The following is a 56,178-nucleotide window of genomic DNA, read 5'->3' as shown; positions in this document are numbered from 1 at the left end:
CCTTCGGCGCCAAGGTGCTGATCAAGCTGCCGGACAGCCGTCGCGCCGACATCATGTACCGTACGGTCAACCTGAAGAATGTCAGCCCGCAGGCCGCTCAGATCATCGAGAACCGTGTGGTGGAACTGATCAGCGAGATCGACGCGGAACGCAATTCGGTGGGCACCGCCAAGGTGGCCGAACTGATGAACGAGTTGGAAAAGCCGCAGGTCGATACCCTGCTGGAATCGCTCGAATCGATCAGCAAGGAATCCGCCACCAAGGTCCGTCCGAAGATCTTCCTGTTCGAGGATCTGCTGGTCATGCCACAGCGCAGCAGGGTCATGTTGCTCAACGATATTTCCGGCGACATTCTCACCATGGCGCTGCGCGGTGCCTCCAACGAGATCCGAGAATGCGTGCTTTCGGCCATCAGCCCGCGCTCGCGTCGCATGATCGAATCGGATCTGCAAGCCGGAACGGTCGGAATCAATCCGCGGGAAATCGCCATTGCCAGACGTGCTGTCGCGCAGGAAGCTATCCGCCTTGCCAATTCCGGCCAGATCCAGCTCAAGGAACCGGAAGGCGACAAGGATACGGCTGCTGCCTGACGCTGCACAGGCTGGCATGGAGGGCGTGACCATGTTTCATGGCGCAGCCTGCACGCCACTGTTGACAAGACCGCGACCCAGCGATCCGAATGGACTGAAAGAGTTGAAGGCCGGAATAGAGAGCGTTAAGCTTTCCGCTCCGGCCTTTGCGCGTTTTATAAAATACGCGTTGCTACAGCGCCGGAAACTGGCATGCAGACTCCCATTATAATTCCTTGATGCATCGCTTAAGGTGCTTAAGGCTGTAATCAACCGACCGAGGTCCCGACATGGCAGATGATGAGGACCAGGAAAGTAAAACCGAGAGCCCGTCCGAGAAAAAGATGCGGGACGCGGCAGAGCACGGTAACTTGCCGATCTCGCGCGAAGCACCGTTGTTTGCGACGACTCTGGCCTTCTATGTCTATTTCGTGTTTTTCATGCCCCAGGGCGTCTCTACACTGTACCAGACCCTGCGCGACCTGATGGAAAAGCCGGATCAGTGGATCATCGGCACCGGCACAGATGTGATTTCCCTGTTCGTGCATCTGGGTTGGTCGATGGCCGCCATGCTTGGTCCGGCCCTGCTACTGTTCATGCTGTTTGGCCTCACCCAGTCCTTTGCCCAGCACATGCCAAGCTTCGTTCTTGATCGCATTACCCCAAAGATGGAACGCTTATCGCTCATCGGCGGAATAGGGCGGATGTTTTCGGTCATGGGCTTCGTGGAATTCGGCAAGTCGCTGTTCAAGATCATCGTCGTCGCGATCATTATGTTCGTTTCAATGCGCGGCCAGTATTTCGGCACTTTGGATGCCATGCTGTCCGATCCGCAAATCATTTTCGTCAAGCTTTCCGATATCGTCCAGGAAATGCTGATTATCGTGCTATTTGCCACCGGCCTGCTGACGGTGATGGACCTCGGATGGCAGCGATACAACTGGTATCAAAAACTGCGCATGACCCGGCAGGAAGTGAAGGACGAACACAAGCAATCCCAGGGCGACCCGGTCGTCAAGGCACGCCAGCGTTCCGCCCAGCGCGACCAAGCCCGTCGCCGTATGATGAACAACGTGCCGCGCGCCACGATGATCATCACCAATCCCACCCATTTCGCCGTGGCCCTGCGCTATGTGCGCACCGAAATGGAAGCACCGATCGTGCTTGCCAAGGGTCAGGATCTGATTGCATTGAAGATTCGCGAAATCGCCGAGGAAAATAATATCCCGATTTTCGAGGATCCGCCGCTCGCCCGCTCCATGTTTGCGCAAGTCTCGGTGGATAGTGTCATCCCACCGATATTTTACAAGGCCGTCGCGGAGATAGTACAAAGACTATACGCTGCCGACAGCAAGAACAAGAGGCGGTTACGCTAAAGAACATGAAAAAATGCAAATATACGACTGAACGCGAAAAAATAGTTGCACAAGCTATTAGCCCCGTCGCCTCAGAACTGCGGTTACTGGATGCGGCGGACCTGATATCGCTGATCCGTCTGGAGTTTTTCGGTAATATTGCTGATCTCGTGTCTTCTGCTGCTGAGCTTTACTTTCATCCCGGCACGGTCAATTTCGGTGCCGCAGGCGAATACAAGCTGGACTGGGGCGAGACGCCTGAAGTGGTTTTGGACCTCGAAATCAAACCGCGCGATATCACCATCTATGCGCAACTGACGTTGAGCCACGACCATGCCGGTTTGGAGATCAACCACATCTCCTTCAAGAACCCATCGGCTGATCCGCATGAAAACACCGCCCTTCTGGCGCAATGCATGAATGAAGCCCGCTTCGTGCCCAATCTCCCGGCACCAAGTTTTGTCATGTAAGGGATTATACCCAGAGTCATCGCTGATGACCCTGGGTATTCTATATATCAATATCTAAACCCCTGGGGCATTTAAGATATTCGAAATTATACAGTGCCGTGCGCCGTATGTGGCGCTCGGCACTGAACCTGGCAGTATCTCATCCTGGCCCAACGCGCCGTCAGCGCCTTGCATCCAAACTTTTCCCGGTTTCCAAAGCTTATCTCCCTCCCAAGACCTGTCTGGGCCAGAAACTGGCTGTCAGAGGCGCCGTCTTCAGGCTTGGCTGCGCATTCAGAGTGACTCTCGTGCGCCGCTCCAGCTCTCCGTCATCCTCGGGCATGAAGATGATGTTGTAGCGCTCCGGCCCCATGAATTCCTTGGTGAATTTCAGCGATATACCGAAATGATTGGCCTCGAAGGGTTCAAGTGAGCGCATCCGGTCAAAATCACCGGCAAAATCCGGCCATCGACTGGCGTTGAGAATGAGATCGAGGGCAGCATCATACCGCTGCCAGATCTGCTGGCTGGATTTGACCTCGATGACCTTGATCCTGATCTGGGTTATCTGGCCATCCGGTGTCCCCCGCACCACCATGAAGAATGAGGGAGCGTCGCCATCCGGCTTTGTGGCGGGCAGACTGGTTTCAGCGATACAATTGAAAATCCCGGGCGAGAAAGGGTTCTGGACCCAATCGGCCGCCCCCAGGCCCGCAGCCTTGATCTGGGCACAAAGCGTCTTGCCGGAAATACGAAATTTGCGCACCGGCGCTGCAATGTCGAGCAGCGGCGGCATGTCGAAAAACCGGGCAGGCACCATCACCTGCTCGGAGGGCATCTGCGCGGAGGCAAGGCGTTTCCCCCGCAACACGATCGGTTCCGGCTCCTCTCGGCTTTGCCAGGGCAGGACATCTTTGACGCTCTCGATCAGTTGATTGAGCCGGCGCTGATCGTCTGCCGTCAACACCGCGATAGCGATGCTGCAACAGAATAACAGAAAAATCACGGCAAACAGCCTCAGCCCTCGCCGCCGCATGCGGTGGGCTTCCAGGCTTCCGTCCGGCCTTTTATGGCCCGAAGGGATGACACGCTGCTGCATCCATAGGTCCGGTCTTCTTCACAATTGGCTTATGCCACAAAATTCCTTGCAAAGAACTATATGATGACGCAAACCGCCGCACGAAGATTTCTCGGAGAAAACCGATAGGCACTTTTCCCTGACAAACCTTAGAATTTGACGCTGGCCCTCACCGTGACATTGAAGGGTTCTCCAACCTGGTTGGCGTAATTGGTCGAACCGATCGATGATGTATAATAGGTCTTGTCGAAAATATTCTTCAGATTCACCTGAAGCGTCAGTGGCCGCTCGAAATTGAATGTGTAGGCAGCGAACAGATCGACGACCGCATAACCGGGCAGAAAATAGCTATTGCTGTTGATACCTGCCCGCTTGCCCACAGCGCGGATGCCGCCACCAACCTTCAACCTGTTCCCATCGCCGCCGATGTCACCGACATCATAGGCCACGGACAGGGCGCCGGTATGGCGGGCAACATTGGGCAATTGCTTGCCTGCATAATCCGGGTCCTCCAGAACCTTGGCATCGGTATAGCCATAGCTCGCAATTACCTGCCAATGATCCGTCAACTGACCAGCCACATCGACCTCGAGGCCCTGCGAACGCACCAGCCCCGCCGTCTTGACCACGCTTTCACCACCAATATTCTCGGAATAGGCGACATTTTTCTTACGCGCAGAAAACAGCGCGACATTGGCGCTCAAGCCGTCCAGAAGCTCAAATTTGCTGCCAATCTCGTAGGATGTCCCCTCCTCCGGGTCGAGATTGCCATAATAGCTTGATATCGATGATTGGGGCCGAAAGGTTCGGGCCGCATTGGCGTAGAGCGATATCTGCGGCGTCAGCTTGTAGACGATACCGCCATTGGGAATAAGCGCATCGCCATTGCTGTCGGTATTGGCATTGAAGGGCCGCCCCTTGCCCGCATAGAGATCGTAATACTGGTAGCGCAGACCGCCGACCAATATCCATTGGTCGGTCAAATGCAAACTATCCTGCATATAGACCGAGGCCGTCGACAATTGCTCCGTCTGATCACTGTCGGAAGCAGAAACCGTGCTGCATTGCGCCAGATTGCCGTAAACCGGATTGTTAATGTTGAAATTGCTGGAATTGGCGCACCGCAGCATGTCGGTGCGCAGCGTATCGCTGTAATCATAGGAAACGCCAAACAGCAGGTCGTTCTGCAAACCGCCGATCTCGACTTCTCCGGTCAGGTCGGCCCTGACCGCATGATTGTAGCTGGTGGAATATTGCGTGGCATCGGCGCGGCGCGTCACGGCACCGGTTGCGGAGTTATAGCCGGTGACGCGGGCCTGATTGTCGGAATATTCGTTGCGGCTATAGGCGTAGTTCAGTGAAAGTTTCCAGTCGTCGCTCAACTGCCGGTCAATCGACACCTTGGCCAGATCCGATGTGCCATCGGTAATGTTATATGCCTCGTCCAGCCGGGTGCGACGGCTCAGATCAACCGCATGGCCGGTGGTCAGATCGAAGATCGTGCCACGGTCGAAGGGCACGCTGTAATCGTCATGCATATAGGAGACGGTAACCTCGGTATCCTCGCCACTCCAGCTCAAGGATGGCGCGACCATCCACTTTTTGGTCTCACCGAAATTGCGCCAGTAATCGCTCTTCTGGCCTTCCGCGATGAAACGATAGGAAAAGTCGGTCCCTGAAATTGGACCGGTCACATCCAGGCCGGAGGTCGATCCATATTTGCCAGCGCCATAACCTGTTACACTGCTATAGACCTCGCCGGAAAACACGTCCTCCGGCTTTTTGGTGACGACATTGACCATGCCGCCGGGATCGAGAATGCCGTAAAGCGTCGAAGCCGGGCCTTTCAACACCTCGACCCGGTCGGTGGTGGCGTTGAAGGAAAATGGCAGCGCGGTTTTCATCCCATCAGTCAGGATAGAACCGTCGCGATTGTCGCCAAAGCCACGGCGGATGACTGCGTCCTGCGTTCCGCCCAACGTATTGGCCTGGGTAATGCCGCTGATATTGGCAAGCGCATCGTCCAGCGAGCGAGCGCCCTGGTCCTTCAAGACTTCACCGCTCACCACATTGACCGCCTGCGGCACATCCAGCAGCGGCGTATCCGTACGGGTTGCGGTGCTGGTGGACAGGGGCTGATAACCGCGCGTCGATTTTTTGTCCGTCACCGTAATGGTCTGAAGCTCTGTCGTGCCAGCCGTATCCCCGGCCTGGCCGGAGGTATCTTCGGCCCAGGCTGGCAAAGCGACGGATGCCAGCAACAGCGCCGCTATCATCCGACCACGGCTTTTGCCGGTGTCACGCATCTGTCTGGTGCCACGCATCAGTCTTGCCGCTCGCCCCACAGCCTTACCCCCAAATTACAGTGTCATCCGCTTGTTCTCTGGGCTTTTCCAATTGATGAATGTAGTAGTCAACTTTAAAACCCCATAGCTGTCGGGCAAAAAGGTCGCTAAAGCGGCATATGGGTGGAAAACCGGGTGGAAAGCCTGCCCTTTGCGGCTGGTATTCAACGGTTTTTGTGGAGAAAAGCCCGGCTTGGACACTGAATGCGGGCGACTACTACAGGATCAGGAGCATAGCCAAGCAATGGGCAGGCAAGTCGAACGGACCGGCAAATCACGGCGCATCGACCGGTATGGCGAGCGGCTGAAAAAGCGCCGCGATCAGCTGTCACCTGGTCTGCTGACCGTCGCCGATTATATCGATGGCCATCGCCATGCGGTGTTGAGCAAATCGGCGCTGGAAATTGCCTTCGAGACCAGCACATCCGACGCAACGGTGATCCGCGCCATTCAGGCGCTGGGCTTTCGCGGCCTGCTCGACCTGAAGGAAACGCTGAAAGCCTATCTGGGCGAGACCGATTCCCCCATCGAGAAAATGGCGGCGACCACCGATGACATCAGCGGCAATAGCGATGCTGCCGTGGATTTCGTGCTGGAAAATCAGCAGACTGCGCTGGCGGCGCTGGCAAGCCCGGAAAACCGCGCCGCCCTTTCCAAGGCAGCTTTGCTGATGGCCGAGGCCCGCGCCATCGGGGTTTTCGGCATCGGCGCATCCGGCATTATCGCCAGTTATGGCGCAAGGCTGTTTTCACGCTCCGGCTTTCCCTCTTACGCTCTCAACACCACAGGAATTTCGCTGGCCGAACAATTGCTCGGGCTTGGCACCGGCCATGTCCTGGTCATGCTGCTGCATGGCCGTCCGCATCGCGAAGCCATGACGGTGATTTCCGAGGCCAAGCGGCTCGACATACCGCTGATCCTGGTGCTGGGACAGACCGAAAGCGTGCTGCGCCAGCACGCCAGCGTCAGCCTCGTCGTTCCGCGCGCCAAAAGCGAGCATGTGGCGCTGCATGCGCCCTCTCTGGTGGTAATCGAAACCCTGGCGCTGGCGCTTTCCGCTCTCAAACCGGAACGGACGCTGGAAACGCTGAACCGGCTGGTGGAGCTGCGCAGCACCATTCGCCCCGACAAGCGCGGGTAACTGCTACTGCCCCGTGCGCCTTATATCAAGGCTCGAAGAGCCATCTTCAATGACTCTTCGTATTATATGGCGCACAAAGGTTCGCTGTAGATTATGCCGCGTGCAGGCCCGGCGCTTCCTGGCCGGTGCGCGCCACATATTCTGTATAACCACCACCATATTGATGGATGCCATCCGGCGTCAGTTCCAGGACGCGGTTGGACAGAGCGGCCAGAAAATGCCGGTCATGGCTGACAAATAGCATGGTGCCCTCATAGGCAGACAATGCCTTGATCAGCATTTCCTTGGTGTCGAGATCCAGATGGTTGGTCGGTTCGTCCAGAACCAGAAGATTTGGTGGGTCGAACAGCATGGCCGCCATCACCAACCGGGCCTTCTCACCGCCCGACAGTACCCGGCAGCGCTTTTCGACATCGTCGCCGGAAAAGCCGAAGCAACCGGCCAATGCCCTGAGCGGCGACTGCCCTGCCTTTGGAAAGCTTTCCTCCAGCCATTGCAATACAGTGCTGTCTCCATCCAGCACATCCATGGCATGCTGGGCGAAATAGCCGAGCTTAACGCTGGCACCAATGCTGACCGTGCCTTGATCCGGCTCGGTCGTGCCAGCAACCAGCTTCAGCAGCGTCGATTTTCCAGCGCCATTGATGCCCATGATGCACCAGCGTTCGCGCCTGCGAACCATGAAATCCAGGCCTTGATAAATCGTCCGGCTGCCATAGGCCTTGTGGACATTCTTGATATTGATAACGTCATCGCCGGAGCGCGGCGCGGGCAGGAAGTCGAAAGCCACCGTCTGGCGGCGGCGCGGCGGCTCGACCCGGTCGATCTTGTCGAGTTTCTTCACTCGGCTCTGCACCTGGGCCGCATGGGAGGCGCGCGCCTTGAACCGCTCGATAAACTTGATTTCCTTGGCCAGCATCGCCTGCTGACGCTCAAATTGCGCCTGCTGCTGCTTCTCATTCTGGGCGCGCTGGCCCTCGTAAAAGCCATAGTCACCGGAATAGCTGGTCAGCGAACCGCCATCGATCTCAATGATCTTGGTGACGATCCGGTTCATGAATTCGCGGTCATGCGAGGTCATCAGCAGGGCGCCGTCGTAATTCTTCAGGAAGCTTTCCAGCCAGATCAGGCTTTCCAGGTCGAGATGGTTGCTCGGCTCGTCAAGCAGCATCACATCGGGCCGCATCAGCAGAATACGCGCCAGTGCCACGCGCATTTTCCAGCCGCCGGACAACTTGCCGACGTCACCATCCATCATCTCCTGGGAAAAACTCAACCCATCCAGCACCTCGCGCGCCCGGCCCTCCAGCGCATAGCCATCCAGCTCTTCGTAACGGGCCTGCACCTCGCCGTAGCGCTCGATGATCGCATCCATTTCATCCATCCGGTCTGGGTCCGACATGGCGCCTTCCAATTCGCGCAGTTCTGCCGCAACGGTGCTGACCGGCCCTGCCCCGTCCATCACCTCGGCGACCGCCGAACGCCCGGACATTTCGCCGACATCCTGGTTGAAATAACCGATGGTGACGCCTTTTTCGGTCGCGACCTGGCCTTCATCGGGCAATTCCTCACCTGTGATCATCCGAAACAGCGTGGTCTTGCCCGCACCGTTCGGTCCGACCAAGCCGATCTTCTCCCCCTTGTTCAGCGCGGCGGAGGCCTCAATGAACAACAGGCGATGGCTGTTCTGCTTGGAGATATTTTCAATGCGGATCATGTCGCTTCAGCCCGGAAAAGATGATTTTGCGCGCCTTATGGCATGACTTGCGCGCCCTGTCGCGCCCATTTCGGCTCAAGGCGGCAGGCTTGAGAGCCGGATAAGTGCGTGCCTATTGCCCGCTGTCAAAAAGGCCGGACACGTCTCAAATCCGCCAAATGCCTGATATATCCGCAATTCCAACGTTTTTTGCAGGCTGGTTTCTCGTATCATCCCTGTGATAAAGGCAAGCATGGACTGACGATGACCTTTGGAAAATCGTGGTCGAAAGCAGATAATCATTCCACGTCGAAGCTGCCAGCTGGAAAGCCTAAGGAGACTGCCCTCGTGAATTTAGCGTCTATAGCCCGGTATCTCTGGTCTTTTCTGGGTCCGGCCAAGTACAAAAAGACGCCAATCGAACGGCAGATCGACTACCTCAAGTCCTTTGTAAGCTACCAGCCTTCAGGCGGATCCCCGCCGGTGGAGAGCATGTCGATGTCGCGGCTTCGCATCACCTGGGTCATCCCGGACTTCAAACCCGGAGCGGGCGGCCACATGACGATTTTCCGCATCGCCAGCTATCTGGAACGGTTTGGCCATGATGTCCGCTTCCTGGTGCAAAATCCGACGGTTCATAAAACCGCCGAGGCCGCTCTCGAAACGATCAATAGCCATTTTCAACCGTTTTCCGGATTGCTCGATCTGTTCAAAGGTGCAACCCCGCAGGCCGAAGGCGATGCGTTGATCGCGACGGATCGCTTTACCTGCTATCCCGTCAACGCCATGCAGCAATTTACCCGCAAGTTCTATTTTGTTCAGGATTACGAGCCGTCCTTCTATCCGTCAGGTACGGAAGCCCTGCTGACGGAAGCAACCTACCGTTTCGATTTTGATTGTCTGTGCGCTGGCGATTGGCTGCACAAGCGCATGTCGCAGGAATATGGACGATGGTCGACGTCCTGGCCATTGGCCTATGATGCTGACATCTACAATCTCGGCACCGGTACGAAGGAGCGACGCAGCAAGCGCATTGCCCTTTATGCCCGCTATGTCACACCACGCCGCGCTGTCGAACTTGCCTTCATGGCCCTCGACATTCTGAGAGAGCGCAATGTCGATTTTGAAGTCGATTTCTTCGGCTGGCCCCTGGGCAAGCTCAAGGTTGACTTTCCCTATCGCGATCTTGGCATTTTGAAGGGTGAGCAACTGGCGGAGCTTTATCGTGAGGCAACGGTTGGCGTGGTGTTTTCAGCCACCAATCATTCATTGGTGAACAAGGAAATGATGGCCTGCGGACTTCCCGTCATCGATCTCGATCTCGATACCGTCCGCTCGATCTTTCCCGACAATGTCATGGCCTTCGCCGAACCGACACCGGAGGGCATCGCCGATCAGATCGAGCGCCTGCTCAAACAGCCTGAGGAGCGTGAGCGTCTAAGGCAAGGCGGCCTCGATTATGTGAAGGACCTGTCCTGGGAAAAATCGGCGCGTCTCGTTGAGGCCGCAATCCGGGAACGGGTGGCCCACGGCGCCCAGCAGGGGTCGCAATCATGACGAAATACCGTTGCGCCGTGGTTATCCCGACCAAGAATGCCATGGCGGTCCTGCCGAAGGTGATGGAAAAGGTGCTTCACCAGCAAACACCCTGGCCCTATGAGATCATTGTCATCGATTCAGGCTCTCGCGATGGCACAAAAGACTATCTGCGAAGTCTGGACCGGGTCCGGCTGATCGAAATCGATCCGCGTGACTTCGGCCATGGCAAGACCCGCAATCTCGGCATTGAGACCGCAGATGCCGAGTTCGTGGCCTTTCTCACCCATGACGCAGAGCCTGTCGATGAACATTGGCTGGCGCGCATGGTCGCGGTCGCGGAACAGGATACCCGGATCGCTGGCGTGTTCGGGCGCCATATCGCCTACGATACCGCGTCGCCTTTTACCAAAAGCGATCTCGACCAGCATTTCCGAGGCTTCCTTCATCATCCGCTTGTTGTCCACAGAGAACTCGATCCGGCCCGCTATCAGGCCGATGAAGGCTGGCGGCAATTGCTGCATTTTTACTCAGACAATAATTCCCTGATGCGCAAATCCGTATGGGAACGGTTTCCCTACCCCGATGTGGAGTTTGCCGAAGATCAATTATGGGCGAAAAGCATTATCGAGGCCGGCTATTGGAAAGCCTATGCGCCGGACGCAGTGGTCTATCATTCCCATGACTACAGTTTCATCGAACAGCTTCGCCGGGCTTTCGACGAATCCCGCAACTTCACCCGGTATTTTGGCTATCGGCTATCACCGAACCTGGGCCAGGCTCTGGCCGGGATGGGTAAGTTTACCTATCAGGCTTTTCGCCAGACGATCGATCCCGCCTATGGCACCATTACCTTCAAGGACAGGCTGAAACGGGCCACGCAACGCATCGCGCTGGTCGCCGGGCACTGTCTTGGTGCCAATCACGAAAAGCTTCCTGGTTTTCTAACGGACCGCCTGTCGCTTGATAACAGGCTGTTCAAGTCCTAGATCATCCGGAAACGCAAATGTGACATTACAATTTCTATCATGCCACGTTAACGCCATATCTACCGATGATATCAGCAAAATAGGCGGGATTGGTCTAAGAACGGCCATGGCTGTTGCCTGTTGAAACGAGGCAATTGAGAATATATGAGCAAAAGGGTATGACCGTTACGGACAAAGGATGTTTCCGCATCGCTTGCGCCAACAGGAACGCAATATGAGCCTTGAAGTCGGTTTTCCCGTTCACGATGCCCAAAAGACCAATCGAGGACAAGCCGGCACCCCCAGCCTGTCTAAAAAAGGTATTGTCGGGACGCTGCTTGGCCTGTTTTTCACCAAGAAAAACTCTCTTATTACCTTCGTGCTGGTGCCGAGCGTTTTTGCCGCGATCTATTATTCTCTGATTGCCAGCGGCCAGTATATTTCCGAGACCCGCATGGTTGTCCGCACCATCGGCGTCAGCGAACGGTTCGACACGTCGGAGCAAAGAGAAGGCCGCTCGATTATCGGTGGCGATTCGCTCACTCAGGATTCCTATATCGTCGCCAATTATCTGAAATCGCCTCAAATCGTCAGGAAGCTCGACACCGAAATCGGGCTGCGCAATTTTTTCTTGAAAGACGACATTGACCCGCTATCGCGGCTGACCAGCGAGCCCACATCCGAAGACCTTCATAAATACTGGATGCAGCATGTCGATACCTATGTCGATGGCCCGTCCGGAATCATCATTTTTACCGTTCGAGCCTTTTCGCCAGAGGATTCAGTCAGCATATCCAAGGCGGCCCTCGCCGCTGCCGATGAAATGATCAGCAAGATTTCCGACAAGGCCAAGAGCGACCTGGTTGATCGGGTCGAACACGACTTGATCGGCAGCCTAGAAGACTATCGCAAGGCGCTGGACGATCTGCGAGAATATCAAAACAAGACAGGCATTCTCGATCCGGTTTCTTCGGCAAAAATGGTCAGCACGATCATTTCGAAACTGACCGAGCAGAAGTTGAACCTGACGGTCGACCTGAAATCCCTCGAAGCCGCCAAAGCGGACAATACGGCGCGTGGACGAGAGCTTCGCCGGTCAATCCAGGCGATCGACGATCAGATACAACTGCGCCAGAACAGCCTGGCGGGCAAGGACAGCAACGATCCAACGCAGCTTTCAACCAGCATGATTGAGTTTTCAAGGCTGGAGACCCGCAGGATCGTAACCCAGGCGCTTTACGAAGCGACGGTCAAAAATCTCGATACTGCAAAATCGACGGCATTGAAACGAACCACATTCGTTTCAATTTTCTCGGATTCACACGCGCCGGAAAAGTCAAAATACCCTGAACGTTTTTCCGCATGGCTCATTCTTACTGCTGGCCTCTTCACGCTTTGGATGACGGCAACGCTGGTCTGGATGTCCATCGAGGATCATAAGGCCTGACGATGATCACCCTTGAGAACGTGACGAAATATTACAAGACAGCGGCGCATCGCCGGTTTATCCTGCGCAATCAGAGCATGCAGTTTGTTGCCGGGCGGTCCTATGGACTGCTTGGGGTGAATGGCGCCGGGAAGTCAACCACCATGCGTCTGATATCAGGCGCGGAACTTCCCAATAAAGGGCGCATCCATCGACAGGTGCGCGTTTCCTGGCCGCTTGGCTTTGCCAATGGCCTGAACCATATGTTGAGCGGAAAGGAAAACCTGAAATTCGTTGCCAGGGCCTATGGCGAGGATTTTCACCGGGTGTTGCGCTTTGTGGCTGAATTTGCCGAAATTGGCAGCTACCTGAACGAACCATTGCGCACCTATTCGTCCGGGATGATGGCACGCTTTGCATTCGGTCTTTCCATGGCTATCGAGTTCGATTGTTATCTTGTCGACGAAATCACCGCTGTCGGCGACTCGAATTTCCAGCGACGCTGTCGTGAAGCCTTCAGGGCAAGGCGTACAAAATCCGATGTCATCATGATCTCCCACGACATGGACACGATTAAAGATTATTGCGATGTCGCTCTTGTGTTAATTGACGGTCATATGGTGCAATTTGATAGTGTCGAAGAGGGTATCGCCACATATATGCGACTGAATCGCTAGGGTTGTCAGGAAAAGTGGAAGACGTGTCAGAGAAAACAGTGACGGACGACAAGAAAATGCTGGAGGCAGACCTGCCTCCTGTGCTTGCGCGCAGCCAAAAACTGGCCTCTGCGCTGAGTTCCTATGCGCGCGCCCTGACATTCGAAAACCGAAGCCGCCGCAATCTCTACCGGCTTGCAGGTCTAGCACCTCGCACGCGCGACCGGGTTTTTGCCGTCATCTTGATGATCTTTATCGGTGTGACATTCGTTTTGCCGATGAGTGGCAGCATCCTCTATTATGCGTTTCTTGCAAGCCCCGGATATGCTTCAGAAGTACGGTTCATCGTGCGTTCCTCCGTTCCTTATCTGTCTCGCGATCGGTATTCGAGCGATGCTGTCGAACCAAAGATGAAAATTGTTCAGGACACCGCCATCCTTCTGAACTATCTCAGCAGCCCGGCGGTCATCCAGGATTTGCAAAAATCTGTCGATCTTCACAAAATTTATGGTCGAGACGACATTGATTGGTTTTCTCGGCTTCGAAGTGACGCCACCCAGGACGACATCCTCAAATACTGGAAAAAGCGATATAGTGCCTCGGTAAACGCGAAAAGCGGCATTGTGGAGTTGGAGGTCACCGCTTTCACACCACAAGAAGCGCATGACCTGTCAAAATTGGTGCTGAAGCTTTCCGAGCAGCAGATCAACCAACTGAGTTCGGGAATGTGGGATGACCTTCTGGTCTCGACACAGCGCGACGTGGACAATGCGACGAAGGAAGTCAGTGAGCTGCGCGGTAAGCTTCGCGATACGCAGAATCAAACAGGCGTTTTCGATGTGGATCTGTCGGCCAACAGCATCATTACGGTGTTGACCAATATCGAATCGAGTATTGCTGATCTGAAAAGCCGTCGCATGGCCCTCAGCCAGAGCGTCAGTGCGAGTTCTCCGCAGATGGCTGAGATCGACAGGCGTATCGCCGGCCTCGAGGAACAATCCAAAAGCATGCAGGCTAAAACTGCGGGCCTTTCGACAGGTACCGACGGGAATCTTGCCGATTACTCAAGCCTATTCAACAAGCTAAACCTTGATCTGAAAATGGCAGAGAGCCGAATGAAATCGGCAATTAGCGACTTCGAAAAGGTGAAACTGGTCAGCTCTCTGCAACTTGTCTATCTTGACAGTTTTACCGATTCAACACTGCCTGACACCAACAAATATCCAAGTACCGGTCTGAACCTGTTCCTGAGTTTGCTGGCCTTTGGCGCTATCTGTGGCGCAGCTTGCGGAACAGTGCTGTTTGTTCGCAAGAAGCTCGACTGAATTCAGGCTTTGCCGCGGCATGGTGAAGGACAGGGCAGGACCGATTGAGTGAACCGCGCTAAGACGGCGCTGAAACAAAAAATAGACGTGATGCACGCTGTCATCATGAGAGACATCCGCAGCCGCATTTTCAATTACGGACTGGGGTTTCTAATCGTACCTCTCTTTCCTGTGACCGTGCCCGTAACTTAGGCCATTTGGATCGGGAATTTTCCACTTATTGTGCCGCAGGGCAGAGAGAAGAGTTCCAATGGAGGCACGAGGTTTAGCGGGAAGCGTCCAGTCAGGCGGAGCGTCTCATTTCAACTCCATAAGTCCTGCCTCGGTATGCCTGAAACCGCAATTTCGGTAAAACGAAGTCAGATGCGGTTGGAAATCGACATGCAACCACTTTGCTCCACGCTCTCGCGCCACATCTGTGGCAGCAACCACCATGCGAGTGGCGATACCCTGTCTTCGTAGCTTAGGATCGACACAGGTATCCAGGATAAAGGCGTGCGCTCCTCCGTCCCATGCGACATTTACGAAACCGACGAGCCGATCATCTGCATAAGCCCCAATATGCGTAAGGCTACGCAATAGGACACTGGCGAATTCTTTTCGATCAGAGCTGCCCCAAGCCTTGAGCCAAAGTAAATTCAGCTCGTCTTCGGATGGAAACGGATCGATTCGGAGTATCACCATTCGTCCACCACAACGCGAGGGCTCAAATGATTTCAATGGGATATAATGGTGCTGCTAGAGAGATTTGAACTCTCGGCCTCTCCCTTACCAAGGGAGTGCTCTACCCCTGAGCTATAGCAGCATCTGGCGAAGCGGACTGTGCCGCTGCGGAACGAGTGGGCTATTGCCACAGGATGACGGGGCGCGCAAGCAGCAAAACGTGGTTGGGCGAATAAAATAGCAAAACCTTGCCTATCTTCCGGTTTATCCACATTTGCGCTATGACGCCGCCATGACAGACGAGACCGATACATCCAAGGCCGAGCGCGTGGCAGAAGCCAAGCGGATTGCTGCGCTGAACACCCAGGCGCAGGCGGAGCGTCGGCGTGAACGGGCGGCGCAGAAATTGCGGGAAAACCTGATGCGCCGCAAAAGTCAGGCGCGGGCGCGCCGGGCTGGCGGCGCCGATGAAACAGATGGACTGCCCGCCGCACATTTGCCCCAACCGGATGACACTGAGACGTGAAACAGCGAAACGTTAAACGGCGAATTGAACGGCTGGCGGTTTTCCTCTAAACACCGCGTGCATTGCAGTGCCACTCATTGCTGTCATGGCGCGACACACTCTTCAAACCAAGAAAGGCGGGGGCAGGCCTTGCCCCCTGATCACTCTTTATGGATCGTATCAGGATTGTCGGCGGAAACGCCCTTAACGGCATCATTCCCATTTCCGGCGCAAAAAACGCCGCCCTGCCCTTGATGATCGCCTCGCTCCTGACCAGCGACACGCTGACGCTGGAAAATGTGCCACATCTGGCCGATGTTGAACTACTGTTGCGCATTCTGGGCAATCATGGCGTCGATATTGCCGTCAATGGACGGCGCGAGCGCCAATCCGGCAGCTATTCCCGCACCATCCATTTCACCTGCCGCACCATAGTCGATACCAATGCGCCCTATGAGCTGGTGTCCAAAATGCGCGCCAGCTTCTGGGTGATCGGCCCGCTTCTCGCGCGCGAGGGCAAGGCCCGCGTCTCACTGCCCGGCGGCTGTGCCATCGGCACACGCCCGGTCGATCTGTTCATCGACGGTCTGCGCGCGCTGGGTGCCACAATGGAGATCGACAGTGGCTATATTGACGCCACAGCCCCGAAGGGCGGCTTGATTGGCGCGAGCTATACATTCCCCAAGGTTTCCGTTGGCGCCACCCACGTCATGCTGATGGCCGCATCGCTGGCACGTGGCACAACGGTGATCCACAATGCCGCACGCGAGCCTGAAGTGGTGGATCTGGCCAATTGCCTGAACGCCATGGGCGCGAAAATCACTGGCCAAGGCACAGCCACCATCACCATCGAAGGTGTCACCAACCTGTCTGGTGCTCGCCACCGGGTTCTGCCGGATCGGATCGAAACCGGCACCTATGCCATGGCCGTCGCCATGACCGGCGGTGACGTGACGCTGGAAGGCACCGATATCACCCTGCTCGACACCGCCGTCGAAGCTTTGCGTCGGGCTGGTGCCGAAGTCACTGCCATCGAGGATGGCATTCGCATCATCGGACATGGCGATGCCATCCGCCCGGTCGATATCGTCACCGAGCCTTTTCCGGGCTTCCCGACTGACTTGCAGGCGCAGTTCATGGGCCTGATGACCCGCGCCCAGGGCGTGGCGCATGTGACGGAAACGATTTTCGAAAACCGCTTCATGCATGTGCAGGAACTGGCACGGCTCGGCGCCAAGATCACCCTCAGCGGCCAGACGGCCCGTATCGAAGGCGTACAGCGGCTACGTGGCGCGCCGGTCATGGCGACCGATCTGCGCGCCTCTGTCTCACTGGTCATCGCCGGTCTTGCCGCCGAGGGCGAGACATTGGTCAACCGTGTCTATCATCTGGACCGCGGCTTCGAACGTTTGGAAGAAAAACTGACCCGCTGCGGTGCGATTGTGGAACGAATCAGCGACTGACCACGCCTATATTTCAAGCTCTTCAAGCAAGGCTGCCCGTTGCTTAATGACGGCGGGCAACCTATCTGCAAGAGCAATTGCAATAGCGGGGCCATGCGCATGACTGATCTCAAGCTTCTATCGCTGGACGAGGAAGATCTCGCCATTCTCTCTGCCCATATGCAGGATGCGGTGTTCAAGCCAGCCGATGTGGATTATGCGGCAAAGTCCGGTGTGTTTTCCGTCGCCGTCAACCGTTTCGTCTGGGAAAAAGCCGGAAAAGGCGGCGGAATATTTCGCCGCGCCAAGAGCTTCGAGCGCCGCCGTGCCTTACTCACCATCAAACGGGTGCGGGCAGTGCGCTCCATCGGCATAAGCCAGACGGACAAGGACCAGGTGATGAACTTGCTGGCTGTGACCTTCAGAGCCAAAGAAGATGGCCCGGAAGGCCGGGTGGAACTGGTGTGTGCGGCGGGCGCCACCATTGCTTTGGATGTTGAATGCATTGAAGTACAGCTTGCAGATACCGGCGGCGCGTGGGAAACCACATCAAGGCCCCGGCATCCCGGAGCCTGATGGAGATAAGGCAGGCCGCAGAGAAGGAATAAGGCGCAGTGGCAGTTTGGCTTGAGCAGGCATCGGACGATTTCGAAGCGCGGTTTGCCGCATTTCTCACCACCAAGCGGGAAGTGTCCGAGGATGTAAACGCAGTCGTCAAAACCATTATCGACGATGTGCGGGCGCGCGGCGATGCCGCCTTGGCGGAATATTCGCATCGGTTCGATGGGCTGGATTTCACAATCACGCCCATGCGCGTCACCGAAGCTGAAATTGATGCCGCCTTTGCCGAGGTTTCGCCCGCGCTGATCGACGCGCTGCACCTTGCCGCAGAGCGTATCGAGCGTCACCACGCCCGCCAGATGCCCAAGGACGATATCTACGAAGACGCCATCGGCGTCGGTCTCGGCTCCCGCTGGACCGCCATCGATGCCGTTGGTCTCTATGTGCCGGGCGGCACGGCAAGCTATCCAAGTTCCGTGCTTATGAATGCCGTACCTGCGCGCGTTGCTGGCGTGCCGCGCGTCGTCATGGTCGTGCCTGCCTCTGGCGGCGCTATCAATCCCACGGTGCTGGCTGCGGCAAAAATTGCGGGCGTGACGGAAATCTACCGGATCGGAGGCGCGCAAGCCATCGCCGCGCTCGCCTATGGCACGCAAACCATCGAACCGGTCGCCAAGATCGTCGGCCCCGGCAATGCCTATGTGGCCGCCGCCAAGCGCCATGTGTTCGGCACAGTCGGCATCGACATGATCGCCGGTCCTTCGGAGGTGCTTGTCATCGCCGACAAGGACAATGACCCGGACTGGATTGCCGCCGATCTGCTGGCGCAGGCCGAACACGACCGGGGGGCTCAATCGATCCTGATCACCGACAATCCGGATTTTGCCAAAGCGGTTGAGGCTGCCGTCGAACGTCAGCTGAAGACATTGAGCCGGGCCGAGACCGCCAGCGCTAGCTGGCAGGATTTTGGTGCGCTGGTCATTGTACCAAACCTTGACGCTTCCGTGCCGCTTGCCAATCGCATTGCCGCCGAGCATCTGGAACTGGCTGTCGCCGATCCCGATACGCTGATGGCGGGCATTCGCAATGCTGGCGCGATCTTCATCGGTCGCCATACGCCGGAGGTGATCGGCGATTATGTTGGCGGCTCCAACCACGTTCTGCCCACGGCCCGTTCGGCGCGGTTTTCGTCCGGCCTGTCGGTTCTGGATTTCGTCAAGCGCACCTCTATTCTGCGGCTCGGCCCGCAACAGCTTAGGCAATTGGCCCCGGCAGCGATTGCTCTGGCCAAGAGCGAGGGGCTGGATGCCCATGCACGATCCGTCGCCATCCGGCTCAATCTTGAGGAATAGCTGATGGCCAAGGGCGACTTCAAGCTTTTCGATGTCGTTCTCGATGAGACGATCGGGCGCTCGACGCCCGATGTCGAGCATGAGCGGGCCGTGGCGATTTTCGATCTGATCGAGGAAAACTCTTTCGAGCCGGTCGGTCATCCAGGTGGACCTTATCGCCTCAGCCTGTCCCTGGTGAATGCCCGGCTGGTCTTCACCATCACCACGCAGGAGGGCGAGGCTGTCGCCACCCATATCCTGTCGCTGACGCCGCTCAGGCGGATCATCAAAGACTATTTTATGATCTGCGAAAGTTATTACGAGGCGATCCGTTCTTCCACGCCCAGCCAGATCGAAGCAATCGACATGGGGCGGCGCGGCATTCACAACGATGGCTCGCAAACTCTGCAAGACCGGCTGAAAGGCAAGATCAATCTCGATTTCGACAGTGCACGGCGGCTCTTCACGCTGGTCTGCGTGTTGTATTGGCGCGGCTGAGGCGTCCGGCATGAGCGAACCGACCCAAGACCCTGCCGGTATCGGCGCCGATCACAGCCAAGAGAGGGCCATACCCCACTCCGTGTTGTTCCTCTGCGGCATGAATGCCGTGCGCTCGCCCATGGCAGAGGCCCTTGCCAAGAGGTTGCTGCCGTCAGGCGTCTATATTGCCTCGGCGGGCGTGCGACATGGCGAGCGCGACCCTTTCGTGGATGTGGTACTGGATGAAATCGGACTTTCGCTCGGCAAGCGCCAGCCTCAGACCCTGGACGAGCTGGAGGATAACTTTTTCGACCTCGTCGTCACTCTGGCTCCCGAAGCGCATCATGCCGCCCTGGAACTGACTCGCTCCTCTTCCGTTGAGGTGGTATATTGGCCTATGCATGACCCAACCATTGAGGCCGATACCCGCGACCAGCAACTGGCCGCCTATCGCGAGGTGCGAGACCGGCTGGCGGTGCTGATCGAACAGCGCTTCAAACGGCCCGGAACAAGCCCGCTTGGCGGCGTTTGAAACAAATTCGAAAAGCCCGATCTACAAGGTTCACAAAAGCCCAGTGATTGTGTAGGTTCCGGCCACATTTTGACCGGGGCGGTAGCCGCCTCGACGAAACACACAGAAAGACAAGGCATCAATGGCTAAAGAAGAAGTCCTCGAATTCCCCGGTGTCGTTACGGAACTGCTGCCGAACGCCACATTCCGGGTGAAGCTCGAAAACGAACATGAAATTATCGCCCATACGGCTGGCCGTATGCGCAAGAACCGCATCCGCGTGCTGGCTGGCGACAAGGTCCTGGTGGAAATGACACCCTACGACCTGACCAAGGGCCGTATCACCTATCGCTTCAAGTAACGGCGAGGAGCCGCCTATGGCCGGCAAACGCAAGCTGATCCTGGCTTCAGGCTCCCCCCGCCGCGTCGAACTGCTGCGGCAGGTGGGTCTGGAAGCCGATCGGCTGATGCCGATGGATCTGGACGAAAGCGCATTGAAGAACGAGCAGCCGCGCTCGCTGGCACGCCGCTTGGCAACCGACAAGGCCAAAGCCGCGCTGGAGGCCAGTGCTGACGAAGCGGATTGGAAAGGCGCTTTCATCCTGGCGGCCGATACGGTGGTTGCCGTTGGCCGTCGGGTGCTGCCGAAAACCGAATATAGCGATGAGGCCGTTGCCGCGCTCAATCTGGTTTCCGGCCGCAATCACTGGGTGTTTACCGGTGTCTGCCTGATTACGCCGGATCGCAAGATCCGCCAGAAGGTGGTGGAAAGCAAGGTGCGCTTCAAGCGTCTGTCGGAAGCGGACATCAATGCCTATATTCTGTCCGGTGAATGGCGTGGCAAGGCTGGTGCCTATGCCATCCAGGGCATTGCCGGTAGTTTCGTACAGAAACTGGTCGGCTCTTATTCCAATGTTGTCGGCCTGCCTCTTTATGAAACCGTGCAATTGCTGGCAGGCGAAGGCATGGACGTGCAGGCCCGCTGGTCGGAAGGATAAGCAGCCCAGCAGGCAAGGCCCCGGCGAGTTAAAGCTGACGCCAAGCAAAGGATAACACATGAGTGACGAGCCAGAACATACTGCCAAGGTCGCACCCTTGCGCAAACCCCTTCCCTGCCCGGAATGCGGCCATCCATCCCACCGCGAACACTACCCCTTCTGCTGCGACCGCTGCCGCACGCAGGATCTGTCGCGATGGCTGAAAGGCTCCTATGCCATTCCCGTGGCCGAAGACGAATCCAACCCGGATGACGACGGTCGATTCTAGAGTTGCAGCCGTCATTGCAATTTCGGCGTAACATTCTGTTTTTAAATCGCTTTCAATCTTTTTTCATATGCCGTCAAAAAAGTGTCTTTTGGCGCTGGACATGAAAAATTTAGATGCTATAACCGCGCTGCTTCCGGGGGAAAGTTTTCCCCTAACGGCAAACAGCTCTCAAATAGTGCTCGTTTGGCCAGGATGCCCGGATAGCTCAGTTGGTAGAGCAGCGGATTGAAAATCCGCGTGTCGGTGGTTCAAATCCGCCTCCGGGCACCATTCTAAGCCCTTGTTATGTATGGGTTTTTCCATAATTTAGAATTCCCTTCAATAGCCTAGTTTGACACTTTTAGTCGGCGGGTTTGACAGGTTTCGTTTTTCGTCTGTTCATTTCCGCCTCAAGACTGGTCACTGTGGCTTGTGTTTTATGGCTCATGTCAGCGCGCTTGGAATAGTGCCGCGCCATGGCTTCCGTCTTATGGCCGAGCACCAGTTGGATAGCCCCGTAGTCCTGCCCCATCTCTCGCAAAATGGTCGCGACGGTGTGGCGAAGACCCTTGAGGGTTAGCCCAGGCTGCACCAGACCTTCCTTTTCGAGCCGGGCTTTGATCTTGGCCCAGTTCGTACTGAAGCCGTTATAGGTCCATGGCCTGCCTCGCATGGTGGCGCAAAGCGTTATTGCATCATGCGCTGGAGCTTCCTCCAGGGCAGCCTTAACCGGGTCGACCAAAGGCAGGAAAACCGGCTCCTCGGTCTTGCCTCTTCGCGTGTTGATCCTGCCGTTAGAAATGGCTGAGCGTGGCAAGCCGAGGGCGTCCTGAGGGTCAAGCCCGTAGAACATCATCAAGGCCATTGGGAGCCGCATGTGAGGCGGCAATGCCGCCACGACTGCATGGCGCTCTGCATCTGTCCAAGGTCTATTGGCGTCAGCCTGTCCACGCCTCCGGCGAATGGCCTTCAGACCAGCGGCAGGGTTATCCTTGACGTAGCCTCGCTCCTTACCCCAGGCGAACAGTAGAGAGAGGACGCGCACGAGATAATTGGCGAAGTGATCCTTCTTAGACAATCGCGCCTTATCTCTGATTTTGACAATCAAGGGCGTGTCGAACTTTGTCAGAGCAACATCGGAAATCGGTCTGAGATACTCAAACTTGCTCTCATAATCCGAGATTGTCCGAGCAGCCAGATCGCCGCTTGTGAAGACTGTCTTGCGATAAAGAGCAATCAACATGCCCAGGGTTCCAGGCTTGGCCTCGTGCTCTTTCATCGCCTCGTTGAGGCGATGAATCTCCATATCGAATGCCAGTGTATAGGGCTGGAATTGGTCGCAGTCGATTTTCTTCCCGGATGTCCGGTGATAGGCTCTCCACTTGAATGGCGGCTTCTTGTCCTGGAAGATTTTCCAGCCCTTATAGCGGTTCTCCCGCCTTATGCGCTCCTGCTTCATCCGAGCCGCGCCACAATATCGTCGGCGGACCCAATGGTCCCTGACTTGAGGCTATCAATCCAGGCATCGAGATCATGCATATCCCAGCAGACAGAACCATCCGGCATTCTTAGTGGGGCAACATCAACAGCGCCGTCGAATTTTCGTGGAGACACTCCGACATATTCGCAGGCCTCACGCTTTGAAAGCATGCGCCGTGGTTGAATGCGGAGATTGATAGAATTCGCACTCATCTAACCCCCTACATAAACAGATGCGTAAATCTCACTTGCCCTGTTTTGAGCGATTGCCCGCGGGGCGGCGAGATCGGAGATTGCGCGGTCGAGGACATCTGCGCAGTGATCGATTTGCTCACTGTCCAGCCAATCCTTGGCCATGAGGGCAAGCCAGACGACGCGCAGGGAAGACACAGCCCTGTCGATGTCGTCGGTGATTGCGACAAAGGGTGCCGCCTGATCGGCGCTCTCGGTGACTTTATCGTCGGTCATTTTGCACCGCCCTTCTTCAGGCTGCGACTGAAGTTCATAAAGTGCTCTACGAAATCATCCGTCAATTCGAGAAGCGTCTTGGTGCGAAGGTCAAGCTCGGCCACCAGGAACCCTAAAACCCGCCGTTCGTCCGGCGAGACGTGAAAGAAATCACTGCCACCGGCTATTTTCACCAAGCTTTCCACGGTCGTTCCGGGGAAAAGCCTAGCATCCACGTTTTCCTCAATGAGATGGACGAGGCATTGATTATCGGAGGCGAGGCTGTTGATTTTTTCGGCCATATCATAAAGCGCGTCCGGGCTGATGACACTTGCGCTTTGGAGGTCTTTCGGTTTATGGTGGGCTTGCATTTGAATACCTTTCTGGGGTGTTTAGGAAAAGCCGACGCTGGTTCTCAGGCCGTAGCGTCGGCTTTTTGCGTTTCTGCTTGGCGCTTCATTTTTTCTTTTAATGCCAGGACGATTTCAGCAGTCTGCGACCTCATATTCTTGGTCGCCTCCTTGGCTATCCAAGCCTTCACGTCTGTCGGAATATTCAATTTGAATTGGGTGGCGGTATCCACATCTCTCTCCATGGACATTTAATGTCCATTAGGTACATTTCATGTCCGATTGCGTCAAGGACATTTTTCGTCCATTTATGGCAAATGACCGAGACAGAGCGCGTTCAATATAAGATAATGTTACCAGCCGATCTAAAAGCTCGACTGGAAGAGGCTGCCCATGAAAATAGACGGAGTCTTTCGGCGGAAATTATCAGTCGCCTTGAAGCTGCCTACGCCGATCAAACAGAGGATGAAAATGTTTTGCGCATCAAGCTGACGTATGACGTCAGAGTGAAGCTCAATGAGGCCTTAGGCTTTTTCAATTCAAACCTCGAAGAGGCCGCACAAGAGATACTGGAGCGAGACGTTAGCGAAATTACCGAATACATGGACAACCTTGTAGTCGAACACAAAAAACGAGAGAGAGAATTATTGGAAAAAGAGCTATATTGGATGAATATAGCTATGGCTCTCAATAGCATAAGACGCACGCAACTATCTCTTTTCAAATTTGCCATGCAACATGTTACAGCTTTTAAAGGAAAAATTCCGAGCGAGTTAATCTCGTATTGTCAAAGCTTATTTAATATATACAAAAAAGAATTGGATGATTTACCAGAAGACGAAAAATCCGTGAAATTCCTAAAAGATCAGGCAGAAGACGCGCACAAGTTAGTTTATTTTGAGTTGGACGGATCGGATGATGCGGATTTCATTGTCGACCCTCCTAATAATGACAAACTCCCAACCTGAAGACTAACTTTGCTTCCATTAAAAAAGGCGGCCAACGCGGCCACCTTTCTACCCCTCCCGATTTCATGTCGCAAATTTGGCGACTTGCCCTCTCCCCAAAAGCGCTTCCCGAAATGGTCCAAGGTTAGGACGTTTTTCATTTCGCCGGCACAAGAGACCGTTTAATCTGTGGTGGTGACGAGAAACCCATGAAGGGTTAGGCTATCGAGCCACCAGTTGAGGACAGAATTCATGGCCACGAAGGAAGAGACAGAAGCGGAACAAGAGTTGCGAATACGCAGCGCGGAACGAGCGCATGATCGTGACCTAAAGGGCGTCGAGGTGCACTCCAAACAGATCGAAGCCTTTGCGCAGATAGCGATGCGAGCGCCAGCCCTTGTCGCCGCTGGCGGCGTAGCAGCCAGTCTGGGGTTCTATAGCGCCAACTATGAACGCCTTGCAGGACATGCGGAAGCTCTCAAACTTTTCAACGACGCCCTGACCTGGATGTTAATGGGTATACTCCTCACACTCCTCGCACCCGGCCTCGCATACTTCAGCCAGCTCGCCTATCTTGATTCCGTTTCCAGCCGTGAGCATCACTGGTTTTCCCCCTATTCACGAGCAACAAGAAGGGCGAAAATCGGTGAGATTATCGGAAATATCTGCCGTTGGTCCTGTGTGGCCGTGGTAACTGCGTCAATCGCCTGCGTTGCGACTGGAGGCATTAAGTTCCTACACTTGGTAGCAACCCTTTGAGACGTCATGGGCGCGAGTAAAAATAAAAAACAGCGGTTCTTGTTGGCTCATCCGAACTGCTATTTTTGTGGCGGCATAGCGACAACGATTGATCATGTTCCATCCCGGCAATGTTTCAAGGATGGTATCGGCCCAGAGAGCTATGAATTTCCTGCCTGCGCTAGGTGCAACAACGCTGCTGGACGAATGGAGCAAGTTGTCGCACTCTATATGCACCTGTCCAATCATGAGCAGAGTTCACTCTCATCAGATCAGCTTAACAAGCTGGTGTCAGGTGTAATTAATAACGATGCAGATTTATTACCTAACACCAATCTTGGGACTAATAAGAAGCGCAAGCTTGCGAGGGCTTGGGGATACGTTCCTCCTGAAGGAGAAACTTACGCCGACGCACCTATCGCAGAGTTACCGAAGGAAAACAGACGCGCCTTTGAATTATTTGAGCGGCGGCTGACGTGCGCTTTCTACTACAAGCATGCAGGAAAAATCTTGCCCAATGGTCACGTCATTCGAACCGAACACATCGCATACATGCATCCCAATGCTGAAGAGCTATTTGAGGGGATAGTCCCGATGTTGACGAACACCGAACGACCAAGTCGCCAAAATCAATCGATAGGCGATCAACTCATATACGGCTGGCGATATGACAACACTGAGGATTTCTTCTTGATGCTCGCCCAATTCGGAAAGTCGTTTTTTATCATAGGCACGGCGGCTATTCCAAATTCCGAAACCGATGATGAGAGCTACCGGCTTCATTCAGACGATCTTGTGCCAAGTGTATGATGATGCAAGGTGAATGATGGACAGATCGTAGACGCTCTACCGCTTTACAATACAGCATTTAAGTGAAAACGCTGGAAGAAAATGGCCTTGGTTTGGTCTCCGCTTTTTCGCAATGGACGCCGGTTTGTTTTCTTTATGGAGTCTCATTGTCAGCGTGATCACTGCGTTCCCCCTCCCCGGCGTGATAATTTCAAGTTGATGGTGTTAATCTGACATGAATGCATCAAGTTTGTGGAGTAGCGTCGTCAATGGTCAGCTCAACTCCAGTTTAAAAGCGTGAACTGAGCTGCGGCACTCGATCCCGTGATACCGAGGATTTTTAATCCAATGAGTTAGGGCAACACCTGACATAAAGTTGCCGCATACCGATACACTCATCGCGGAAATCGGGTTGCTCTCTGGAGAAAATCAGTTTCTATGCCCCCCATAGACGAAAGGAAAAGCCAATGAATGAACCACTCAAAAATCTTTTGGATGCTGCACGCAAAGTTCCGCAGAGCAAGGCCGATTTGGAGGTTCAGCGTCGGAGTTTCGCTTATGGAAATACACATTTCGAAAATGATAAGATCACGCGCGAGATGGTAGAACGGATTGCCGATGAAACACCGATGGCGGGAGACATAAACCCGACAGCACGACGTTAACATGAGCGAAGAAGACCGCCGCCACAGCGTGGCAAGCGAAGCCTATCTTATCCAAGATGAGCAGCAAAGAGCTGAAGCCGAGGCGAGAAATGGCCTCCTTCAGTTTGACCTTGCATGCCATATGATTATGGATGCCATTGATAAGGGTGAGAGCTGGAAACTTCGTCTTTCCGCTATTCTTAGCCTTCACCGTGCCGCCCTCGATGGAATCAGCAGCTATGCCGGAAATTTCCGGCCAGCAAGCGTTGCAATTCAAGGAAGCATGCATAAGCCAGTTGATGCGTTTCAGGTTGCTGAACTGATTGAAGAACTCTGCGACTATGTCAATGAGAATTGGAAAGACAAGACCGCTATCCACCTCGCCTCCTATGTTATGTGGCGTTTGAACTGGATACATCCGTTTAGCGACGGTAATGGCCGGACATCAAGAATGGTGTCTTATCTGGTTTTATGTGTGAAGCTTGGTCTTTTGCTTCCCGGTGGGAACACAATTCCTGACCAGATCGTCCTTAATCGTAAGCCATATTTCGATGCTCTTGAGTTGGCCGACAAGTCCTCGAAAAACGGGTCGATTGATCTTTCCAAAATGGAAGAGCTGATCGAAGGTATGCTCGCTACCCAGCTTGCTGGCGTCATGGAAACGGCAACGGGAAAGCAATTCCTCTCACAAACTTAGTTCTTGCCCGTTTTGCTCGCAATTAATAGACGCCGCGTGTTTAAAGGCTAGCGGTTGTTATCCACAGATCGAAAAGGCGCTTTGATTGCCATATGGCGGCTCCCCTAGGAGTAAAGGGAGCCGCCGCGCTCTGAGGGGTGGGATTAATCCCCTCGGCTATCAGGCGACGTTGCCGAAATCGCCATAGATCAAGGCTTCGGGCCGCTTGGTTGCCAGCCCGATACGTTCTTCGCCCAGGATAGTCACGAGATTGCGGGTGAAATCGTCGTTTTCGAAACCGACTTCTACGCGCGCCTCCCAGCGGTCATAGAGCGTTTGCGACTGGAAAGAGCCGACCAGGAACTTATCAGCGGTCATAGCCTCGGTGGTAACGACCGGAAGGCCAAACAGGCTTGGTTGAACGGCGGTCTGCGGATCGCCCAACAGGTATTTGCCGTCCGCATCCTTGGTAAGGCGCATCCGCCACCAGTCGCTGGGATGAATAACGATGCCATCGGGCGGCGTGTTGGTGAGGCTGGCCTGAAGAATGGCGAGGCCGATTTTGTCGATCTCATTGGCGTCGGCAATCACCATCGGAGCGGCAAAGCCAGTGGCGCGCGACACCATCCCCGTCAGGTTTTGCCCGGTTCCATCGCCGTAAAGGATCTGCCCTTCCTCGACCAGGGCGAGGCCGTAACGCAATTCCTGATCGATGAAATCGCGAAGCTGTGGCGAATCTTCGAGGATCTGCTTGGATGCCTTCATCCAATGCGCAATCGTGCGGATCGGAACGGTTTTCATGTCGAATTTCAAATCCGACTGCGGCTTAAGCCCGCCCTCGGCAACCATCGCGGCATTGTTCACGCGGCCCGTCTGCTCCGGGTATTCGACCGAGCCGGACGAAACTTGAACGACATTCAGCAGGTTACGAATTGCCAGACGACGCTTGGGCATCATCACCAGTTGGTCACGGTGCGGAATGACCAGACCACCAGCCGAACCGTTGGCGTCTGTGGTGGCGCTGGTAATCGTCGCCTTGATTTCGAACGATGTACGGCCCCGCTCCGACGAAAGGCGCTGAAGTTCGGCACTCCGCGATTTTGTGAAGGCTGCACCCCAGGTTTCCGGCTCGTAATGGCCGCCGCCCAGGCTTGCACGTCCAGCCTTTTGCTCAAGTTCGAAAAGCTGGGTTTTCACTCCATTGAGTTCGTCATTCGTCGCACCCAGCTTTTCCAAAACCTGAGAAACATGCGCGCCGAACTTCTGGGCGAGGACATCCAGCGGATCGCCGGGGGTGTTTTTGGTGCGCAACGGTGCAGCCGAGGCCAAAAGATGCGCAGCCGCAGCGGCGGCGATGGGGGAATGAATAGTCATGTCAAAGGCTCCTGATTTTCGCTGTAGCCGCCTCGATCTGGGCGGCAAATTCGATTGCTTTTTGCTGATCGGCACCCATGAGTGCCGAGTATCCGCCATGGGCGATTTTTTGGGCGGCAGAACGCGCCAAACCGGCCTCCCGCAGGAGGTCAACCAGTTCGGATTTTGAGTTGATGGATTTCAGCGCCAAAACTCGCGCCGCACGATTTGACGGAAACACGACGACGCTCACTTCGTAGAGATCGACCTCCTTGAGAAGCGCCGTGCCGTCCCGCTGAATTTCTTCGCCGCCCGCAAGCAAACGGTAGCCGATGGAAAGCCCATTGGCATCGCCTGCCTTGAGGTGTTCCCATGCATCCCGCCCGCCGCTGGTGCGCAGGTTGATAACGCCCTCGGCAAGCAAGCCGTGACCGTCCTCACGCATTGAGGTCCACTTTCCGATTGGCTCGTCCTGCTTGTGGGACCACAAAAGCGCAGGCATCGAGCCAGCGGCCTCGTGCTGAGCAAGAGATTTCGCAAATGCGCCAGGCGCGATTACATCGCCGTGACTATCGGCTAATCCGCCAAACGTGGACGCATAACCGATCAAAAGCCCGTCGCCTTCGGCCTTGAAGCCATCGAAAACGGCAGTTGCGGTGAATAAACGATGGATATTTTTCGTGATGATCATTGGCACACCTTCGGAAACGACAAAGCCCGAGCAAAAACGCTCGTTTTCTGGAGCTTCGCGCCCGGTATTGTCGCCGGTGCTATCGAAGGTGGATTGTTTATGTGCTCCCTGACCAGCAGGTGAGCTTTCAATCAAGCCGGTGTTTAAAATTGCAGCATCGCGGCGCATCGTCAATGGCCTTTCCGAGGATTTTTTGTTTCGCCGGTCACGCTGTGGAAAAGTCCGGCGTCGATCTGGTCGGCAACCTCCCGGAAAACGGCGGCGGCGCGGGGCGATCCTTCGATTTTGCTGACTTGCGCGCCTGCAAACGTCAGAATTCGGTCAAGAACCATTTCGACCGGCGCACCCGCATCCTCGGTCATCATGGCGGCGGCGTGCGTGATGACAGCATCGCAAAAAGCCTTGAGCCGCTCATTTTTCTCGCCTTCGATGGTCACTTTTTTCGGTTTCATGGTCATTCACCTCTACTTTTTCTCATGAATTCAATTATTTGCTCTTCTGTCGGCAGCTTCCCACCGAAACGCTCAACCAGTTTTGCCTTGAGCTGATGCCCCAATTTTCGGTAATTGGCGCTGTATCGAATTTTCTTCTGTCGCTTGCACTCGACCGAGCAGACAGTTTTCGAGGGCGACGACTTTGGCGGGATTTCCCCACCGCAAATGACGCAACCCCGGCCCTTACTGGCGACCTGTAAAAAAACATCATTTTTTTCCGTCATTTCGGCCCCTTCCTTCATTTTTCCGTTGTAAAACAATGGGTTGATTTTCCGCCTTACCCCGACCGTCGCCTTTTTGGCGTCTGACCGGAAAACTATTCGGCCGAAGAAAAAATCCGCGCATGAGAGGGACAGCGGTGCAGAGCCAGCCGGTCTTGGCGACTTCGACCCTCCCCCCTGGCCTGCATTCGGTGCGGTGGCTGCGTTTGTCATCGGCCCGCGCCTCAATGCGCCATCGGCATCGACAGCCGAGTGCAGAGCAAGCGCAGACCATCGCCGCGCCGCTTGATCTCAGCCGCCGTTGCCTCGTTCGCGATTTCTGGTGTGATCTGTTCAAGCGCCTTGCCATAGGCGACCCACCCAAGCCCCCGGAGATCATATTCCCAGCGACTGTTCGCGGCTTGCTCTGCTACCTGCCCATAGGGGACAGAGCATGCAACCCTAGATGATTTGTCGAAACCTGTCTGCTTGGACCTATTCCAAAGCCCAAGCGACCTTGAACCGTGGTCTGTCGTGTCCGGCTTTCGCTCGTGCGCGCGGGTTACGTTAACTTCTAATGGTTCTTTCTTATGGTTCCTTCTAATGGTTAGGGTCGCATCCGTGCGACTATCAAAGTCGCATCCGTGCGACTGTGAAGGTCGCATCCGTGCGACTGTCCCTGCCGGTGTGTCGGCAGGGGGTGCCGGTGTGTCGGCAGGGTCTTGCGGCTCCGATTGGTCGTCATTGCCGCTCATTTTGGCAGCCCAATTTGCAACTATAGAGTTGAATTTATCCCACACAGGCAGGTAGGCATTCCGGTGTGTACGACTTCCATGGCGCACACATTCGATCAGCCCAGCCTCATGAAGCTGCTCTGTGGCCCGCATCACGGTGGCGCGGTGCATGTCGAGAAGAGTGGCAAGACGGTCCACGCTAGGATCGCATTGGCCGGTCTTGCGGTTGAAGTGATCGATGATAGCAGCGCCAACACGGCGAGCAGCGACGGACAAGCCATCAACCAAATTCAGCGCCTTGTATGCGAATGCAACATCGTTATCGCGGATGAGAGCCACACTCAGCTCCCTCCCGCATAGCGCAGCTTATGGGCTAGCCTGGAGGCGGTCACCGCACCAAGGGTATCCAGATCAAACTTGGACCGAATGAAGGGAATGCGCGGGCCGCGAATGTCATCTTCGTGGGTGGAGATCCACAAGGCTGCGGTGCGAGTATGCACCGAAATAGAGCCGCAATCATTCTCTACCGAGCTTGACAAACTGCCGCTAACTGATTGATATTCATCAGGCGGTTTGACACATTTTTCAGAATAAGTGTCTGTAATTTCATTTACGACAGCGGCTTGAAAATCCGCGTGTCGGTGGTTCAAATCCGCCTCCGGGCACCATTATTTCAAGTGAAATTTCCTATATTGCTTGCTTCATATGCTCATGAAGTCATGGCTGCGCCAAGGCTCGCACCAGTTTGTCATTTTAAAACAGCATCGAAAGCTGCGGACACCTCTCCTATTTTGTGCGTTTGATAACAGAATGGCACGGAATTGTTGTTGATCCTTTGCATCCGTAGAAACGGAGTGGATGGCGCAGCAAGGTCTTTTGGAGCTTGTCAGGGAAAAGTGAAATCCGGCTTTCTCGAAAAGACAAACGAAAACAACAAGAGTGAGAGAATGGCAGGTTCAATCTGAACCTCACAGACTCTAGATCGTGAGATGCCGATGCCGAAGCTTTCTGTCTGTATTCCGATAGAACCGGGCCATATCCTGCCAGTCAATCTGGTCCAGGAACTCCTGAAGAATGCGACCGCTGATCTGGAAATCATTCTCTCCGGCTTTGGCGACACCGTGCATCGCCATGGACCATTTGCGGATATAGCGGCACGCGATAGTCGTTTGCGCCTTCTGCCACCTGCACCGGAAACCCTTTCGGCAGCTCAGCTCTGGATCGGCACCGTGGCTGCGGCTGAGGGCGATTGGGTGTCGCTTGTCTATCCCGAAGACATGATCGAACCCGATCTTCCCGAGCTGCTCTCCTCTCTGGAAAATAAACATCCCCATGTGGATGCGTTGGGATGGAGCGCATTTCAAATCTCGGCGGATGCACCGCGCCATATCAAGACCAATGTGGCGATCCCGGTGCTGCATAATATTACCGAATTTGAGAAGGCTCCGATGCTCGAGGCTTTCTTTCACTGGAAAGACGCACGGCAAGTGCCACGCATGCCCTTCGGTCTCTATCATGGGGCCATCAAGCGAAGCCTGATCGACAGTGTCCTTTCGGCTTGCGGCGCACTGAGTTGGCTAACCCTGGTGCCACACTATGAGTGGGCGGCCCGCGTGCTGCTGTTTGCCAATGCACTGGCCTTTTGCAATCGCCCCCTGTCCGCCGTGCATGCACAACCGTTCCAGCCTCGTCCCGTGCCATCCGCCCTCAAGGATTTTCCGCTGCACGCCGGAATAGGCCTGACGGCTGCCATTGCCGAGGTCCAGGCGCGGGTGCTGACGGAGCTTGGCAGCGAATGGGCAGGCTTTGGAGAGGATTTCGTCCGCGCCTGCATGTATGATTGCGCTTCCGAACATTCCACTGGCCCGTTTCGGACAAAATACGAAGCCTATTCCCGCGCCTTCCTGTCCATGCCGGGCGGTCAGGCATGGGTCCGGGCCTTCACACCGCCCTTTTCCGCCACACCCCATGAAGACAGACAGCAGGGCCTGTATGGCAAGGTTCTGTTGGTAGACCGCTTCATTGGCAATGCCGTCAACGCCCAGCAGTTCTACGCCGTGGCGCGCAGCATGATGACGCCAATCAGGGTCATCGCGGAGCCAAACGCCCGCGCGAGTGCCTGACGCCAAGGTCAGGATGCATTGGTCTCTTCGATGCGTTGCGATAAACTTTGGCTAAAAGCATCAACCTGCAGCCGTTCCTTCTGAGACGGGCTTGACCGTCTCAACATTGCACACGCCGACCACCGCCAGGGGATCGGCAGGATGTATCTCTGCCGTGCCGAATTCCAGCAGGTCGTGGCGGCCATAGTCATCGGCGATGCGTTCCGCAAGCGCCCGAATAGTGATCGCCTTGCCGGAGCAGATATTGATCGCGCCTGTTTGTCCGGTATCGACCACGCCGGCAATCATCTTTCCTGCCTCTTTCACATCCAGAAAATCGCGCCATTGCGTGCCTTTGGAAAGCTTGGCAACCGTACCTTGTTCGAGGCACCGCCTCACGTAAGGCACTAGACGGGCCGGATGCTCGCCTTCCCCATAGAGATAAAAGATCCGGCACCAGGAAAACCCCAGGCCAGGGCCTGCGAAATACCGGTCCAACATCTGGTAGGTGGAAAGCTTGGCGGCGGCATAAAGCGTCTTCGGCTCAAGAGGCGAATCTACTGTCAAATGTTCCGACGGCAGCCGGTATTCGACACAGGTGCCAAGGCCGATGAAATGGGCAATCCCAGCACGGGCCGCCCCTTGCGCCAAGGCCAAACTACCAGTGACGCAGTGAAAATTCAGCGGCGAATCCAGATATTTCCCCGCCTCCACATACCAGGCAGCGTGGATGACCGCGTCGCAGCCCTGGCACTGGGCCGCCCACCAATCGACTGATTGCGCGAACACATCCTCAGTCTCGATCACTCTCGCGGCACGGCCTTCTACCGCAAGAACACTGGCGGAGTGCGGCCGCACGACAGCCACCACGCTATGCCTGGCCTCCAGCAGAGCACGGTGGATCTGCCTCCCAACAAAGCCGGTCGCTCCCGTCAACAGAATAGTCTTGCCCATGCCTTGCCACTCCAATTTTCTATCTGCGACAACCCGCGGCACAGCGAGATTTCAGGACGATGCCGCCGATAGGACGCATTGCGCGCCATATGACGCCAACCGATTTCGGTGTTCAAGAGACACTCTGGCTTATTCAACCACGATTACCCACAGACACGTCAGGCTCACGCAGGTAAGGCAGCCTAGCGTCTGCGCAGGCAGGCAATAACTGAACGGACCCGCAATGAATACTGTCGAAGATTTCAAGGCTTTGGTAAGCCGTAACATCCAGTCGATCGGCGAGAGCAAGGAATTCCTCGATTTGTCCAATCGCTGGATCGAGACATGCATACCGCTGGGCTATATGTATAATTTCAGCTGGCTGGGCCGGCCCATCATCCAGATCCCGCAGGACAGCTATGCTATCCAGGAGATGATCTGGTCGGTCAAACCGGATTTGGTGATCGAAACCGGCATAGCCCATGGCGGCTCGCTGGTGATGAGCGCCTCCATGCTGGCAATGATCGATTATTGCGAGGCTGTCGAAAAAGGCGAAACGCTGGACCCCAAGTCTAGCCGCCGCAAGGTGCTCGGCATCGATATCGACATCCGCGCCCATAACCGTGCCGCCATCGAGGCCCACCCCATGAGCCACAAGATCAGCATGATCCAGGGCTCCTCCGTCGACCCGGACATCATTGCCAAGGTCAAGGATATCGCCAAGGGCTATGAAACCGTCATGGTTTTCCTCGATTCCAACCATACCCATGCGCATGTCTTGCAGGAACTGGAGCTTTATGCCCCGCTTGTCTCCAAGGGCTCCTATTGCGCGGTCTGGGATACGCTGGTGGAGGACATGCCGGAAAGCATGTATCCCGAACGGCCCTGGGGTCCAGGCGACAACCCCAGAACGGCGGTCTGGGAATATATGCGAGGCCTGGAGCAGGAAGGCCGTACGGCTGCCGATGGCGCGCCGCTGCACCTTGAATACGACCACGCGCTGGAGCACAAAATCGCCATCACCGTTTCACGCGATGGATTTCTGCGGCGGGTGTGACGGCTGGAAGATTTTTGATAAGCGACAACGCCATGCGTTTTATAAAACGCATGGCGTTGTCGCCTTCTATATTTGCTGCATAAATTTCTCCTCAAATCGATCCCGATTTAAGGAAACGAGCAATAAATTGCCTCACCGTCAGGATGGCTGAAAAGTCACCGCGACTGTGAGGTAGCACGGTAGATAACTTGGTCGATCTCTGAAGACAGGAAGGCGATTAAGTTCAGCGCCGCCGACCTCTGGTGTGTCGGTCATTGCGCATGGCGACCGGCTTGCCGGGAGCTGCTTTTTCAGAACTGGCAACACGCATATTTCCTTCGAGCCGCATAAGTTCGTTGGTGGCAAACTCCTCTTCGTTCTGCAGACGCAAGCCTGTCGGACGGACGAGAATATCGTCGGGAGCCACAATCATCGCCGAGACGACATCCCAAAGCTCGGCGGGGGACGTTGCCCCAGCGATGTCGGCAAGCACCATCACCCCGGCAGAGGTCGCACCGCTCATGGGCGTCTCGGGTATGTCGCCACGCCAGACCGGTTGGTAATGTGAAAGAAACCGACCACCCTGCCAATTGCGGAAGGCCGTCTCGTAACCTGCGCGAATGATGTCAAAGGCCTCCCTGTCTCGATAGGCTTCGGTATTGAGTGCGCAGGCGCTTGCATAGCCCTTTTCCCACCCCGTATAGTTGACATTATATGTCTTCCGGAACCATTGTTGGGTGACGCCAATGGTCGCCGTACAGCCCAGAAAAGAGCTGAATGGGAAATCCCTCAGCGTCGGATCTTCTTCAAAATTCTTGCCGAATTCGTCCATGAAAATTTTGGCCCGCATCTTGGTGTCTTCCAAGCGACCGATGGAAAAAGAATTGCTCTGGGGGCAGGCTCCAAGCACTGAAAATGGCCGTTGGCACACGACGAAGTCCTGCGCTTCGCAGATCACTTTCATCGCCATATCGTAATCAACAACCGGATGCTCAAAGTAACGGTGATGATATTTGGCATAGATCCGATCCAGCAGCCTTCGCCTGATAGCAGCATGGTAAATGGAAAAGCCAGAGGTTGGAACGGATGTCGGCTGGTGCCAGCCAAACATCCGACGCATCGGCTCTGCCCTGGGTAAACGCATGACGGTTCTGTCAAACGGCACAACCACGGTACAGACCGCTTCTCCTTCAACCGGCCAGGAATAATTCAAAATCCCCCAGGATAATGCCTCCATATCCGGATTGATCTCGTCGATCCGCAGGATCAGTCCGGCCACATCAGGATCGATGAAATCGTCGTCGCCGATGAACACCACCCACTCGCCTCGGCTGGCATGAATCGTCCGCTCCCAATTGTCCATCATCGACAGGACACGATCGGTTGTAGGAAGATAGACAATACGCGTATCCTTGACGATATCAGCCATGAAATCGTTCATGATGGCCGGATCGTCGGAATTGTCGGTAAAAATGAACTCGACATCGGTACGCGTGTTGCGCAACAGTCCCGCAATGGTCTTTTGAAAATAGATTTGCCGGTTGCGCGAAGGCACGCAAATCGAAAGGGTTGGCTTATTCGTCATCGAGGGTCTCCTGGATCTACGCTCTGTGCCAGCCACTATTTGGCGCTGATTGTATCGCCGGGACGTGGCAGCGTGTCTCTCGGCAGGAGCGGCTGGCTCTCCTGCGTTATGGTGGCGTCCGCCGTTATGGATGGACTGTCAGGTTCGGCACCGCGGTTACGAATTTCCCACCCCAATCGGCGATATAGGAAAGCTGTTGTTTGATTTCTGCCGTCAGATTCCATGGGAGGATCACCAGTCTGTCAGGTTTACGGGTTTTCAGGATCTCTTCCGAAACAATCGGCACGCGGCTTCCGGGCAGGAACAGGTCTTGCTTGGCCGGATTTTTGTCCACAACGAAACCGATCTGACCAGCCTTGATGCCGGCGAAGTTCAACAGCGTATTGCCCTTGGCCGCTGCACCATAGGCGGCAACAGACAGGCCTTTCCGGTTGCAGTCGATCAGGAAGGACAGGAAATCATCGCGCACGGCTTCCGCCTCAGTCTGAAAACCGTCATAGCCGGTCACGGCGTCAAGACCGGCCGCCCTTTCACGCGCCAGCATCGCCTCGACAGCCGGTGTGCGGACATGGGCCTTGCTGTCGGCCCGGCAGGCCAGCACCCGTAGGCTACCGCCATGCCAGGGCGTGGTTTCCACATCGAACACCGTCAGGCCATTGGCGGCAAAAATCCGGTCGACGGCCAGCAGCGACAGATAAGAATAATGCTCGTGATAGGCCGTATCGAACTGGCGCTCGGCGATCATGTTCATCAGATGCGGAAATTCGAAGGTAGCAACGCCCGCCGGTTTCAGCAGATGGGTAAAGCCTGCGACGAAATCGTTGATGTCAGGCACATGCGCCAGCACGTTGTTGGCGGCAGTGATATCCGCGGCCCAGCCGTCGGCCACCAGCTTTTTCGCCAGTTCTACGCCAAAAAACTCTTCGATGATGTCAATGCCCTTGTCACGTGCGGCCCGGGCCGTGCTGGCCGTTGGCTCCACACCCAGGCAGGCGATGCCGCGTTCACGCACATATTGCAGCAGGTAGCCGTCATTGGCAGCCACTTCCACCACTTTCGCGCCTTCGTTAAGCCCGAACCGTTTGCTCATCGCCTCGACATAGGATTTTGCATGCGCCAGCCAGGACGAGGAAAACGAGGAAAAATAGGCATAGTCGTGGGAAAAGAAGGTTTCACGGGCGGCGAAATCCTCGGTCTGCACCAAAAGGCAGTCTTCGCAGACCCGGATGACCAGCGGATACCAAAGCTCCGGCTTTACCAGATCCTTGGCCTTCACATAGGAATTGGAGGGCGGCGCGGTGCCAAGGTCGAGAAAGGGTCGCATCCGAAGCGATCCACAATGGCGGCAATTCATGCAATCAGTCCTTCAAAGTCGGCCTGGATCAGCGGATGGCTCTGGTCTCGGGCAGACAGCCGCTCAACCGGCAAGGGCCAGGCGATGGCGAGCCGTGGGTCCTGCGGGTGAAGTCCGCCCTCGGCCTCCGCACGGTAAGGCGCGGAATGGGTATAAATCATCCGCACCGTGTTGCTCAGTGCCTGAAAGCCATGGGCAAAGCCCGGCGGGATCAGCAGCGAGCGGCAATTGTCGCCCGACAACTCGACGCAGACATGCTGGAGAAAGCTCGGCGAGCCCTGGCGCAGATCCACGGCCACGTCGAGGATTGTGCCTTCGACGCAGGTCACCAGTTTCCACTCGGCAAAAGGTGCATGTTGAAAATGCAGGCCACGCACAGTGCCTTTTTGTGCCGTTCCGGTTTCATTGACCTGCAAGACCGGCCCCGGCCAGCCAAACGCCGCAAGTTCTTCACCGCAAAACAACCGGCTGAGAAAACCACGCTCGTCGCCAAACCGGCTGCGGGTCAGCAGCGTCAGGCCGGGGATCGCGGTGTCTTCGGGCTGGAAACGTTGGCTCATCCCGCCTGCCTCACATCCATGCCGAGGCCATGGGCATAATCGGCAATATCGGCAAGGCACAACTCTCTGGCCGATGCGCCAGCGGCGAGCCGTCGATACCAGTTCATGGTGCGCGCCACCGTTTCCTCCAGCGGCCAGACAGGCCTGTAGCCGAGTGTCATGCAAGCTTTGGAGCTGTCGAGCATCAGATAGCCAGCTTCATGGGGGCCATCGCTGCCATCGCCCAGCACCACCTCACCGCTGCCGAAATGCTTGATGGCCAGAGCCAGAACATCCGCAACGCAGGCAGCACCCCCATGGTCAGGACCAAAATTCAGTGCTGTTAGCGAGGCTGGATCATGCCAAATATGGTGCGCCATGGCGATATAACCTGCCAAGGGCTCCAGAACATGCTGCCAGGGGCGGACCGCATTCGGGCGGCGCACGTCGAGCGGCGCACCGATACTCCAGGCGCGCACCGCATCCGGGATCAACCGGTCCTCAGCCCAATCGCCACCGCCGATGACATTGCCAGCCCGCGCCGTGGCAAGACCAACGCCGCGTGCTGCAAAAAACGACGACCGGTAGCTGGAGACCACGATCTCGGCAGCCGCCTTGCTGGCGCTATAGGGATCGTGACCACCGAGCGGGTCGGTTTCGACAAAGGCCTTGCCGGTCTCGGCATTCTCATAGACCTTGTCGGTGGTGATAACGACGATGGACTTCACATCCGGGGAGATCCGAAGTGCTTCCAGCACATGCACTGTGCCTTGTACATTGGTCTCAAAGGTCGCCACGGGATCGCGGTAGCCAAGCCGCACCAGCGGCTGGGCGGCCAGATGAAAGACGATCTGCGGCTTTACCCGGGCGACGAGAGCCGCCACGGCAATACGGTCGCGTAGATCGCAAATACCGCCTCCAGCGTGAGCGTCATGACCGGTCAGCAGGCCGCACAGGTTGGGCACCGTCTGTGGCGCAAGCGCCAGACCGCTGACCTGGGCGCCCATTTGCGTTAGCCAAAGCGCCAGCCAGCTGCCCTTAAAGCCGGTATGGCCGGTCAGCAGCACCCGTTTTCCGGCCCAGAACTGTCGGTCGATCATCATCACCAGCTCTTCCAAGGCGGGCTGCCACCGGCCCACAGATCTTCCAGATGGTTCTTGTCGCGCAGCGTATCCATTGGCTGCCAGAAACCGTTATGCAGATAGGCGCAAAGCTCGCCGTCTTCGGCAAGGCTGGTCAAAGGCTCGGCTTCCCAAGGCATGTCGTCACCGGCGATCCGGTCGATGCATTTGGGCGACAGCACGAAGAAACCGCCATTGATATAGCCCGCCTCGCCCACCGGCTTTTCCACGAAGCCACGCACCATCGGTCCGTCCATTTTCAGCGCACCGTAGCGGGCTGGCGGTTGAACGGCAGTCACCGTCGCCAGCTTGCCATGTTCCTTGTGAAACCGCAGCGTGGCGGAAATATCCAGATCGGAAAGGCCGTCGCCATAGGTAAAGCAGAACGCGTCCTCGTCTTTCAGGTAGGAAGCAACCCGCTTCAGCCGTCCGCCGGTCATTGAGCTTTCACCGGTATCGATCAGGGTCACGCGCCAGTTTTCGGCGCTCTTGCGGTGAAATTCCAGCCGGTTATCGGAGAGATCGAAGGTGATATCCGACATATGCAGCCCGTAATTGGCGAAATATTCCTTGATAATATAGCCCTTGAACCCGCAGCAGATGATGAATTCACGGATGCCATGCGCGTAATAGAGCTTCATGATGTGCCAAAGGATCGGCCGCCCGCCGATCTCGATCATCGGCTTTGGCCGCAAATGGGTCTCTTCGGAAATCCGCGTGCCGAGACCGCCAGCCAGGATAACCGCCTTCATCGCCCAATCTCCCTGCCGACCATTGCCTACCCTACCCATTCGCAGCCTGTCCGGTTTCAATCCAATTGCGACCGGATGCCTTTGTTTTCATACGCCAAATTCCCACGCAAACGGGCAGGATGCGCAAACTGGAGGAGTTGCGGAAAAGATCATGCCCGATCACGATATGGAAGGGCCGCCGATCCTGAGCAGAACGACGGTCTCCCTATCGGACAACCCTAGCGGGGGAAACTGTCGTCAAACTGGAGCATGTTTGCTGATCTTTGGTTGGGGGGTTCTGTTAAAAAGCTCCTGCAAGCCTTTGCGCGGCGTGGCCTAGAGTCTGTCAGGTTCATATTGAACCAGACAGACTCTCGTTTCTTTTGTTTGAGTTTGTCTTTTCGGGAAAACCGGTTTCCACTTTTCCCTGACAAACTCTAGTGGCGTTGCGCGCGTCCTCAGGCAGCGTCTTTCCCATTCGAGGGAGGTGCGCACAATCGCATCCAGTCCCGGGTTTTCAGCCATCCAGCCCAGACGCTGGCGCGCAAGGCCCGGATCGGCGATCATGCAGGCGGCATCGCCAGGGCGCGGTGCATCAAAGACCGTCGGCAGCCTTTGGCCCGCAACCCGTTCCACCGCAGCGATGACCTCTTTCACCGAAGCACCGTCACCATAGCCGCAATTGGCCACCAGCGACGGGCCACCATCTTGCAGATAGGCAAGCGCCTGTTGATGGGCAGAGACCAGATCATCGACATGAATATAGTCGCGAATCCCCGTGCCATCCCGCGTTGGATAATCCGTTCCGAACACCGTGATATAGGGGCGGAGACCAAGCGCCGTCTCGCAGGCGGCCTTGATCAGGTGGGTGGCGCCCCTGGTGGACTGGCCTGTCCGGCCCTTGGCATCGCAACCTGCGACATTGAAGTAACGCAGGGCGACGAAGCGAAAATCTGGATGGGCGCGGGCCGTATCGGCCAGCATCAGTTCGGTCATCAGCTTGGATTGACCATAAGGGCTTTGTGGGTTCAGCGGATCGGCTTCGCGCACCGGGCGATCCTCGACAGGCGCGCCATAAACTGCAGCCGTCGAGGAAAAAACCAGCTTGCCGATACCCGCCCGCACCGTTTCCTCGATCAGGATCGAGGAATTGACGGTATTGTTTGTGTAATAGTCCATCGGATTGGCGATGGACTCGGAGACGACCACCGAGCCTGCAAAATGAAAGATCGCCTCGATGGCATGATGCGCGAAGATCTGCCGCAACAGGTCACGGTCGCCGATATCGCCGAGATAAAAGCGCGCACCGGGCGCAACAGCACCGCGAAAGCCGGTGGACAGCCGGTCCAGCACAACGACCTCGTGACCAGCCTCCACCAGCGCCCAGACCATATGGCTGCCGATATAACCAGCGCCACCCGTCACCAAGATTGCCATGACCGCCCCTCTACAGCCTCGTCTCTGGCCGCAGCTAACCTTCTCGGGTTTTTCAACCCGTTAAAATCGCCAGGCCTGGCCGCAAAGCGGCCCAGACTTCTATAGAAAAGGCTAAAATGGCCTTAATGCAACCCTTCGATGTTGAATGAAAAAACCATCACAGCCGGGCAATGTAATCGCTCAACCGTGCAGCAGCGTCTTCGATCTGGCGTGGGTTGCGCAGGAAACAGGCCCGCAGGAACGAACTTCCCCCTGCCCCGAACGCCGACCCGGGCGCCAGCGCCACGCCGGTTTTATCAACGATATCCATGGCCGCCGCCCGGCTGTCGGTCACGCCATCGATTTCCATGAAAGCATAAAGCGCCCCATCCGGCTTGACGGAACGAACCCGGTTGGTGGCAATCAGCGCATCCAGCAGGATGTCGCGCGAGGTGCGCGCCCGCTGGATGTTTTCGGCGACGAATTGATCACCGTGGTCCAAGGCCGCCACCGCACCGCGTTGCATGAACTGCGCCACGCCAGAGGTGGAATATTGAATGAGGTTTTCCAGCACCTGACCGATTTCCGGTGGCGCCACCAGCCAGCCGACCCGCCAACCGGTCATCGACCAGTTCTTGGAAAAGGAATTGCCAAACATCACCCGGTCGCCCTCTTCCATCACATCCAGAAAGGACGGAGCACGGGAGGGGCCGGCGAAATAGTAAAGCGAGTAGATTTCATCCGCCAGAATCCAAAGGCCATGCTTGCGGGCCAGTGCAAGAATGGCGCGCAAATCATCAAGGCTGGCCGTCCAGCCAGTCGGGTTGGACGGCGTATTGATGAACAGCGCCTTGGTTTTGGGTGTAATGGCTTTTTCGATCTGCCCGAGATCCAGCTGCCAGGCACCATGCTCATAGCCGATCTCTACACCGACCGCCTTTGCGCCGCTGATTTCGATGGCGGCGACGATGTTGGGCCAGCAGGGGGACAGGTAGATCATCTCGTCGCCCGGCCCAGTCATTGCCTGCACGGCAAGCTGGATGGCCTGCATGCCGGAGCCGGTCACATAGAAATGCTCGTTCGGCAGGCTGACAGCAAAATGCCGCCGGTAGTAATCGGAAAGCGCCTGACGCAATTCGGGAATGCCACGTTGCCAGGTATAGAATGTCTCGCCGCCCAAAAGCGCATCGCTTGCGGCCCGATTGATGAAATCCGGGCTCGGCAGATCGCCTTCCCCGGCCCAGAGCGGCAGGAGATTATCGCGCCCACGCGCATAGTTGATGATCTCGACAATACCGCTTTCCGGCGCGGACGTGGCGCGATGGCTCAGGCTGGAAATCAGGGATGGACCGACAGGCAAAGACATGGACAAGCTCCTTTAGTTACATCGTTCATAACCGAAGCTCCGGAGAAAATCCTATGAGAAAGAGTGGCTGACCAATCGATTCTGGTGATGGCCTCGTCCCGTGGAAACCCTTGCACCAAGGGCCGAGGCCGTCTCTACCTGATTGTAAATACAACAGGATTTATCAGTCTCAACGCTTTTCGGTCAGCCTCATTTTCTGTCAACGCGGCAGGGAGCGAAACATCAAGGCTTGCTTGGCTCAATACGTCCTGAAGACGCCTCAGCCTCGTTGCTCTGCTGTGCCTTCAGCAAATCGCGGATCTCTGTCAGTAGCACGACGTCTGCCGGTGGCGGCGGTGTGGGCTTGCCCTGCTTTTCATCATGTTCCAGCTGTTTGCGCAGAACATTGACCCCCTTGACCATCAGGAAAATAATCCAGGCCAGAATGACGAAATTGATGGCGACGGTCAGGAAGTTGCCATAGGCAAACACCGCGCCCTGCTTGCGCGCTTCAGCCAGGGTCTGGGCAGTGACCTTGTCGCTAAGCGGCAGAAAGTAATTGGAAAAATCGAAACCGCCGAACACCACGCCCACCACCGGCATGACGATATCGTTGACCAGCGAGGTGACGATTAAACCGAAGGCGCCACCAATGATGACACCGACGGCCAGATCCATGACATTGCCCCTGGCAATGAACGACTTGAATTCCTTGAACACACCTGTCCCCTTCATGATTTGCCTACCTCCATTCACCTGGATGATTTCATAGATGACTCATAAAGACGTGCCTTAGAAGCCCAAATTGCCGGTTTCAGCACGAATGCCAAAACTTCAGCATTGTTTCTAACGCGCAAATTCCGTTTCGGTTTCGACTTATTGCCAACAAGCCCCCCGATTTTAAAAGGCGGCGGCATGGCTTAAAGTGACAGTGCTTTATAAGAGGCACGTGAATGGGAGGGGCAAGCGATGCTTCCGGCATGGCTGATCATCACGGCATCAATTGCCTATCTGCTGCTGCTGTTTGCGGTGGCAAGCTATGGCGACAGGCGAAGCCGCCGCAATGGTGTGCCTGCGGGCGGGCGTCCGCTTGTCTATGGATTGTCGCTGGCGGTCTACTGCACCTCCTGGACCTATTTCGGCGGCGTCGGCCTGGCTGCGGATCGCGGCCTCGAATTCATGGGCATCTATATCGGCCCGATCCTGATGCTGACGTTGGGCCTGCCGCTGATCCGCCGGATGATCGAGATCGCCAAGGTCGAAAAGCTAACCTCCGGCGCTGATTTCGTCGCCGCCCGCTATGGCAAGAACCCAATTGTCGGCATGCTGGTCACGGTAATTTCGCTGGCCGGCTCCATTCCCTATATCGCACTTCAACTGAAGGCCGTCTCCAATTCGGTCGGTGTCATGGTCGATCCGGCCAGCTACGGCATCGGCACCGGCAATCTCTATTTTGTCGATCTGGCGCTGATCGTTGCCCTGACGCTTGCCTGCTTTTCGGCGATTTTCGGCACGCGCCATACGGACGCCACCGAGCATCAGGACGGGCTGATCCTGGCGATCTCGATGGAATCGGTGGTCAAGCTGCTGGCCTTCTGCACGCTGGGCATCACGGTGGTGTTCTTCCTGTTCGATGGCCCGGCGGATCTCTGGCGCGCGGCCACCGAAAGCCCGAGGGTGATGGAAGCGCTGGCCTATCAGACACCGCTCAGCCGCTGGCTGCTGCTGATCGCGCTCTCTGCCTTCGCCATCCTGATGCTGCCACGCCAATTCCATGTCAGCGTGGTCGAAAACCGCACGGATCGGGAACTGCGCCGGGCCGGGTGGATGCTGCCGCTTTATCTGATCGCCATCAATCTCTTCGTGCTGCCAGCCGCCATTGGCGGGCTTCTGGCCTTTAATGGCACCGGCAATGCCGATCTCTATGTGCTTTCCCTGCCGCTGACCCATGATCTGCCATTTGTCACGCTGGTCACCTTTATCGGCGGTTTTTCTGCCGCAACCGCCATGGTGATCGTCGAAACGGTGGCGCTGGCCATCATGATTTCCAACGACATCGTCCTGCCGGTTCTGCTGCGGCGTGGGTTCAGGCATGGACCTGAGGCCTCGCAAAGCCTGGCCAAGACCGTGCTTCTCATTCGCCGCCTGGCGATTTTTGGCGTGTTGCTGCTCGGCTATGCCTATTTCCGGCTGGCCAGCGACGACCGAGGCCTTTCCTCCATCGGCCTGCTGGCCTTTTCCGCCATTGCCCAAATTGCCCCTTGCCTGCTGGGCGGCCTCATCTGGCGCAGGGCCAATGCCAGAGGCGCGATCCTTGGCCTGTCGCTTGGCTTTCTCACCTGGATCTACACGCTGCTTTTGCCGAGCTTCGGGCTTGATGCCCATAAGGATCTGGCGCCGGATATCCTGTCCTTCCTGTTTCCGGGTGTCGATGCCTTCAGCCGCGCCGGGGCCGATCCGCTGCTGACGGCGACCGTACTGTCCCTGCTGATCAACCTGTTGGCCTTCGTGCTTGGCAGTCTCAGCCGCAATCCCCGCCCGGTCGAGCGCATCCAGTCGGGCATATTCGTGCGTCGGCACCAACGCTCGCAATTTGCCACCAAGGGCTGGAAAACCCGGGTCAGCATCGGCGATCTGAAAACGGCGATTGCCCGTTATCTCGGTCAGGAGCGGATGGAGCGCTCACTGAAAAGCTATGAGCGCGATGCCGGTCGCCGGTTGGAAGACGATAGCCCCGCCGACATGGCTTTCATCCATTTCACCGAGCAATTGCTGGGTAGCGCCATCGGCTCGGCCTCGGCCCGGTTGGTCCTGTCGCTGGTGCTGCAAAAGGCCGAGGATACCTCCGCCGACACCGCATGGCTGCTCGATCAGGCAAGCGAGGCCCTGCATTATAACCAGGATATGTTGCAAACTGCGCTCTCGCAGATGGACCAGGGCATAGCGGTTTTCGACAGCAGCAGCCGATTGACGATCTGGAACCGGCGGTTTCGAAGCCTGCTCGATCTGCCCGACGAAATGGGACAGGTCGGCGTGCCGCTCAGCACGATTGTCCACCGGCTGACCGAGCGCGGCGCCATTGCGGCCAAGGAGGAAGCGGGCGTTCTTGCCAATTTCCACCACCTCGACGAACCCTTCCAGCTGGTGTTGAGCGAGGGTGCCCAGATCATCGAGGTGCGCTGCAATGCCCTGCCCGACAAGGGATTGGTGGCAACCTTCACCGACATCACCCCGCAGGTGGCGGCGGACCGGGCCTTGAAACAGGCCAATGAAACGTTGGAACAGCGGGTGGGCGAGCGCACGGCGGAACTGATGCGGGTCAATACCGCACTTGCCGAGGCTCGCGCCAGCGCCGACGAGGCCAATATCGGCAAGACCCGGTTCTTTGCCGCCGCCGGTCACGACATTCTCCAGCCGCTCAATGCCGCAAGGCTCTATTCCTCGGCACTGGTGGAGCGGCTGGGCCAATCGGAAAATGCCGGGCTGGTGCGCAATATCGATTCGGCACTGGAATCGGTCGAACAGATTCTTGGCGCGGTGCTGGATCTGTCGCGGCTGGATACAGGCGCAATGAAGCCGCGCTTTGCCACCGTCCCCCTGCAAGGCCTGCTGGAGCGGATCAGAACCGATTTCGAGCCGATGGCGCTGGAGAAAAACCTGAAACTGGTGGTGCTGCCGACCACGCTCAGCGTGCGCTCCGATGCCAATCTTCTGCGCCGGCTGGTGCAGAATCTGGTCTCCAATGCCATTAAATATACGCCCTCGGGAAAGGTCCTGGTCGGTGCGCGCCGCCGTGGCGGCCAGGTGATCATTCAGGTAACGGATTCGGGCATCGGCATTCCGACATCGAAATTCCGCACTGTGTTCAAGGAATTTGCCCGGCTGGACGAAGGCATCAAAACCGCCAGCGGGCTTGGGCTCGGTCTGTCGATTGTCGACCGTATCGCCCGGGTCCTCAAGGCGACGGTGGCGCTGGAATCCCGGCCGGGTCGAGGCACCAGTTTTCGTGTCACGATACCGATCGAAAAGAGCGCCAAGGCGCCGTTGCCCGCTGAGGATTTGGCGACCGCGACCGCGCTGCGGAGCAGTCTTACCGGCCTGCGCATTCTGTGCATCGACAATGAGCCGGATATTCTGGACGGCATGCGGCTGCTGATCAGCGGTTGGGGCTGTACGGTGATGACCGCTGGCTCGGTCACTGATCTTGACACGACCTTCAGCGACAATCCTGTTGCCCCAGATGTGATCATTGCCGATTATCATCTGGGAGATGGCAGCGGTATCGGCGCGATCCTGCGCCTGCGCGCGCTCTACGGTCAGCCGGTACCCGGCCTGCTGATTACCGCCGACCGCACCGCCGACGTGCGGGCGGAGGCGGAACGGCAGGGCATTGCCGTGCAGCATAAGCCCGTCCGTCCAGCGGCTTTGCGGGCCTATATTACCCAGGTCTCCAGCCCCCGCCGGAGCGCTGCGGAATAGAAAATTCTGGTTTTTCCCGGCTTTTTACCTTGATGCCGTTGATCTGCCGCGTTTCAGGCCTACCTTTGTTAAGGCTTGCACCTTTGGGTGTGAACACTCCGATAGTCGTCATGCAACTCACGCATTTTCCGTGTGTCGGCTGAATCGCTTCCGCTACGGCCATCCGGGACGTCCCGGAAATGGCCTGGCAAAAAGGAAGCTTCAAGAAGGCAATGCGGTGCCCATTGCACCCGCGCCTCCCTTGAGACGAAAGGACATTACCATGACGCAAGCGAAAAACGGCGATACCGTCCGCATCCATTATGTCGGCCTGCTGCCGGATGGCACGCAATTCGACACCTCCCGCGACCGCGATCCGCTCCAGTTTGAAATCGGCTCCGGCCAGATCATTTCAGGGCTTGAACGGCAGGTGGATGGCATGGAAGTCGGGCGCAGCCAGCGGGTGACGGTGCCTGCCGAGGAAGCCTATGGCGCGCACGATCCCCAGAAAATTCAGCAGGTGGCGCGTGACCTGATACCCGCCAATGTCAATGTGGCACCCGGCACAAGGCTTCAAGCGCAGAGCGGCAATGGCACACCTCTGATTGTCACTGTGACCGATGTGGCAGGCGATGTGGTGACGATCGATGCCAACCATCCACTGGCTGGTCAGGATCTGATTTTCGAGGTCGAACTGATCGATATTGTTCGCGCAGCGTAATCGACCTGCGCACAGCCTAACCAGATCACCCCTCCGCGCATCGTGCCGGAGGGGTTTTTCATGCTCCCCCACCTTCAGTCCAATGGTGTAGCCTCAACAAACTGCTTATGGTTGGCCGTACTGATGATGCAATGCCGGGGAGGGTTAATGCGCATTGCTCTTTTGTCCGACATCCACGGCAATGCCCAGGCCCTTGATGCGGTCTTGCAGGCGACGGCGCAGGCCGGTGCCGAACGCATCGTCATTCTCGGCGATATCGTCGGTTATGGCGGCGATCCTGGCCGCTGCGTCGACAAGGTCCGCGCTTTGCAGCAGCAAGGCGCCTTGGTGGTGCGGGGCAATCACGACCAGGCGGTAAGCGATCCCGCCATTTCCCTCAATGACACGGCCCGCGCCGCCATTCACTGGACGCGGCAAGTCCTCAGCGAAGAACAGCGCGCCTTTCTCGCCAATCTACCGATGATGCTGCGGGATGAAGACCGGCTCTATGTCCATGCCGAAGCCACCTCACCCTCGGCCTTTCACTATGTGACCGATACGGACGCGGCAGCGCAGCATTTTGCCGCCTGTACGGCGCGGCTGAGTTTTTGCGGCCATGTCCATCGCCCGACGCTTTATGCGCTGGCTTCCTATGGTCAAACCACCGATGGCCCTCCACCTCAAGGCAAGATCACCACTTTCGTTCCCCATTCGCAAACGGACATTCCGCTTCTGGCGCAGCGGCGCTGGCTCGGCGTGATCGGCTCGGTGGGCCAACCGCGCGACGGCGATCCGGCGGCGGCCTTCGGCCTGCTCGACACCACAAAGAGCACGCTGACCTTCCTGCGGGTCAACTATGACATCGACGGCGCAGCGGCGGCCATCCGTGCTGCGGGCCTAACGGAAACGCTTGCCACACGGCTTTACAGGGGACGATGACATGGCCCGCAACCGCCTTGAACCCGGCAGCGTGATCGATGGTTTTACCGTGGTGGAGCAGGCGCACAAGGGCGGCATGGCGCGGCTCTATGCCGTAACCCACCCCGATTATTTTTTCCCGCTGCTGATGAAAGTGCCGGAAATGGGCGGCGGCATCGACCCGGCGATGATTGTCGGCTTTGAAATGGAGCAGATGATCCTGCCGCGTATTTCCGGCCCGCATGTGCCTCGTTTTGTTGCCAATGGCGATTTCACCCATCTGCCTTACATGGTGTTTGAAAGGCTGCCGGGCAAATCGCTCTATCCATTGCTGGACAGCCTGCCGCTCAGCGCAGATGAGGTGGCAAGGATGGGTGAGCGGATCGCCACGGCGCTTGCCGACCTGCATCGCCAGCATGTGGTGCATCTGGACATCAAGCCCTCGAATATCCTGTTTCGTGACAGCGGCGAGGCGGTACTGGTGGATTTCGGCCTGGCGCGCCATCTGGATCTGCCGGATCTGGTGAACGAGGAATTTCGCCTGCCCTATGGCACCGCCCCCTATATGGCGCCCGAACAGATCCTGGGCATTCGCTCGGATTTTCGCTCCGACCTGTTTGCACTGGGCGTGCTGATGTATTTCTTTGCCACCGGAAAACGCCCCTTTGGCGATCCGCAGCGGCTGAAGGGATTGAAGCGTCGGCTGTGGCGCGATCCGGTGCCGCCACGAGCGCTGAACCCGGCGATCTCTCCCGCATTTCAGGAGGTTATCCTGCGCTGCCTGGAGGTAAACCCGGCAAGGAGGACGCCGACCGCGGCCCAACTGGCGCTGGACCTGAAGGACCTGCCGGCAGTTCCCCTGACGGCGCGGGCTGACAAGCTGAAGCAGGATGGGCTGGCGGAGGTTTTGAAACGTCGCTTCAACCCCGACCCGATCGAATTGCTGAAACCGCAAACCGCTACGGCGGCCCTGGCCAATGCACCGATCATCGTCGTCGCCCTCGACCTTGGCGAAACCTCGATGGAGCTGACGGAAGCCATGCGGTTGACGGTGTCGCGCATCATGGCGCGCTCGCCCGGCGCACGGCTTGCCTGCCTGAATATTTTGAAAATCGCCCGGCTCAACCTGGACAATGACCTGGACGACGAGGGCAATAACAAGCATGTCGCCCGCCTTGGCAAGCTGCGGCAATGGGCAGCGCCGTTGAAGGACCAGCCGCAAATTACCTGCCATGTGCTGGAAAGCACCTCACCCGCCAATGCCATCCTGGATTATGCCCGCGACAACAGTGTCGACCATATCGTCATGGGTGCTCGCGCCAATTCACCAAAGCGCGCCCTGCTCGGCAGCGTATCGGCGGAAGTTGCCTCGAAAGCCCCGTGTACGGTTACGGTGGTGCGCGTGCGGGAGACTGCGCATAATGGTAAGAAATAACTTACATTTATAGGTTTTCAGGCGAACAGGCCGCTGAAGCGCACCGAATAGATCCGTTCGCGGCCAAGAAGATGCGCGACCAGCGTCTCCCTTGCGAAAAGCCCTGTGAACGCCTTGTGCTTCAGATCCAGCCCGCCCGTCGTCACCCCGAAAGCCGGCATGATCAGCCGGTCGCCATCGGCGGCAAAACAGGCGCGGCGCACGGATTTCTCCCGCCGGCGCACGGTGGCTGACGGGTGAAGATGGCCGGCAATCTCGCCTCTGGCGCTTTCACCGATTTGCGGTTCATGGCGAAACACCAATCCGCCATAGGAAATTTCATCGGCCACCATGCCAGCCAAGTTTTCGACCCCATCAGGATCATGATTGCCGGTAATCCAGATCCATTCGCGGCCTCGTGACATCTGCTCAATTGTCTGCCGGAACGGTTCCGGCATCAGCACTGAGCCCAACCGGTCATGAAACGTGTCACCCAGACTGACAACGATGGCCGGATCGAAACGGGCAATCACCGCTTGCAGTTTTTTCAATGTCGCAATGGTATCATAGGGCGGCAGAAGCTGGCCACGCCGCGCAAAGGCCGCACCCTTTTCCAGATGCAGGTCGGAGATGACGAGCAACCGTGACGCTGGCAGAAACAGCGCGCCGGACAGGTCGCAGATAGCATCGACACCGCAGATCTCGATCTCGGCGGTGAGGTCCATCCTGTCCGGGCGCATTATAGAAGCCGTCGTCAATCCAATCATATCTGGCCCGTCATATCCTGACCATTCCATTTTATCCCATCGCTTCAGCGATGAGATCTTCCGCCGCTTCCGCCAGCACATCTTCCTGGGCTTCGCCGACCACCGTTTCCCGACCGATCTCCAGCATGACCGGCACGGCCAGCGGCGAGACATGGTCCAGTGCCTTGTGGAGAATATGGCCGTTTACTCGCTTTAGCATATCGCCAAGCCGGGCAATGTCCAAAAGACCGTTTGCCGCATCGGCGCGGGTCGCCTGCAGCAGGATATGATCGGGCTCATGGGCGCGCAGCACATCATAGATCAGGTCTGCTGAGACCGTCACCTGCCTGCCGGATTTTTCCTTGCCGGGATGGCGCTTTTCAATCAACCCGGCAATCACCGCGCAGGTGCGGAAGGTGCGCTTCAGCATGTAGGAGGAGTCCAGCCAGGCCTCCAGATCGTCGCCCAGCATGTCTTCCTCGAACAGGTCAGCCAGCGAAAGCTTGCCCGTGGACACCATCCAGCCGAGATCCTCCAGCCCCCAGATCGCCAGGGCGTAATCCGTTGCCACAAAGCCAAGCGGCTTGGCCCGCCACCGTTCCAGCCGCCGCGTCAGCAGCATGCCCAGCGTCTGATGGGCCAGCCGCCCCTCAAACGGATAAAGCACCATGTAGAAGCGCTTGCCGCGTGGGAAAGTCTCAACCAGCAGGTCGCCCCGCTTCGGCAGCACGGATTTGACTTTCTGGATGTCCAGCCAGTCACGCACCTGATCCGGCAGGCTGGCGCGGCGGGCGGGATCGTCCAGCATGGCTCGCACCTGATCGGCAAGATAGGTCGAGAGCGGAAATTTTCCGCCCGCATAGGCGGGAATTTTCGGGTCCTGCGAAAAAGCATTGGACACCAGGCATTCGCTTTCGCGCAGGCCTTCAAACCGCAAGACCTTGCCGGAAAACAGGAATGTGTCGCCCGGCGACAGTTGCTCGACGAAATACTCCTCGACCTTGCCAAGGGTCATGCCGCCTCGCCCGATGGAGCCAAGGTGATTCCGCTTGACGAGCCGGACATTCAGCATCGGCTCCTCCACAATCGTGCCGAGATTGAGCCTGTATTGCTGCGCCACCGCTGGATTGGAAATCCGCCAGCGTCCTTCTGCCGTCTTGCGGATGCGGGCATAGCGGTCATAGGTCTTCAGCGCATAACCGCCTGTGGCGACAAAATCGACAATCCGCCCAAACGTGTCTCGCGACAAAGAAGCGTAAGGCATGGCTGACGTTACTTCATGATAAAGATCGTCCGCATCAAAAGGTGCGGCACAGGCCATGCCCAACACATGCTGGGCCAGCACATCCAGCGGCCCCTCGCCCACCGATTGGGTGTCCTGCGCACCGAGATAGTTGGCATCCAGCGCCGCCTGGCATTCCATCACCTCGAAGCGGTTGGCGGGAACCAGAATGGCGCGGCTCGGCTCATCCATGCGGTGATTGGCCCGGCCAATCCGCTGGGCCAATCGGCTGGCACCCTTCGGCGCGCCGATATGGATGACAAGATCGACCTCACCCCAGTCGATGCCGAGATCCAACGTCGAGGTGGCGACCACGGCACGCAGCCGGTTGGCGGCCATCGCCTCTTCCACCTTGCGGCGCTGGCCGACATCCAGCGAGCCGTGATGCAGGGCAATCGGCAAGCTGTCGTCATTGACCGTCCACAATTCCTGAAACAGCATTTCCGCCTGGGAACGGGTATTGACGAAGATGATCGTCATCGCAAACTGTTTCAGCACCGCATAGATATCAGGAATGGCGTAACGGGCCGAATGGCCGGACCAGGGAATGCGCTCCTGCGTGTTCAAAATGGTAATGTTCGGCCTCGCCCCGCCAGCCACCGTCACCAGCCCAGCCAAGGCCGCTTCCCCCGGCTTTTGCGCCACCAGCCAGCGCTGCAGCTCCGGCGGATCGGCAACGGTGGCAGAAAGGCCGATGGTTTGAAGTCCAGGCGCCAAGATCCGCAGCCGGGCCAGCCCCAGCGCCAGAAGATGGCCACGCTTGGAGGTAACGAGCGAATGCAATTCGTCGAAGATCACATAGCGCAGGTCCCTGAAGAAGCGGGGCGCTTCGCCATTGGCGATCAGCAAAGCCAGCTGTTCCGGCGTGGTCAGCAAAATATCCGGCGGATTGAGCTTCTGGCGCGCCCGCTTGGCCTGCGGCGTATCGCCGGTGCGGGTCTCGATGGTAACAGGCAGGCGCATTTCCTCGACCGGCTTGACCAGATTCCGCTCGATATCGACTGCCAGCGCCTTTAGCGGCGAAATATAGAGCGTGTGAATGCCGGTAAAGGCCTCTCCCGGCCGCTTTCGCCCGCGCCGGGTCAGATCGACCAGCGAGGGCAGAAACCCGGCAAGGGTCTTGCCGGCCCCGGTCGGGGCAATCAGCAGTGTGCTTTCCCCCTGCCCGGCCCGCGCCAGCAGGTCCAACTGATGCGCACGCGGCTGCCAACCCTTCTTTGCAAACCAATGCTCGAAGGATTGAGGCAGAAGAGAAAGCGTGGATTCCGGCTCAGACACAGAGATAAAATAGGTGAAACCGGATTAAATAGAAGCGGTCCCCGACTATTTTGAGCATATAAACCCAGGCTTTATTGCATCGCCGCGTCCAGCTTGGCCTTCCAGTCGCCGTTTTCCAGCGCCTTTGCCATGAAGCTGTCCACCGCAGCCTTGAAGCCTGAGTCCTTGCGCAGCAGATAGGCATTTTCAAAATGGGTGAAGGGTTCCTTGACGGCAGCCGGGCAAAGCACGCCGGGATGCAGCTTGGATTGCAGGTCCACTTCCACGCCATCGGTCACCATCACATCCGCCTTGTTGGCGGCAATCTGGTCAAAAATCACCTTATTGTCGGGAAACACCTCGATAGGTGCCTTGGTGAAATGCTCATGGGCAAATTTGTCGTTGGTGCCGCCGGGATTGACGATGACGCGCACCGACGGCTGATCGATCGCTTCCAGCGTCACCAGCCTGTCCTTGTCCTCGCAGCGGACGATCGGCCGTTTGCCATCCTTGACATTCGAAAGCGAGAAATCGCCCACCTCGGCGCGGGCCGGATTAACGGTAATACCGCCCAACACCATATCGAACTTTCCGGCTTTGAAATCCTCCAGCATGGTTTTCCAGGTGGTCATCACAAATTCCGGCTTGACGCCGAGATCGGTGGCCAGCGCCTTGCCCATGGAAATATCGGCTCCGACCAGTTCACCGTCGCCACCCTTGTAGCTGAAGGGTTTATAGTCCCCTGTCGTGCCAATGCGGATCACGCCCGCCTGCTTGATCACCGCCAGCGTGCCATCCTCGGCCTGGGCAAGAGAGGTTGTCAAAAGCAAAGCTGTGACCAGAGCGGTGCGGAAAAACGTCATTATCTGTCTCTTTCTTGAGCATCAATCAGGGCGGGGGCCGAATTCAGCCCATTGGCATCTGAGCAGCAATTTTCATTCCAAATGACAAGACCCTCCAGCCTACATGGCGATATAGCGGTCCTTGCGGTGGTTGATCGCCAACGTCAGATTGACAACCACTGCCCCAATGATCGAGCAGGCAATGATGCCGGGCGTCGCCACGAAGAACGAGCCAATCAGCACCATGCCGTCAAAGCAAAGCTGCACAAGCCCGGCCCGCCAACCATAGCGATCCTGAAGATACAGCGCCAGGATACCGAAGCCGCCAAGGCTTGCCTGATGGCGAAACAGCACCAGCATGCCAGTTCCCACCAGAAGCCCGCCAAAGATGGCCGCGACCAGCGGGTCCAGCAGGGAAAAGCCGATGAATTTCGGCAGGACGGCGCTGAGCACCGAGGTCAGCAACACGGCGATGAAGGTTTTTGCCGTGAACGCCAGACCCATCCGCCGGAACGCGAAATAGTAAAAGGGTAGGTTGATGGCAAAGAAGATCGGCCCAAACCCCACAGCCGAAACATAATGCAGCAGGAAGGCGACACCCGCCGTGCCGCCGGAAAGCAATTTGGCATTGGACAGCAGGACCACGCCCAGCGCCGCCAGCATGCTGCCCGCCAGCAAGCCCTGCACATCGTCCAGCATGGAATGCTGTTCAGGACTTGAGGCGATGGGCTTGCGGGACTTGCCTGCCTGTTTGTCTGCTGCCGCCATGAACCTGTCCTGCCTTTGCCGCCACCTGGGGATGTTTATCCGTAGACCTGCGGGCCGGGGTCCTCAAGCGCTGAGGCGCGACATCGCCAAGGTTATCCCCGGTCGCCGGAGACCGTGTTCGAGATCGACGCATCAATATACATATCTTCGAAATTACAAATTAACGATCATCTTCTACTCTCTGGCCTATGAAACAGGCTCGGCGAGATTTCTTGCTTTTCCTGCAATGCATTGAAAACCAAGTCTCGAAGATGCTGACGCTTCCTTCGACTTAAAGATATCGAAAATATCTCAAACGCGTCAGAGGCTTGAGATATTTTCAAAAGGAATACGAACTGCCATTTTCAATGACACTTCGTATAAAGGCCGTGGAGGAGACGCCGGAACAGATGAACACGACCATGACGCTTATTCTGGTCAATAGTGCCCTTGTCACGCTGTTTTCCATCGTTTCATGCAGGCTGGCCGGTTGGCTGGAACAGCAGAACCCTGCCTATAGGCCAATCGGGCTTGGCATTGCTGGCGGCGTCACAGCCATCGTCGCCATGCAATTTCCGATAACGATCGTACCGGGTCTTTTCATGGACCTTCGCAGCAGTGCTATTGCGGTCTGCGGACTGATGGGTGGTCCGGTTTGTGCGATTTTTGCAGCGGGCATTGCCATAACCTGGCGCGTTCTGGAAGGTGGGATCGGCGCTGGGGCAGGAGCCCTTTCTATTTTACTGGCTGCAGGCGCGGGTGTTTGGGCAGGTTGGCGCGATGAACAGGCAATCTTGAGCCTGCGGCGCATCGCAGCCATGGGCCTTG

The 56,178-nt window shown here is 56.8% G+C and carries 57 protein-coding genes and 2 tRNA genes (2 of these 59 running past the window's edge); 31 read left to right on the top strand and 28 right to left on the bottom strand.

Annotated elements, in window-relative coordinates:
* From fliG to FS819_RS01355, 3 genes are all read left to right on the top strand, one after another.
* Nucleotides 1-590, top strand: partial view of a flagellar motor switch protein FliG gene (fliG, locus tag FS819_RS01365; RefSeq protein ID WP_156629831.1) — the 3' portion only. Its footprint begins 454 nt before the window's first position; the window shows 590 of its 1,044 coding nt (coding positions 455-1,044); its start codon lies beyond the left edge, outside the window; it ends in the stop codon at nt 588-590.
* 269 nt (nt 591-859) lie between these two features.
* Nucleotides 860-1,945: a flagellar biosynthesis protein FlhB gene (flhB, locus tag FS819_RS01360; RefSeq protein ID WP_156548654.1), complete on the top strand. Its 1,086-nt coding sequence runs from the start codon at nt 860-862 to the stop codon at nt 1,943-1,945.
* 5 nt (nt 1,946-1,950) lie between these two features.
* Nucleotides 1,951-2,394, top strand: a complete 444-nt coding sequence (locus FS819_RS01355) for a BspJ family T4SS effector nucleomodulin (RefSeq protein ID WP_015914935.1) — start codon at nt 1,951-1,953, stop codon at nt 2,392-2,394.
* Between the two features lie 199 nt (nt 2,395-2,593).
* Here the strand turns inward: FS819_RS01355 and FS819_RS01350 are convergent, their stop codons facing one another.
* The gene (locus FS819_RS01350; protein ID WP_156548655.1) at nt 2,594-3,472 is read right to left on the bottom strand and encodes a DUF6030 family protein; all 879 of its coding nucleotides are present in this window, start codon (nt 3,470-3,472) and stop codon (nt 2,594-2,596) included.
* Nucleotides 3,473-3,600: 128 nt separating this feature from the next.
* Nucleotides 3,601-5,775, bottom strand: coding sequence for a TonB-dependent siderophore receptor (locus tag FS819_RS01345; RefSeq protein ID WP_156548657.1), 2,175 nt, complete (start codon nt 5,773-5,775; stop codon nt 3,601-3,603).
* A 265-nt stretch (nt 5,776-6,040) separates the two neighbouring features.
* Between FS819_RS01345 and FS819_RS01340 the strand changes: the two genes are divergently transcribed.
* Nucleotides 6,041-6,937, top strand: a complete 897-nt coding sequence (locus FS819_RS01340) for a MurR/RpiR family transcriptional regulator (RefSeq protein WP_156548659.1) — start codon at nt 6,041-6,043, stop codon at nt 6,935-6,937.
* A 91-nt stretch (nt 6,938-7,028) separates the two neighbouring features.
* On the opposite strand, the gene FS819_RS01335 is transcribed toward FS819_RS01340, so the two are convergent.
* Entirely contained in the window at nt 7,029-8,654 is a 1,626-nt protein-coding gene (locus tag FS819_RS01335; protein WP_156548661.1) for an ABC-F family ATP-binding cassette domain-containing protein, read from the bottom strand.
* A 327-nt stretch (nt 8,655-8,981) separates the two neighbouring features.
* Here FS819_RS01335 and FS819_RS01330 point away from each other — a divergent pair, with 327 nt between their 5' ends.
* The 5 genes from FS819_RS01330 to FS819_RS01310 all read left to right on the top strand — a co-directional run bounded on the left by FS819_RS01330 (nt 8,982) and on the right by FS819_RS01310 (nt 14,544).
* Nucleotides 8,982-10,190, top strand: a complete 1,209-nt coding sequence (locus tag FS819_RS01330) for a glycosyltransferase family 4 protein (protein ID WP_197434196.1) — start codon at nt 8,982-8,984, stop codon at nt 10,188-10,190.
* A complete protein-coding gene (locus tag FS819_RS01325) occupies nt 10,187-11,158 on the top strand; it encodes a glycosyltransferase family 2 protein (protein WP_156548665.1) in 972 nt (323 codons plus the stop codon). The genes FS819_RS01330 and FS819_RS01325 overlap by 4 nt, the downstream gene beginning before the upstream one ends.
* A 214-nt stretch (nt 11,159-11,372) precedes the next feature.
* Nucleotides 11,373-12,584, top strand: a complete 1,212-nt coding sequence (locus tag FS819_RS01320; protein WP_156548667.1) for a KpsE/RkpR family capsule polysaccharide export protein — start codon at nt 11,373-11,375, stop codon at nt 12,582-12,584.
* A gap of 2 nt (nt 12,585-12,586) precedes the next feature.
* The gene (locus tag FS819_RS01315; protein WP_015914929.1) at nt 12,587-13,240 is read left to right on the top strand and encodes an ABC transporter ATP-binding protein; all 654 of its coding nucleotides are present in this window, start codon (nt 12,587-12,589) and stop codon (nt 13,238-13,240) included.
* Nucleotides 13,241-13,278: 38 nt separating this feature from the next.
* Nucleotides 13,279-14,544 (top strand): KpsE/RkpR family capsule polysaccharide export protein, encoded by a 1,266-nt coding sequence (locus FS819_RS01310; RefSeq protein WP_156548669.1) that lies wholly within the window; start codon nt 13,279-13,281, stop codon nt 14,542-14,544.
* Nucleotides 14,545-14,841: 297 nt separating this feature from the next.
* Here FS819_RS01310 and FS819_RS01305 read toward each other — a convergent pair whose 3' ends face one another.
* A complete protein-coding gene (locus FS819_RS01305; protein WP_156548670.1) occupies nt 14,842-15,228 on the bottom strand; it encodes a GNAT family N-acetyltransferase in 387 nt (128 codons plus the stop codon).
* Between the two features lie 46 nt (nt 15,229-15,274).
* A tRNA-Thr gene (locus FS819_RS01300) sits at nt 15,275-15,349 on the bottom strand.
* Between the two features lie 150 nt (nt 15,350-15,499).
* Between FS819_RS01300 and FS819_RS01295 the strand changes: the two genes are divergently transcribed.
* The 10 genes from FS819_RS01295 (at nt 15,500) to FS819_RS01250 (ending at nt 21,573) form a co-directional block, all read left to right on the top strand.
* On the top strand, nt 15,500-15,733 hold the full coding sequence (locus tag FS819_RS01295; protein ID WP_060716451.1) for a hypothetical protein: 234 nt from the start codon (nt 15,500-15,502) through the stop codon (nt 15,731-15,733).
* A 149-nt stretch (nt 15,734-15,882) separates the two neighbouring features.
* A complete protein-coding gene (gene murA / locus FS819_RS01290; RefSeq protein WP_156548672.1) occupies nt 15,883-17,175 on the top strand; it encodes a UDP-N-acetylglucosamine 1-carboxyvinyltransferase in 1,293 nt (430 codons plus the stop codon).
* A 99-nt stretch (nt 17,176-17,274) separates the two neighbouring features.
* Nucleotides 17,275-17,730: a DUF2948 family protein gene (locus tag FS819_RS01285; protein ID WP_156548674.1), complete on the top strand. Its 456-nt coding sequence runs from the start codon at nt 17,275-17,277 to the stop codon at nt 17,728-17,730.
* Nucleotides 17,731-17,768: 38 nt separating this feature from the next.
* Complete coding sequence (gene hisD, locus FS819_RS01280; protein WP_234624950.1) at nt 17,769-19,067, top strand: histidinol dehydrogenase; 1,299 nt, start codon at nt 17,769-17,771, stop codon at nt 19,065-19,067.
* 3 nt (nt 19,068-19,070) lie between these two features.
* A complete protein-coding gene (locus FS819_RS01275; RefSeq protein ID WP_156548676.1) occupies nt 19,071-19,544 on the top strand; it encodes a UPF0262 family protein in 474 nt (157 codons plus the stop codon).
* 10 nt (nt 19,545-19,554) lie between these two features.
* The gene (locus FS819_RS01270; protein ID WP_156548678.1) at nt 19,555-20,058 is read left to right on the top strand and encodes an arsenate-mycothiol transferase ArsC; all 504 of its coding nucleotides are present in this window, start codon (nt 19,555-19,557) and stop codon (nt 20,056-20,058) included.
* Nucleotides 20,059-20,179: 121 nt separating this feature from the next.
* Nucleotides 20,180-20,398 (top strand): translation initiation factor IF-1, encoded by a 219-nt coding sequence (gene infA, locus FS819_RS01265; RefSeq protein WP_004435948.1) that lies wholly within the window; start codon nt 20,180-20,182, stop codon nt 20,396-20,398.
* A gap of 16 nt (nt 20,399-20,414) precedes the next feature.
* A complete protein-coding gene (locus FS819_RS01260) occupies nt 20,415-21,035 on the top strand; it encodes a Maf-like protein (RefSeq protein ID WP_156548680.1) in 621 nt (206 codons plus the stop codon).
* 58 nt (nt 21,036-21,093) lie between these two features.
* Complete coding sequence (gene yacG, locus FS819_RS01255) at nt 21,094-21,303, top strand: DNA gyrase inhibitor YacG (protein WP_156548682.1); 210 nt, start codon at nt 21,094-21,096, stop codon at nt 21,301-21,303.
* A gap of 194 nt (nt 21,304-21,497) precedes the next feature.
* Nucleotides 21,498-21,573, top strand: a tRNA-Phe gene (locus tag FS819_RS01250).
* 70 nt (nt 21,574-21,643) lie between these two features.
* Here FS819_RS01250 and FS819_RS01245 read toward each other — a convergent pair.
* From FS819_RS01245 to FS819_RS01230, 4 genes are all read right to left on the bottom strand, one after another.
* On the bottom strand, nt 21,644-22,741 hold the full coding sequence (locus FS819_RS01245; protein WP_156548684.1) for a tyrosine-type recombinase/integrase: 1,098 nt from the start codon (nt 22,739-22,741) through the stop codon (nt 21,644-21,646).
* A gap of 233 nt (nt 22,742-22,974) precedes the next feature.
* Nucleotides 22,975-23,229, bottom strand: coding sequence for a hypothetical protein (locus tag FS819_RS01240; RefSeq protein WP_156548688.1), 255 nt, complete (start codon nt 23,227-23,229; stop codon nt 22,975-22,977).
* On the bottom strand, nt 23,226-23,510 hold the full coding sequence (locus FS819_RS01235; RefSeq protein ID WP_156548690.1) for a hypothetical protein: 285 nt from the start codon (nt 23,508-23,510) through the stop codon (nt 23,226-23,228). The genes FS819_RS01240 and FS819_RS01235 overlap by 4 nt, the downstream gene beginning before the upstream one ends.
* Nucleotides 23,511-23,623: 113 nt before the next feature.
* Complete coding sequence (locus FS819_RS01230) at nt 23,624-23,791, bottom strand: Arc family DNA-binding protein (RefSeq protein ID WP_234624949.1); 168 nt, start codon at nt 23,789-23,791, stop codon at nt 23,624-23,626.
* Between the two features lie 84 nt (nt 23,792-23,875).
* On the opposite strand from FS819_RS01230, the gene FS819_RS01225 reads away from it, so the two are divergent.
* From FS819_RS01225 to FS819_RS01205, 5 genes are all read left to right on the top strand, one after another.
* Nucleotides 23,876-24,526 carry a hypothetical protein gene (locus tag FS819_RS01225; RefSeq protein WP_156548692.1) on the top strand — a complete coding sequence of 217 codons (651 nt, stop codon included), beginning with the start codon at nt 23,876-23,878 and terminating at the stop codon, nt 24,524-24,526.
* A 231-nt stretch (nt 24,527-24,757) separates the two neighbouring features.
* Nucleotides 24,758-25,264: a hypothetical protein gene (locus FS819_RS01220; protein WP_156548693.1), complete on the top strand. Its 507-nt coding sequence runs from the start codon at nt 24,758-24,760 to the stop codon at nt 25,262-25,264.
* A 6-nt stretch (nt 25,265-25,270) separates the two neighbouring features.
* Nucleotides 25,271-26,053, top strand: coding sequence for a hypothetical protein (locus tag FS819_RS01215; RefSeq protein WP_156548696.1), 783 nt, complete (start codon nt 25,271-25,273; stop codon nt 26,051-26,053).
* A gap of 446 nt (nt 26,054-26,499) precedes the next feature.
* Entirely contained in the window at nt 26,500-26,697 is a 198-nt protein-coding gene (locus FS819_RS01210) for a hypothetical protein (RefSeq protein ID WP_156548697.1), read from the top strand.
* Nucleotide 26,698: 1 nt separating this feature from the next.
* Complete coding sequence (locus tag FS819_RS01205; RefSeq protein WP_156548699.1) at nt 26,699-27,373, top strand: Fic family protein; 675 nt, start codon at nt 26,699-26,701, stop codon at nt 27,371-27,373.
* Between the two features lie 159 nt (nt 27,374-27,532).
* Here the strand turns inward: FS819_RS01205 and FS819_RS01200 are convergent, their stop codons facing one another.
* Genes FS819_RS01200 through FS819_RS01175 form a run of 6 tightly spaced genes read right to left on the bottom strand, consistent with a single transcriptional unit; the run spans nt 27,533 to nt 31,474 of the window.
* Nucleotides 27,533-28,726 (bottom strand): phage major capsid protein, encoded by a 1,194-nt coding sequence (locus FS819_RS01200; protein ID WP_156548701.1) that lies wholly within the window; start codon nt 28,724-28,726, stop codon nt 27,533-27,535.
* A 1-nt stretch (nt 28,727) separates the two neighbouring features.
* On the bottom strand, nt 28,728-29,564 hold the full coding sequence (locus tag FS819_RS01195) for an HK97 family phage prohead protease (protein WP_234624956.1): 837 nt from the start codon (nt 29,562-29,564) through the stop codon (nt 28,728-28,730).
* A gap of 2 nt (nt 29,565-29,566) precedes the next feature.
* Nucleotides 29,567-29,848 (bottom strand): hypothetical protein, encoded by a 282-nt coding sequence (locus FS819_RS01190; protein WP_156548705.1) that lies wholly within the window; start codon nt 29,846-29,848, stop codon nt 29,567-29,569.
* 2 nt (nt 29,849-29,850) lie between these two features.
* Nucleotides 29,851-30,324, bottom strand: coding sequence for a hypothetical protein (locus FS819_RS01185; protein ID WP_156548707.1), 474 nt, complete (start codon nt 30,322-30,324; stop codon nt 29,851-29,853).
* A gap of 11 nt (nt 30,325-30,335) precedes the next feature.
* Entirely contained in the window at nt 30,336-31,163 is an 828-nt protein-coding gene (locus FS819_RS01180; protein WP_197434195.1) for a helix-turn-helix domain-containing protein, read from the bottom strand.
* 2 nt (nt 31,164-31,165) lie between these two features.
* Nucleotides 31,166-31,474, bottom strand: coding sequence for a hypothetical protein (locus tag FS819_RS01175; protein ID WP_156548710.1), 309 nt, complete (start codon nt 31,472-31,474; stop codon nt 31,166-31,168).
* 345 nt (nt 31,475-31,819) lie between these two features.
* On the opposite strand from FS819_RS01175, the gene FS819_RS01170 reads away from it, so the two are divergent.
* Nucleotides 31,820-32,947 (top strand): hypothetical protein, encoded by a 1,128-nt coding sequence (locus FS819_RS01170; RefSeq protein WP_156548712.1) that lies wholly within the window; start codon nt 31,820-31,822, stop codon nt 32,945-32,947.
* A 60-nt stretch (nt 32,948-33,007) separates the two neighbouring features.
* On the opposite strand, the gene FS819_RS01165 is transcribed toward FS819_RS01170, so the two are convergent.
* Nucleotides 33,008-33,880, bottom strand: coding sequence for an NAD-dependent epimerase/dehydratase family protein (locus FS819_RS01165; protein WP_156548714.1), 873 nt, complete (start codon nt 33,878-33,880; stop codon nt 33,008-33,010).
* Nucleotides 33,881-34,103: 223 nt separating this feature from the next.
* Here FS819_RS01165 and FS819_RS01160 point away from each other — a divergent pair, with 223 nt between their 5' ends.
* The gene (locus tag FS819_RS01160) at nt 34,104-34,916 is read left to right on the top strand and encodes a cephalosporin hydroxylase family protein (RefSeq protein WP_156548716.1); all 813 of its coding nucleotides are present in this window, start codon (nt 34,104-34,106) and stop codon (nt 34,914-34,916) included.
* A gap of 223 nt (nt 34,917-35,139) precedes the next feature.
* Here the strand turns inward: FS819_RS01160 and FS819_RS01155 are convergent, their stop codons facing one another.
* The 8 genes from FS819_RS01155 to mscL all read right to left on the bottom strand — a co-directional run bounded on the left by FS819_RS01155 (nt 35,140) and on the right by mscL (nt 43,706).
* A complete protein-coding gene (locus FS819_RS01155) occupies nt 35,140-36,480 on the bottom strand; it encodes a glycosyltransferase family 2 protein (protein ID WP_156548718.1) in 1,341 nt (446 codons plus the stop codon).
* Between the two features lie 124 nt (nt 36,481-36,604).
* Nucleotides 36,605-37,804 carry a methyltransferase domain-containing protein gene (locus FS819_RS01150; RefSeq protein ID WP_234624948.1) on the bottom strand — a complete coding sequence of 400 codons (1,200 nt, stop codon included), beginning with the start codon at nt 37,802-37,804 and terminating at the stop codon, nt 36,605-36,607.
* A 26-nt stretch (nt 37,805-37,830) separates the two neighbouring features.
* The gene (locus tag FS819_RS01145) at nt 37,831-38,394 is read right to left on the bottom strand and encodes a dTDP-4-dehydrorhamnose 3,5-epimerase family protein (RefSeq protein ID WP_156548722.1); all 564 of its coding nucleotides are present in this window, start codon (nt 38,392-38,394) and stop codon (nt 37,831-37,833) included.
* Nucleotides 38,391-39,476 (bottom strand): CDP-glucose 4,6-dehydratase, encoded by a 1,086-nt coding sequence (gene rfbG / locus FS819_RS01140; protein WP_234889383.1) that lies wholly within the window; start codon nt 39,474-39,476, stop codon nt 38,391-38,393. The genes FS819_RS01145 and rfbG overlap by 4 nt, the downstream gene beginning before the upstream one ends.
* On the bottom strand, nt 39,476-40,246 hold the full coding sequence (gene rfbF / locus FS819_RS01135; RefSeq protein WP_156548724.1) for a glucose-1-phosphate cytidylyltransferase: 771 nt from the start codon (nt 40,244-40,246) through the stop codon (nt 39,476-39,478). Before rfbF ends, rfbG begins: the two co-directional genes overlap by 1 nt.
* A gap of 315 nt (nt 40,247-40,561) precedes the next feature.
* A complete protein-coding gene (gene galE, locus FS819_RS01130) occupies nt 40,562-41,662 on the bottom strand; it encodes a UDP-glucose 4-epimerase GalE (RefSeq protein WP_156548726.1) in 1,101 nt (366 codons plus the stop codon).
* A gap of 157 nt (nt 41,663-41,819) precedes the next feature.
* Nucleotides 41,820-43,007, bottom strand: a complete 1,188-nt coding sequence (locus tag FS819_RS01125; protein ID WP_156548728.1) for a pyridoxal phosphate-dependent aminotransferase — start codon at nt 43,005-43,007, stop codon at nt 41,820-41,822.
* Nucleotides 43,008-43,229: 222 nt separating this feature from the next.
* Complete coding sequence (mscL, locus tag FS819_RS01120; protein WP_234624955.1) at nt 43,230-43,706, bottom strand: large conductance mechanosensitive channel protein MscL; 477 nt, start codon at nt 43,704-43,706, stop codon at nt 43,230-43,232.
* Between the two features lie 249 nt (nt 43,707-43,955).
* Here mscL and FS819_RS01115 point away from each other — a divergent pair, with 249 nt between their 5' ends.
* The 4 genes from FS819_RS01115 (at nt 43,956) to FS819_RS01100 (ending at nt 50,497) form a co-directional block, all read left to right on the top strand.
* Nucleotides 43,956-47,465, top strand: coding sequence for a PAS domain-containing hybrid sensor histidine kinase/response regulator (locus FS819_RS01115; RefSeq protein WP_156548732.1), 3,510 nt, complete (start codon nt 43,956-43,958; stop codon nt 47,463-47,465).
* Between the two features lie 262 nt (nt 47,466-47,727).
* Complete coding sequence (locus FS819_RS01110) at nt 47,728-48,165, top strand: FKBP-type peptidyl-prolyl cis-trans isomerase (RefSeq protein ID WP_156531401.1); 438 nt, start codon at nt 47,728-47,730, stop codon at nt 48,163-48,165.
* A gap of 147 nt (nt 48,166-48,312) precedes the next feature.
* Entirely contained in the window at nt 48,313-49,083 is a 771-nt protein-coding gene (locus FS819_RS01105) for a metallophosphoesterase family protein (RefSeq protein WP_156548734.1), read from the top strand.
* Between the two features lies 1 nt (nt 49,084).
* Complete coding sequence (locus tag FS819_RS01100) at nt 49,085-50,497, top strand: protein kinase domain-containing protein (RefSeq protein WP_156548736.1); 1,413 nt, start codon at nt 49,085-49,087, stop codon at nt 50,495-50,497.
* Nucleotides 50,498-50,514: 17 nt separating this feature from the next.
* On the opposite strand, the gene pdeM is transcribed toward FS819_RS01100, so the two are convergent.
* From pdeM to FS819_RS01080, 4 genes are all read right to left on the bottom strand, one after another.
* Nucleotides 50,515-51,216, bottom strand: coding sequence for a ligase-associated DNA damage response endonuclease PdeM (pdeM, locus tag FS819_RS01095; RefSeq protein ID WP_409050060.1), 702 nt, complete (start codon nt 51,214-51,216; stop codon nt 50,515-50,517).
* Nucleotides 51,217-51,274: 58 nt separating this feature from the next.
* A complete protein-coding gene (locus FS819_RS01090; protein ID WP_409050055.1) occupies nt 51,275-53,782 on the bottom strand; it encodes a ligase-associated DNA damage response DEXH box helicase in 2,508 nt (835 codons plus the stop codon).
* A 71-nt stretch (nt 53,783-53,853) separates the two neighbouring features.
* Nucleotides 53,854-54,624: a transporter substrate-binding domain-containing protein gene (locus FS819_RS01085; RefSeq protein ID WP_156548741.1), complete on the bottom strand. Its 771-nt coding sequence runs from the start codon at nt 54,622-54,624 to the stop codon at nt 53,854-53,856.
* Nucleotides 54,625-54,723: 99 nt separating this feature from the next.
* Nucleotides 54,724-55,371: a YitT family protein gene (locus tag FS819_RS01080; RefSeq protein ID WP_156548742.1), complete on the bottom strand. Its 648-nt coding sequence runs from the start codon at nt 55,369-55,371 to the stop codon at nt 54,724-54,726.
* Nucleotides 55,372-55,718: 347 nt separating this feature from the next.
* Here FS819_RS01080 and FS819_RS01075 point away from each other — a divergent pair, with 347 nt between their 5' ends.
* Nucleotides 55,719-56,178: the start of a diguanylate cyclase gene (locus FS819_RS01075; RefSeq protein ID WP_156548744.1), read on the top strand. It continues 1,532 nt past the right edge of the window; only the first 460 of its 1,992 coding nucleotides appear in the window; its start codon is at nt 55,719-55,721; its stop codon lies beyond the right edge, outside the window.

This window comes from Allorhizobium sp. Av2 (genome assembly GCF_021462805.2).
In the GTDB taxonomy this organism is placed as follows: Bacteria; Pseudomonadota; Alphaproteobacteria; order Rhizobiales; family Rhizobiaceae; genus Allorhizobium; species Allorhizobium vitis_G.
The sequence above is the reverse complement of the archived record's forward strand: the minus strand, read 5'-3'. Positions and strand labels throughout refer to the sequence as shown.

Excerpts from the sequence above, each read along its gene's own strand:
- flhB (WP_156548654.1), top strand. The coding sequence starts at position 860 with ATGGCAGATGATGAGGACCAGGAAAGTAAAACCGAGAGCCCGTCCGAG.
- FS819_RS01355 (WP_015914935.1), top strand. The coding sequence starts at position 1,951 with ATGAAAAAATGCAAATATACGACTGAACGCGAAAAAATAGTTGCACAA.
- FS819_RS01350 (WP_156548655.1), bottom strand. The coding sequence starts at position 3,472 with ATGCAGCAGCGTGTCATCCCTTCGGGCCATAAAAGGCCGGACGGAAGC.
- FS819_RS01345 (WP_156548657.1), bottom strand. The coding sequence starts at position 5,775 with ATGCGTGGCACCAGACAGATGCGTGACACCGGCAAAAGCCGTGGTCGG.
- FS819_RS01340 (WP_156548659.1), top strand. The coding sequence starts at position 6,041 with ATGGGCAGGCAAGTCGAACGGACCGGCAAATCACGGCGCATCGACCGG.
- FS819_RS01335 (WP_156548661.1), bottom strand. The coding sequence starts at position 8,654 with ATGATCCGCATTGAAAATATCTCCAAGCAGAACAGCCATCGCCTGTTG.
- FS819_RS01325 (WP_156548665.1), top strand. The coding sequence starts at position 10,187 with ATGACGAAATACCGTTGCGCCGTGGTTATCCCGACCAAGAATGCCATG.
- FS819_RS01320 (WP_156548667.1), top strand. The coding sequence starts at position 11,373 with ATGAGCCTTGAAGTCGGTTTTCCCGTTCACGATGCCCAAAAGACCAAT.
- FS819_RS01315 (WP_015914929.1), top strand. The coding sequence starts at position 12,587 with ATGATCACCCTTGAGAACGTGACGAAATATTACAAGACAGCGGCGCAT.
- FS819_RS01305 (WP_156548670.1), bottom strand. The coding sequence starts at position 15,228 with ATGGTGATACTCCGAATCGATCCGTTTCCATCCGAAGACGAGCTGAAT.
- FS819_RS01295 (WP_060716451.1), top strand. The coding sequence starts at position 15,500 with ATGACAGACGAGACCGATACATCCAAGGCCGAGCGCGTGGCAGAAGCC.
- murA (WP_156548672.1), top strand. The coding sequence starts at position 15,883 with ATGGATCGTATCAGGATTGTCGGCGGAAACGCCCTTAACGGCATCATT.
- FS819_RS01285 (WP_156548674.1), top strand. The coding sequence starts at position 17,275 with ATGACTGATCTCAAGCTTCTATCGCTGGACGAGGAAGATCTCGCCATT.
- FS819_RS01275 (WP_156548676.1), top strand. The coding sequence starts at position 19,071 with ATGGCCAAGGGCGACTTCAAGCTTTTCGATGTCGTTCTCGATGAGACG.
- FS819_RS01270 (WP_156548678.1), top strand. The coding sequence starts at position 19,555 with ATGAGCGAACCGACCCAAGACCCTGCCGGTATCGGCGCCGATCACAGC.
- infA (WP_004435948.1), top strand. The coding sequence starts at position 20,180 with ATGGCTAAAGAAGAAGTCCTCGAATTCCCCGGTGTCGTTACGGAACTG.
- FS819_RS01260 (WP_156548680.1), top strand. The coding sequence starts at position 20,415 with ATGGCCGGCAAACGCAAGCTGATCCTGGCTTCAGGCTCCCCCCGCCGC.
- yacG (WP_156548682.1), top strand. The coding sequence starts at position 21,094 with ATGAGTGACGAGCCAGAACATACTGCCAAGGTCGCACCCTTGCGCAAA.
- FS819_RS01245 (WP_156548684.1), bottom strand. The coding sequence starts at position 22,741 with ATGAAGCAGGAGCGCATAAGGCGGGAGAACCGCTATAAGGGCTGGAAA.
- FS819_RS01240 (WP_156548688.1), bottom strand. The coding sequence starts at position 23,229 with ATGACCGACGATAAAGTCACCGAGAGCGCCGATCAGGCGGCACCCTTT.
- FS819_RS01235 (WP_156548690.1), bottom strand. The coding sequence starts at position 23,510 with ATGGCCGAAAAAATCAACAGCCTCGCCTCCGATAATCAATGCCTCGTC.
- FS819_RS01225 (WP_156548692.1), top strand. The coding sequence starts at position 23,876 with ATGACCGAGACAGAGCGCGTTCAATATAAGATAATGTTACCAGCCGAT.
- FS819_RS01220 (WP_156548693.1), top strand. The coding sequence starts at position 24,758 with ATGGCCACGAAGGAAGAGACAGAAGCGGAACAAGAGTTGCGAATACGC.
- FS819_RS01215 (WP_156548696.1), top strand. The coding sequence starts at position 25,271 with ATGGGCGCGAGTAAAAATAAAAAACAGCGGTTCTTGTTGGCTCATCCG.
- FS819_RS01210 (WP_156548697.1), top strand. The coding sequence starts at position 26,500 with ATGAATGAACCACTCAAAAATCTTTTGGATGCTGCACGCAAAGTTCCG.
- FS819_RS01205 (WP_156548699.1), top strand. The coding sequence starts at position 26,699 with ATGAGCGAAGAAGACCGCCGCCACAGCGTGGCAAGCGAAGCCTATCTT.
- FS819_RS01200 (WP_156548701.1), bottom strand. The coding sequence starts at position 28,726 with ATGACTATTCATTCCCCCATCGCCGCCGCTGCGGCTGCGCATCTTTTG.
- FS819_RS01195 (WP_234624956.1), bottom strand. The coding sequence starts at position 29,564 with ATGCGCCGCGATGCTGCAATTTTAAACACCGGCTTGATTGAAAGCTCA.
- FS819_RS01190 (WP_156548705.1), bottom strand. The coding sequence starts at position 29,848 with ATGAAACCGAAAAAAGTGACCATCGAAGGCGAGAAAAATGAGCGGCTC.
- FS819_RS01185 (WP_156548707.1), bottom strand. The coding sequence starts at position 30,324 with ATGACAAACGCAGCCACCGCACCGAATGCAGGCCAGGGGGGAGGGTCG.
- FS819_RS01170 (WP_156548712.1), top strand. The coding sequence starts at position 31,820 with ATGCCGAAGCTTTCTGTCTGTATTCCGATAGAACCGGGCCATATCCTG.
- FS819_RS01165 (WP_156548714.1), bottom strand. The coding sequence starts at position 33,880 with ATGGGCAAGACTATTCTGTTGACGGGAGCGACCGGCTTTGTTGGGAGG.
- FS819_RS01160 (WP_156548716.1), top strand. The coding sequence starts at position 34,104 with ATGAATACTGTCGAAGATTTCAAGGCTTTGGTAAGCCGTAACATCCAG.
- FS819_RS01155 (WP_156548718.1), bottom strand. The coding sequence starts at position 36,480 with ATGACGAATAAGCCAACCCTTTCGATTTGCGTGCCTTCGCGCAACCGG.
- FS819_RS01150 (WP_234624948.1), bottom strand. The coding sequence starts at position 37,804 with ATGCGACCCTTTCTCGACCTTGGCACCGCGCCGCCCTCCAATTCCTAT.
- FS819_RS01145 (WP_156548722.1), bottom strand. The coding sequence starts at position 38,394 with ATGAGCCAACGTTTCCAGCCCGAAGACACCGCGATCCCCGGCCTGACG.
- rfbG (WP_234889383.1), bottom strand. The coding sequence starts at position 39,476 with ATGATGATCGACCGACAGTTCTGGGCCGGAAAACGGGTGCTGCTGACC.
- rfbF (WP_156548724.1), bottom strand. The coding sequence starts at position 40,246 with ATGAAGGCGGTTATCCTGGCTGGCGGTCTCGGCACGCGGATTTCCGAA.
- galE (WP_156548726.1), bottom strand. The coding sequence starts at position 41,662 with ATGGCAATCTTGGTGACGGGTGGCGCTGGTTATATCGGCAGCCATATG.
- FS819_RS01125 (WP_156548728.1), bottom strand. The coding sequence starts at position 43,007 with ATGTCTTTGCCTGTCGGTCCATCCCTGATTTCCAGCCTGAGCCATCGC.
- FS819_RS01115 (WP_156548732.1), top strand. The coding sequence starts at position 43,956 with ATGCTTCCGGCATGGCTGATCATCACGGCATCAATTGCCTATCTGCTG.
- FS819_RS01110 (WP_156531401.1), top strand. The coding sequence starts at position 47,728 with ATGACGCAAGCGAAAAACGGCGATACCGTCCGCATCCATTATGTCGGC.
- FS819_RS01105 (WP_156548734.1), top strand. The coding sequence starts at position 48,313 with ATGCGCATTGCTCTTTTGTCCGACATCCACGGCAATGCCCAGGCCCTT.
- FS819_RS01100 (WP_156548736.1), top strand. The coding sequence starts at position 49,085 with ATGGCCCGCAACCGCCTTGAACCCGGCAGCGTGATCGATGGTTTTACC.
- pdeM (WP_409050060.1), bottom strand. The coding sequence starts at position 51,216 with ATGCGCCCGGACAGGATGGACCTCACCGCCGAGATCGAGATCTGCGGT.
- FS819_RS01085 (WP_156548741.1), bottom strand. The coding sequence starts at position 54,624 with ATGACGTTTTTCCGCACCGCTCTGGTCACAGCTTTGCTTTTGACAACC.
- FS819_RS01080 (WP_156548742.1), bottom strand. The coding sequence starts at position 55,371 with ATGGCGGCAGCAGACAAACAGGCAGGCAAGTCCCGCAAGCCCATCGCC.